Origin of the sequence: Aeromonas hydrophila subsp. hydrophila ATCC 7966 (assembly GCF_000014805.1) — a bacterium.
GTDB classification, from domain to species: Bacteria; Pseudomonadota; Gammaproteobacteria; order Enterobacterales; family Aeromonadaceae; genus Aeromonas; species Aeromonas hydrophila.
This window is the reverse complement of sequence record NC_008570.1, coordinates 864,655-921,708: the sequence shown is the minus strand read 5'-3', so window position 1 is coordinate 921,708 and position 57,054 is coordinate 864,655. Positions and strand designations below refer to the sequence as shown.

The window sequence follows — 57,054 nt, the reverse complement described above, 5'->3', positions numbered from 1 at the left end:
TGAAGTCATTGTTCTGTCAAAGTAAATCGGTTGATTGCAATATCTGTTTAATGACCACAAGTTATTTGAGGTTGTCTCAAATTTAGTGATCCAGGTCTAATATCAGATACCTCAATTGGGGTAATATCGACGCCAGTAATTAAGGGAGCAAAAAAGCTCCCAACCGCCCCACTCGATGTGTGGTGCTTCAGGATGAACCGTGCGTAAGGAACTCGCGACCACTCGGTGAGGATCGTTTCCATTTATCTGATTTCTGAGGCATTACAATGAGCGACATCAAGAACGTCCGCATTGAAGAAGACCTGCTGGGCACCAAAGAAGTTTCCAACGATCTCTACTACGGTGTGCATACCCTGCGCGCCGTTGAGAACTTCAAGATCAGCACTCAGAAGATTTCTGACGTTCCGGAATTTGTCCGCGGCATGGTACTGACCAAGAAGGCCGCCGCCCTGGCGAACGGCGAACTGGGTACCATCCGTCCTGAAATTGCTGACAAGATCGTAGAAGCCTGCGACCTGATGCTGAACACCGGCAAATGCTTCGACCAGTTCCCGGTCGACGTTTACCAGGGTGGTGCCGGCACCTCCGTCAACATGAACACCAACGAAGTACTGGCCAACATCGCCCTCGAAATCATGGGTCTGGCCAAGGGCCGTTACGACGTCATCAACCCCAATGACCACGTCAACAAGTGCCAGTCCACCAACGATGCCTACCCCACCGGTTTCCGCGTGGCCGTGGTCAACAGCACCGACACCACCCTGCACGCACTGGAAGCACTGATCGCCGCCTTCGATGCCAAGGCCGCCGAGTTCAAGGGCATCCTGAAGATGGGTCGTACCCAGCTGCAAGATGCGGTGCCGATGACCCTGGGTCAGGAGTTCCACGCCTTCGCCGTCACCCTGCGCGAAGAGATCAAGTCCATCAAGCGTTGCCAGGAGCTGCTGCTGGAAGTGAACCTGGGCGCCACCGCCATCGGTACCGGCCTGAACACTCCGCCCGAGTACTCCGCCCTGGCCATCAAGCGCCTGGCCGAGATCACCGGTCGTGCCTATGTTCCGGCTGAAGATCTGATCGAAGCGACCTCCGACTGCGGCGCTTACGTGATGCTGCACGGCGCCATCAAGCGCATGGCGATGAAGCTCTCCAAGATCTGTAACGACCTGCGTCTGCTCTCCTCCGGCCCGCGTACCGCACTCAAAGAGATCAACCTGCCGGAAATGCAGGCTGGCTCCTCCATCATGCCGGCCAAGGTCAACCCGGTCATTCCGGAAGTGGTCAACCAGTCCTGCTTCAAGGTATTCGGTAACGACGTCACCATCACCTTCGCCGCCGAAGCCGGTCAGCTGCAGCTGAACGTCATGGAGCCGGTGATCGGTCAGGCGATGTTCGAATCCCTGAGCCTGATGGAAAAAGCCTGTATCTCCCTGCGCGAGAAGTGCGTGGAAGGCATCACCGCCAACCCGGAAATCTGCATGAACCACGTGCTGAACTCCATCGGCATCGTGACCTACCTGAACCCCTTCATCGGCCACCACGAAGGCGACATCGTCGGCAAGATCTGTGCTCAGACCGGCAAGAACGTCCGTGAAGTCGTGCTGGAGCGCGGCCTGCTGACCGCCGAGCAGCTGGATGAAATTCTCTCCATCGAGAACCTGATGAACCCGCAATACAAAGCCAAGCGTTATACCCGCGAAGCCACCGTATAAGCGAGCAAATGGGCCGGGTTTATCCCGGCCCATAAAGTCAGTTCCCGATAGGTCTTGCCCAGCCCCATCGGGAATTGGCTTTTCTGCCAAATAAAACCTAAAAAAACTGGAAAATGGAGTGTTCGCTATGATTGGAATCGAGTTACTTGTCGTGCTCGCCGCTATCTATCTGGGGGCCCGGATAGGCAGCATCGGCATCGGCTTTGCCGGTGGTTTGGGGGTACTGGTACTGACCTGGGGTCTGGGGATGCCAATTCCCAGCGACCAGCTGGTCACCTACATCCCCTGGGACGTGATCATGATCATCGCGTCCGTCATCTGCGCCATTGCTTGTATGCAACTGGCCGGTGGCATGGACTATCTGGTCTCCCTGGCTGAGAAAGCCCTGCGCAAGAACCCCAAATACATCACCTTCGCCGCCCCGGTCGTCACCTATCTGATGACCATGCTGGCCGGTACCGGTCACACCGCGTTCTCCACCCTGCCGGTGATCGCCGAAGTCGCCAAGGAGCAGGGCATTCGTCCGTCCCGTCCGCTCTCCATCGCCGTCATCGCCTCCCAGATCGCCATCACAGCCTCGCCCATCTCCGCGGCCGTGGTTGCCTTCTCCGGCATGCTTGAGCCGTTTGGCGTGGATTACCTGACTCTGCTGGCCATCTGCATCCCCTCCACCTTCATCGCCTGCATCCTCGGCGCCTTCGTCGCCAACATGCTGGGCAAGCCGCTCGACCAGGACGAAGTCTACCTGGAGCGCAAGGCCAAGGGGCTGATCAAGCTGCGTGGCACCACCAAGCTGGAGCTCAAGCCTTACGCCAAGGTGTCGGTCTGGATCTTCATCGCCGCCATCGTGGCCGTGATGGCCTACGCCACCGCCATCTCCGGTAAAGTGGGCCTGATCGCCAACCCGCCGATCCCCCGTGATGGCGCCATCATGGGCATCATGCTGGCCGCGGCCACCATCATGACCCTGGTCTGCAAGCTGGACGCCACCCAGGTCACCAACATGCCGACTTTCAAGTCCGGCATGTCCGCCTGTATCTGCGTACTGGGCGTGGCCTGGCTGGGCAACGTCTTCGTGAAAGGCAACATGGACACCATCCAGCTGATCGCCGGCGACCTGCTGAACCAGTACTCCTGGCTGCTGGCCGTGGTACTGTTCTTTGCCGCCATGCTGCTCTACTCACAAGGCGCCACCACCAAGGCTCTGATGCCGGCCGCTCTGGCACTGGGTGTCAGCCCGCTGACCGCCATCGCCTCCTTCGCCGCCGTGAGCGCCCTGTTCGTGCTGCCGACCTACCCGACCCTGTTGGCCGCGGTCGAAATGGATGACACCGGCTCCACCCGTATCGGCAAGGCGGTATTCAATCACCCCTTCTTCGTACCGGGTGTCGCCACCATCGCCATCGCCGTGGCACTGGGCTTCTTCTTCGGTGGCATGATGCTCTAACCAGCATTTAATTCCACAAACACGCAAACGGCCCTGTTCGGGCCGTTTTTTATGCCTGCTTTTCAGGTCAAATCATTAATTAATCCTTGTGCGCTTCAGTTTCTATCAAGGTTCGCAGATCTACTCTGGGGCATCGGAACAGAAACCGATCAACAGGGCCGAGCACAGGTCCGACAGTGTTTACACCAGAGGAACGAACAATGAAAAAGACAGCATTGACCATGGCCATCTCCAGCGTGCTGCTGGCCGGTGGTGCGCAAGCCGCTACCGTCTACAACCAGAACGACACCAAACTCGACATCGGTGGTCGCGCTCAAGGCATGTACTACGGCACTGATGACAACGGTTCTGAAGGTGACCAGAGCTACCTGCGTCTGCACGTTGCCGGCGAAACCAAGATCGACAACGAGCTGACCGCGTTCGGCTTCGCTGAATACAACCTGCCGGTCTCCGGCTCCGACAACGACGAGCTGCGTTATGCCTACGCCGGCATCAAGCACGATCGTTTCGGTGCCTTCAGCTACGGCCGTCAGGATGGTCTGTTCACCAAAGCCGTGAACAACTACACCGACGTGCTGCCAGAGTGGGGTGGTGACGGTCTGGGCAAGGACACCGAAGTGTTCGGTACCGGTCGTACCAACGGCCTGGCCCAGTACATCTACACCTATCAGGGCCTGACCCTGGGTGCCCAGTTCACCGGCAACAACGATCCGCAGAACGCCGATCGCTCCCCCACTTCTTGGACAAAAGGTTCCACCGAGGGCTTCGCCGTGTCCGCCAACTATGACTTCGACATGGGCCTGAGCCTGGGTACCGCCTACAACCAGGCTGGCAAGACCGACGAGCAGGCCGCCAACGCCGCCTTCGGTGGTGACCGCGACGCCAAACTGTACGGTGTCGGTGCCAAGTACGCCGTCGGCGACCTCTACCTGGCTGCCACCTACTCCCACGGTGAAGACCACATGTACGTCAGCACCTTCAACGGCTACGCCGAGAAGATGGATGGCTACGAAGCCGTCGCCCAGTACGCCTTCGGCAAGTTCAAGCCGTCCCTGGCCTACCTGCGTACCGACGTGAAGGACAACGCTCGCGGCATCGATGACACCGCCACCGAGTACGTCTCCATCGGTGCCTGGTACAACTTCACCGACAACTTCAACGCCTACGTTGATTACAAGATCAACCTGCTGGACAACGTCAACGGTACCCACACCAACTCGCTGGGCAAGAACACCGACGACGTGGTCGCCGTGGCCCTGCAGTACAACTTCTAAGTCTTCCCTGAATTGCCTACTGTATTTTTTACCGGCCGCCCAGCGGCCGGTTTTTTATTGCCCGTCAGATGTTGACCCGCGCCAGACTCGGCTCGCGGTGAAAACAGTTCACCAGCAGCAACAGCGTCGTCACCCCGACCGTGCCCAGCACCAGCCAGGGTAACCAGGGCTGACCCTGCAGCATGGCGTAGTCATGCAGCGCGCCGCCCCCCACGTAACCCGTCATGCCCCCCAGCGCCAGCCCCAGCCGGCTGAAGCCCATGTAGCTGCCGCGTGCCCCCGGCTGCGCGAGCTTGGTCATCAACGTCTCCCGCGCCGGTTCCGCGATGACGATCCCCAGATAGAAGCAGGCCAGCAGCATGAATACCGCAGGCAGGGTGTTGGCAAAGGCCACCAGCCCGATGCCGGTGGTCATCAGCAGCACCCCGGCCATCAAGCGGCTCTCCAGCTTGAAGTGGCGCTCGCCATAGCGCGCCAGCGGATAGAGCAGCGCCAGCGAGATGGCGGTCTCCAGGGTATACATCCAGCCCACCGCCGTGGTGGTGCCCGCCATCTGCTTGACCAGAATGGGGAAGATCAGCATCACCTGGACCCAGAGCGCGTAGTAGCCGCTCAGGATCAGCACCAGTCGGCAGAACGCCTTGTCCGCCAGCACCTGGCCGAGACCGGCGCGGATCGGGGTCGGTCGCACCGAGAGCTTGTAGGCAGGCAGGATCAGTAGGTTGCACAGCGCGGCGCAGACAAACAGGCCAGCCCCCAGCAGGCAGACATATTCGAAGTCGAAGTTGAGCAGCCAGCTGCCGAGCAGGGCCCCCACCACGGCGCCGGCGCTCTCCAGCATCATCAACAAGGAGATGTAGCGCCCCCGCTGGCGGGGCCGGGTGAATTTGATCACCAGTGCGGCGCGGGGCGGATCGAACAGACAGCCCCCCAGTCCCGAGATGACGCAGGAGAGGATCAACTCCAGCCCGCTCTGGGCATAGGCCAGGCTGGCAAACCCCGCCGCCCGCAGCAGCATGCCGCCCACGATGAGCGGCCGCGCGCCGAACTTGTCCGCCAGCGAGCCGCCCAGAATGCCCAGCCCCTGCTGGGTCAGCTGGCGCAATCCCAGCGCCAGCCCGACCACCCCGGCCGCCCAACCGAGTTGATCCACGAAGCGCAGGCTGATCATGGGCATCACCACGAAGAATCCCAGGATCACCAACAGGGAATCCAACGCCAAAAACCACCGCCCCAACCGCCTCGCCCGCTCCACCATGACTACCCGTCCCCTGCTTTTCTGATGACATTCCGATTAATTCGTCTCATCGCCCGAATGACGCCGTCACCAAACGGGCTCAAGGTGCAACGAGCCCCTGAACCGATATGGCAATATGCCAAAGCACAACGATTGATACTGCTATTCTGGGAGGACGCCAGATATAGTGGTAGCCGACAACTGGCTATATTTTATATTGGATTATGTTATGGCTATGACCCTCGACGATCTGCAATTGCTGCTGGATGTGGTCAATCGCGGCAGCTTCAGCAAGGCGGCCGCCGTGCGCGGCTGGTCACAACCCATGGTGAGCCAGCGGATCGCCGTGCTGGAACAGGATCTGGGCCAGCCCCTGTTTCGCCGCCATCGGCGCGGCGCCACCCCCACCCCGGCCTGCGAGCAGTTCCTGCCCGCCGCGAGTGCAGCACTGAGTGCGCTGGAGGGGGGTCGCCTGGCGATGCAGGGAGCGCCGGCGCTGCCGCGCATCCGGCTCGCCTGCCTGCCCTCCCTGACGACCGTGGTGTTCGGCCCCCTGCTGCTGGCACTGGTCGACGAGACCTTCGAGATCCGCTGCAACACGGATCACTCCGGTATCATCATGCAGGAGTTGCTGACCGGCGAGACCGACGTCGGCTTCATCCTCAAGTGCCCGGCCATCGCCGGCATCCAGCTCGAGTTGCTCTACCGCTCCCCCATCATAGCGGTGGCCTGCGCCACCCATCCGCTGGCCGGGCGGCAGGGGCTGACCCTGCAGGACATCGCCAACGAGCGGCTGGCCCCCCAGCAGTGGGGCACCGGCTGCGACGAGCTGATCCTGCAGTTGCGCCTGCTGCGCCAGGTGGCGAGCCCGCTGCACGCCATCCAGCCCGCCAGCGCAGCGCGGGAGCTGGCGCTGGAACACGGCTTCATCACCCTGATGCCGGCGCTCGCCATCGCCCGGGATCTGGAGTTCGGCCGGCTGGTGCAGCTGGACGTGGTGGACCTGCCGCCGGATCACTGGGATGTGATGATGGCCTGGCGCAGCGGCAAACGGCCCAATCCCGCCAAGGAGCGGGTGCTGGAGGCCGCCCGTACCCTGGCCCGGCGCTGGGCGGGCAAATCCGCATAAAAAAAGCGCCGGACAAGTCCGGCGCTCTATCTCTATTACGGTGACTCAGACTCAGTAGCTGGCCTTGAGGGTCACCCCCGAGAAGGCGCTGTAGGCGCTCAGCTGCACGTTCCAGGTCCCCGCCTTGGGCGAGTTCAGGGTGCAGGTCTCGGCGTTGCCGCTCTTGTAGGGACGGCAGTCATAGCTGCTGCTGGTCGGCACGCTGCCGAACTTCACATAGAGATCCGCATCGCCGGTACCGCCGCTGCTGGCAATAACCAGCTGGCTCTTGCCGGCCGGCACGTCGATGGTGAAGTTCAGCTTGCCACCCTTGGCGGCGGAGAGACCGCTCACCGGTACCCCGTTTTGCAGCACGCTGCCCGGTTGCGGAGTGGTGCCGCCGCAGGAGGCATTGACCCCCACAGTGGTAAAGGCCGCCGCCACGTCGGTCACGCTGTAGCCCAGATCGGTCGCGGCCTTGGTCACCCCGCAGGCGCCCTGATCGAAGGTGGTGTTGGCACCCCAGTAGAGGCGGTTGGCCAGCACGAACACTTCAAAGGCCTTGCGGGTGTTCCAGCCGCTGGTGTTGGCCAGCAGGTAGAAGGCGCGGTTGTAGACACCGGAGCTGTGGTGCACATCGATACCATCGTAGTAGTCGCTGGCATGGCCGATGGAGCTGCCGTCCCGGGTCGGATCCTCGAAGTAGCGCAGCGAGCCGTTGCCCTTGAAGATCTGGGCGCCCACCAGCCAGTCGTTGCTGCCCTTCATGAAGTTCTCGGCCGCTTCCCCCGCCATGTCGGAGAAGGCCTCGTTGATGCCGCCCGACTGACCGGAGTAGACCAGCCCGGAGTTCTGCTCGGTAAAGCCGTGGCTCACCTCGTGGGCCGCCACGTCCAGGCTCACCAGCGGGTAGAAGGTGGTGGCGCCGTCACCGAAGGTCATCTGGCTGCCGTCCCAGAAGGCATTCTCGTAGTTGCGGCTGTAGTGCACCCGCATCTTCAGCTTGAAGGTCAGCGGCGCCGTGTTGTACCAGTTGCGGTACATGTCGAACACCACGTTGCCGAAGTAGTGGGCGTCGTTGAGCGGCGAGTAGGCGCCGTTGATCTCCTTGACCGTGTTCTCCGGGCAGGTGAACTGATGAATGGCGCCGCCCGTGGTGGCGTGATTCATGTTGAGGGTGTCCACGTTCGGGCTGGTCATCCGGCAGTTGTCGTCCACCAGCAGCGGGCCGAAGTCGGCACCGTAGAAATACTTGCCGGTCTTGACGTTGCCACCCGGGCCGGTGGCGTCCTTGTGGTTGATCCCTTCCCAGCGCTTGAGCTCGCTGCCGTTCTGGGCATCGATCACCACGAAGGGGCGGCTCGGCTCGTCGCTCGCCGCCAGCCAGGAGACCAGATAGACCAGGCGGGCCTGACCGGCCTCATCCTGCATCACGAACAGCTTGACCCGCTCGTTGCTGCCCTTGGCCCCAGCCCGTGCCTTGCTGGCGGCATCGGCCGGCGACAGGGCTGCGGTCGGACTGGCCACGTCGGCATCGATCTGGCGCAGGATCTGGCCAGAGACCTGGCTTATCTGCCCGCCGAGGGACTGCTCGGCCACCAGCACCTGGCCCCAGACCGGGATGCCGTGCCAGGTCTGCTCATAGCGTACCCGCTGCTGACCGTTGGGCAGCTTGACCGCCCGCACCTGACGAAACTCGCCATCCCCTGCCAGCGCGCTCACCCCGGCAGCGCCGCTCGGTGCCCCCTGAATGCCCGCTACCTGATGCACATCCACCTGTTCTGCAGCCAGCGCTGCGCTTCCCCAGCAGGCCAATACCACGGCCAAATAGACTTTGTTCATCCGTCTTTTCCTTAAGTCGATGAAGATTACACGTCGGGTCCGTTGCCCGGCGCTCCTACACTAGTTGGCACGTTCAAGATTGCTGCCTGTCATATGTGACAGAGCAGCACAAACCCATAGCAGGATCTGCTGTTACCCCTGTTTGGTAGCGTGAGAAGAGTTCAAAATGGCGAATAACACCAAAAAAAGCCGAACAATGGCCAGGCGCTTTCTGGCTGCCACCAACCGCCCCTCCATATGGGGATGGCGGGGCGCAAGAACAGATGGAAAACCCTTGGCGTACAAGGGGTTGATTGGCTACATTGGCGGTTTGGCGGCCCGCTTCGGGCCCTGACTGGAGGGGAGGTGCGGATGTTTTCATGGCAACTGGACGACGAGCTGGCGCTGCTGTTCCTGCAGCCCGACATGGCCAGCGAACTCTTTGCCCTGTGTCGGGAGAACCGTGACTACCTGACCCAGTGGCTGCCCTGGCCGCCCTACATTCAGCAGCCCGCCGACAGCGCCACCTTCATCCGCCACGCCATCGAGAAGTTTGCCCGTGGCGAGGGGCTGACCACCGCCATCGAGTATCAGGGGGAAGTGGTTGGCGTCATCGGTTACAACCAGATCGACCGGGCACTGGCCAAGGTCAGCATCGGCTACTGGCTGGCCGAGCGCTGGCAGGGCAACGGCATCATCACCCGCACCTGCCAGGCCCTGATCCATCACGCCTTCGAGGAGATGGGGATGGAGAAGGTGGAGATCAGCGCCGCCACCGACAACGAGCCCAGCCGGGCCGTCTGCGAGCGCCTCGGCATGCAGCAGGAGGGGATCACCCGCCGTGCCGAGCGGCTGGCCGACCGCATCGTGGATCACGTTCACTACAGCCTGCTGCGCGATGAGTGGCTCAGGCAGAGGGATCACTGATGGCACTGCCACACCTGTGTACGGCCCGCTGCCAGCTCACCATACTGCCCCCCGAGCGGGCCGATCTGATGCTGGATTTCTATCTGCGCAACCGCGCCCACCTCGCCCCCTGGGAGCCCAGCCGGGACGAGAGCTTCTACACCCTGAGCCACTGGCACGGCCGGCTGCGCGACAGCTATGGCCAGTTTTTCAATGGCAGCGGGGTGCATCTGGTGGCGCTCGATCCCCATGGTGAGCAGGTGATCGCCACCTGCAACTTCACCAACATCCTGATGGGCGCCTTCAAGGCCTGCCATCTGGGTTACGCCATCGACCAGGCCCACCAGGGGCAGGGACTGATGCAGGAGATCGTCGAGGCCGGCATCGACTACCTGTTCCAGGAACACGGCCTGCACCGCATCATGGCCGGCTACATGCCGTCGAATCAGCGCAGTGGCGCCCTGCTCGAGCGGCTCGGCTTCGAGCGGGAGGGGTACGCCAAAGACTACCTGATGATCAACGGCCGCTGGGAGGATCATATCCTCACCGCGCGCCTCAACCCGGTACTCTAGCCGGTTCTCGGGCCGGCAAGAATCCCGTCAAAGGCGGGGAACGGGCATAAAAAAACGGGCCCGAAGTTGCCTTCGGGCCCGTTCTTCAGATGAGGTGCAGGCTTAGTTGGCCTTGGCATCGCTCACTGCGGCTTCCGCCTTGGTGGCTACGTCAGCGGCAGCCTTCTCAACGGTTGCAGTCGCTTCGGAAGCGGCCTTCTCTACGGTAGAGGTGGCTTCGCTAGCGGCTTTCTCAACAGTTGCAGCAACGTCGGCGGCCGGAGTAGCGGCCGGAGCGGCGGCTTCTTCTTTCTGACCACAAGCGGTCAACATCAGACCCAGGATACCGGCTACCAGTACTTTGTTCATGTGCATACCCTCAGAAAAATATGGAGAGATGGTTGGTACAACCATCACAGTGCGTCCTTTCACCCGGTGAAAAACCCATATGCCGGGAGCCAAGAGGCGCGCGAAATATATCCCCATACGCGCCCAATGAAAACGAGTATCACAATGATATTTTCTCGTTGGCTGGATGAAAAGAACTACTACAACGACAAACATTAATACAAAACACTGTAAATGGCGCAGTTTTGTACAATAAAACGCCACAAGCCCCGTGGTTGCTGGCAATAAACGGCTATTGCATTGTGCCGGCAACCACGCGCGGACTGCGCCTCAATCAGACAGGATCTGACAAGCCAACCGCTTGCCCTCGCGGGCGCTGTCGCGGGCCAGGTCCAGCAGCGCCATCACCGCCAGCGCCTCGCCGGCCGGCACCGGGTTGTCGCCCTCCCCACGAATGGCGGCGCAGACGCCGCGATAGTAGGCGCCGTAGTCCCCTGCCTCGCCAGCCACGCTCTGCTGCTGCAGCTGACCGTCGCGGATCCGGCTGAGCTGGCCGGGTTCGTTGTCCACCCCCCAGTCTGCCGCCGGCGGCCGCTTGCCGAGCTTGAGCTGCTCCTCCTGCATATCCATGCCGAACTTGATGAAGGAGCCCTCGCTGCCGTGGATGACGAAACGCGGCATGGTGGCCGACACCAGGCAGCTGCCGTGCAGCACGACCCGCATCTCGCCATAGCCGAGCACCACGTGGAAGTAGTCATCCGCCAGGGCACCGGGGCGCTGCTGGGCCAGATCCGCCTGCAGCCAGTCCGGCTGACCGAACAGCTGGAGCGACTGATCGAGGATGTGGGGGCCGAGATCGAACCAGAGGCCGGAACCCGGACCGCCCGCCTCGCGCCAGCGCTGGCGCACCTCGGGACGATAGCGATCGAAGTGGGATTCGAACTGGGCAACCTGACCGAGCTCTCCTTCCGCCAGCAGGCGGCGTACGGTGAGAAAGTCACCGTCCCAGCGCCGGTTGTGGAAGATGCTGAGCAACCGCTGCTGCTTCTCCGCCAGCTCGACCAGCGCCTTCGCCTCGGCCAGATCCAGGGCGAACGGCTTGTCGATCACCACGTGCTTGCCGGCCAGCAGGGCCTCACGGGCGATGGGGGCATGGGTGTCGTTGGGGGTGGCGATCACCACCAGATCGACCGACGGGTCCGCCAGCACCTCGGCCAGCGAACCGACCCGGCAACCGGGCAGATCGCTCTGCACCTTGGCGGCGTCGCGGCTCACCACCCAGCCGAGGGAGAGCCCGGGCGTGCTGGTCAGAAACGGGGCGTGAAAGGTTTGGCCTGCAAAGCCGTAGCCCACCAGGGCGGCATTGATTGTGTGGCTCATCCGGTTTTCTCCACGGGTAGCTGTGTCACGGGGTGCAGGCAAACCCTTGCCTGCCAAATAGAGAAGGGGGCCCAAGGCCCCCTGAGTGTGCCCATCAGAGCACAGGATTTATTGCAAACACAAGCGCCGGCCCTGGCGGGTCATCAGCATCAGCAGGGGGGGCAGCAGCAGCCACATGTGCAGCGCCAGCTGGCTGAGCGGATCGTGCATCAGCACGCCGATGAAGCCCACCAGCGCGCCGGAACCGCTCATCTGGAACAGACCGAGCAGGGCGGCGGCGGTGCCGGCGCAGTGGCCGAACGGTGCCAGCGCCATGCCGGCGGCCGCGCCCAGGATCATGGCAAAGCCGATGCTGGAGAGGAACACCGGGCCCATCATGGCCAGCGGATGCTCGATGTGCATGGCCAGGGTCAAGGCGATGGCGGAGAGCAGCAGCACCAGCAGGCCGATGCGCAGGGTGCGTCTTGGCCCCACTCTGGCGATGAAACGGGGCGCCAGGAAGCAGGCCAGGATGTTGAGTGCCGCGTTGGCGGTGAACCAGTAGCTGAAGCCGCTCATGTCCAGCCCCAGCTTCACCATTAGCTGCACCGGCGCCGCGGTGACATAGGCCAGGATCACCGCCATCGCCAGCATGCACAGCGTCGCGTTGAACAGGAAGCTCGGGGAGCGCAGCACCGGGCTGTAGCGCGACCAGCTGATGAGCGGGCCGCTGCTGCTGGTCTCTTCCGGACGGGTCTCCGGCATCCGCCACAGCAGCCAGCTACCGACGATGACCGCATAACCGGCCATGAACCAGAAGTTGGCAGACCAGCCCGCCTTGGCGGTGAGCCAGCCACCGAGCAAGGGGGCCAGCGCCGGAATAAAGCAGATGGCACCGTTCAGGTAGGAGATCATCTGACCGCTCTTCTTGGGGCCGTAGCTGTCACGCACCACAGAGAAGGCAGCCACCGAGGTGGCACAGGCGCCAAAACCCTGCAGCACCCGCGCCAGCATCAGCTCACCCAGGCTCGCGGCAAAGCCGGCACCCAGGGCGCTCAGACCGTAGAGCAGCACACCGCCAAGGGCGATGGGCTTGCGGCCGTAGCGATCGGCCAGCGGCCCCACCAGCAGTTGTCCCAGTCCCATGCTGAACAGGAACCAGGTGATGGTGCCCTGCATCAGGGTCACCTCGGCCCCCAGCTGCTCGGCCATCTGCGGAATGGCGGGCAGGTAGATGTCGATGGCCAGCGGACTGAACAGCACCAGTAGGACAAGCAAAAGAATCAATGGCATCAGTCACCTCGTGGCATGGGGAAAATAGATTGGGGCGCGAGTCTACTGGCTCACAGTAATGAATTGAAATGGTATTTAATCACTTCTGTTATTCCATTCAGGAAACATTCATTTTATCCGCATCTTGCCATGACCCCGGTGAGGGTGATCCAGGGCAATTGGCGCTTTTCCTGGGCGCCAGCCCCGCATAGAATGCGCTGATTATTTTTGCGGAGGTGCTCGATGAACAAGCTTGTCCTGGCAACAGGGAACCAGAAAAAGGTGAAGGAATTGGCCGCCATGCTGGCCGATATGAAGATCCAGGTGATCCCACAGAGCGAGTTTGCGGTCTCCGATGCCGAAGAGACCGGCACCACCTTCGTCGAGAATGCCATCATCAAGGCCCGCCACGCCGCCCGCATCACCGGCCTGCCGGCGGTTGCCGACGACTCCGGCCTGGAAGTGGATCTGCTGCACGGCCGTCCCGGCGTCTACTCCGCCCGCTTTGCCGGTGAGGGTGCCAGCGACAAGGACAACATCGACAAGCTGCTGGGCGAGCTGAAAGGCGCCCCCGAGTATCTCAAGAGCGCCCGTTTCTGGTGCGTGCTGGTCTACATGCGCCACGCCGACGATCCCACCCCCATCATCTGCCAGGCCAGCTGGGAAGGGATGATCATCGACGAGCCGCGCGGCCAGCACGGCTTTGGCTATGACCCTGTGTTCTTCGTGCCCGATCACGACTGCACCTCGGCCCAGATGCCGGCCGAGCTCAAGAACCAGCTCAGCCATCGCGGCCAGGCGCTGGCCAAGCTCAAAGCGGCCCTGGCGGCGGTCAACTAAAGCGCTGTCTCCCGCCGCGTTGTCATCTACAATGGGGGCCGTCGGCCCCCGTTTCGTTCGCGGCGCCCCGGCCCGTTGTCATCGACGACAAGGGCAACCCGACCCCTGATGATTTTTTGAACACTGGAAACCCCATGCTGCAATTGCCGCCCCTCTCCCTTTATATCCACGTGCCCTGGTGTGTCCAGAAGTGTCCCTACTGCGACTTCAACTCCCACGCCCAGAAGGGGGAGCTGCCCCACCTCGAGTACGTGGCCGCCCTGCTGGAGGATCTGGAGCAAGACCTGCACTGGGCCCAGGGGCGCCCCCTCTCCTCCATCTTTATCGGTGGCGGCACGCCGAGCCTGCTGAGCGTCGAGGCCATGCAGGCGCTGCTGGACGGGGTGCGCGCGCGCATTGAACTCACCGCGGACTGCGAGATCACCATGGAGGCCAACCCGGGCACGGTGGAGGCGGACAAGTTCGCCGGCTTCCAGCGGGCCGGCATCAACCGCATCTCCATCGGGGTGCAGAGCTTCCAGCAGGAGAAGCTGACCCGGCTCGGCCGCATTCACGGGCCCGCAGAGGCGCGCAAGGCCGCCGAGCTGGCTCACGCCATCAAACTGCCCACCTTCAACCTGGATCTGATGCACGGCCTGCCGGATCAGAGCCTGGCGGACGCACTCTCGGATCTGCAGCAGGCCATCGACTGCGCGCCGCCGCACCTCTCCTGGTATCAGCTCACCATAGAGCCGAACACGGCGTTCGCCTCCAAGCCGCCCACCCTGCCGGAGGATGACACCCTGTGGGACATCTACGAGCAGGGCCACGCCATGCTCACCGCCCACGGCTATCAGCAGTACGAGATCTCGGCCTATGCCAAGGCGGGCTACCAGTGCCGCCACAACCTCAACTACTGGCGCTTCGGCGACTATCTGGGGATCGGCTGCGGCGCCCACGGCAAGGTGACGGATCTTGCCAACCCGCAGATCCTGCGCACCGCCAAGGTGAAACACCCGAAAGGCTATCTGGACCCGAGCCGCCCCTATCTGGACGAGCAGTGGCAAGTGACTGCGGACGATCTGCCGCTCGAGTACTTCATGAACCGGTTCAGATTGTTTGAACCGGCCCCCAAGGCGGAGTTCGAGGCCTACACTGGCCTTGGGCTGGAACGGGTAGAGACCATGTTGACCATCGCCCAGAGCAAGGAGCTGATCGAGGATCTCGGCGACAGCTGGCAGCTCACCCCCCTCGGCCATCGCTATCTCAACGTGCTGCTCCAGCTCTTTATGGACGAATGAGCACGGGTTCACTCTCTTGCGGCAAGAGAGTGAATCAGCACCAACGAATAGAGAAACAATCAGGGCGCCATTGGCGCCCTGATTGTTTTAGCTGATGCCTTGCGGCAGGAACCCGCTCAGCAGCAGACGCGTACCATCTGCTGTTGGCCGGGCTCCCACCGCTTGCCGTGCTTGGCCTTGCGCTGATAGCTGCCCTTGCCTTTCTTGCTCGGTTCGACCCGGGCCTGGAACAGGGGAGAGGTCACCAGTGCCTTGAGGTGGTTGTCCTGAATGATGCCGCGCTGATGTTCGCAGGCGGGCTCGGTGGTGACCTGGGTCACCTTCTTCTTGGCCATATCGGCTCCTTGATGCGGTTGTGTGTTTGCCCATCGCCCCAGCCACCACAGAACCGGGGCTGACGGCGAAAAAACGTGCCGATTGTGCGCCTCTCCCGGCCCGCCTGCAAGGGGGCTGGCGGGATCCTCAGGCCGGTTGGTAGACAACCCGTACCAGCCCGCTTGGCAGCACGGTGCTCGACACCGGCACCAGCGCGCCGGGCAGCGGCCCTGCAAAGAGCGGCACCCCGCCCCCCAGGGTGACCGGCACCCAGAACAGGATCAGCTCGTCCACCAGCGCGGCCTGCAGTCCCTGCCTGACCACCTCGCCGCCATCCAGATAAAGATGGCGGCTGCCCGCCTGCCACAGCTCGTCCAGCACCTGCGCCAGCGCCCCCTGCCGAAAGGAGACATGCTCACGGGGAGCGGCGGGTCTGTGGGTCAATACCACCACCGGCTTGTCACCATAAAACCACTCGGGAAAGCCGAGCACAGTATCGTAGCTGTTGCGCCCCATCAGCAGGGTATCAACGCTCGCCATCAGTGCGCTGTAGCCGGTTTCTTCCTGGGAGTCGCCGTTGTAGGGCTCAAGCCAGGCCAGATCGCCCCCCTCCCCGGCAATGAAGCCGTCGAGGGAGAGGGCAAGAAAGGCGGATACCCGGGGCCGGCGCAGCTCAGTGCTCATGGTCGTGGTGCTCATGACGGGAGGGGGCGCCGGACTCCAGCGTCTCGAGGATGGCGCAGTGCTCCGCCGAGCGCGGACCGCCGCAGCAGATGTTGGAGAGCTCGCGCAGGTTGTCGCGAAAACGGGTCAGCTCGACGATCTTCTGCTCCACCTGTTCGAGCTTGGTGTCGGCCACCGCCTTCACCTCCTGACAGGTGACCTTGGCCTTGTTGGTATCGAGATCCAGCAATTCGCCGATGTCGGCCAGCGAGAACCCCACCGACTTGGCGCGGATGATGAACTCCAGCCGCCGCTTGTCCTGCTCGCCATAGAGGCGATAGCCGGACTCGTTGCGAATGCCTGGCGAGATGAGACCATTCTTCTCGTAAAAACGCAGGGTATCCGCCTTCACCCCGCACGCCTTGGCCAGCTCCCCGATCCGATACATGCCTTTTCTCCCGTTGAATTTGCCACACAGCCACAACCGGCCCCCACTATCGCCCCTTTGCCCGGCGATTGCCAGCCGGCAGCAGGAAAGGGGACGCGGCCACCCTTTTGCCATCAAGAGACTGAAAAGACAAACGTTTCACAAAAACCAACCAGAAAACGTTTAACACCGCACCAGACAAGGCTTTGTCACTTTAAAAAATCCACCACGGGTCACATTTTTTGTGTAGAATACGCGCCCACAAGAGAGCGTCGCGTCAAGCGGGCATTTCCTAAAACGCTTTTGCCTGTCGGCAGGTTTTTCAGGCGAGAGCGGTTTGCGAAATCCCCCACTTCCATTTATTTGGGGACTCTCTGTGTTGAGCCTCGCCTCCCATGGAACGGTCCCCGTTATGCTGAGGACGATAGTGTGATGGAACAAGCTCGACCCATTCGCCGTGCACTGCTGAGTGTGTCTGACAAGACTGGCATCCTGGAATTTGCCAAGGCACTCAACGAACGTGGCGTGGCCCTGCTCTCCACCGGCGGTACCGCCAAGCTGCTGGCCGACGCCGGTCTGCCGGTGACCGAGGTCTCCGATTACACGGGATTCCCTGAAATGATGGATGGCCGGGTCAAGACCCTGCATCCCAAGGTCCACGGCGGCATTCTCGGCCGGCGCGAGCAAGACGACGCCATCATGGCCCAGCATGCTATCTCCCCCATCGACATGGTCGTGGTCAACCTCTATCCCTTCGCCGCGACCGTCGCCAAGCCCGGTTGTACCCTGGCAGATGCGGTCGAGAACATCGACATCGGCGGCCCGACCATGGTTCGCTCCGCCGCCAAGAACCACAAAGATGTGGCCATCGTGGTCAAGGCTGCCGACTATGACCGCGTCATCCGCGAGATGGATGGCAACGGCAACAGCCTGAAACTGGCGACCCGTTTCGATCTGGCCATTGCTGCCTTCGAACACACCGCCGCCTACGACGGCATGATCGCCAACTACTTCGGCACCATGGTTCCCTCTTACGGTGACAACAAGGAGGGTGACGAAGAGTCCCGCTTCCCGCGCACCTTCAACAGCCAGTTCATCAAGAAGCAGGACATGCGCTACGGCGAGAACAGCCACCAGGCCGCCGCCTTCTATGCCGAGGAGCAGGCCGCACCGGGCTCGGTGGCAAGCGCCATCCAGCTGCAGGGCAAGGCCCTCTCCTACAACAACATCGCCGATACCGACGCGGCGCTGGAGTGCGTCAAAGAGTTCGACCAGCCGGCCTGCGTCATCGTCAAGCACGCCAATCCGTGCGGCGTGGCCATTGGCAGCGACCTGCTGAGTGCCTACGAGCGCGCCTGGCAGACCGACCCCACCTCCGCGTTTGGCGGCATCATCGCCTTCAACCGTGAACTGGATGGCGCCACCGCCAAGGCCATCGTCGAGCGTCAGTTCGTCGAGGTGATCATCGCCCCCACCGTCAGCCAGGCGGCCCGCGACGCGGTCGCCGCCAAGCAGAACGTGCGGCTGCTCGAGTGCGGTCAGTGGACCGCGCCGGCGCAAGGCTTTGACTTCAAGCGCGTCAATGGCGGCCTGCTGGTGCAGGAGCGCGACCTTGGCATGGTGACGCTCGGGGATCTGACCGTGGTCAGCAAGCGTCAGCCCACCGAGGCCGAACTGAATGACCTGCTGTTCTGCTGGAAGGTGGCCAAGTTCGTCAAATCCAACGCCATCGTCTATGCCAAAGACGGCCAGACCATCGGCGTCGGCGCCGGCCAGATGAGCCGCGTCTACTCGGCCAAGATCGCCGGCATCAAGGCCGAGGATGAAGGGCTGACCGTGGCGGGCTCCGTCATGGCTTCCGATGCCTTCTTCCCGTTCCGCGACGGCATCGACGCCGCAGCGGCCGCCGGCATCTCCTGCGTCATCCAGCCCGGTGGCTCGATGCGCGACCAGGAGGTGATCGACGCCGCCGACGAACACGGCATGTGCATGCTGTTCACCAACATGCGCCACTTCCGTCACTGATGGATCAGGGCCGCCGTCGGCGGCCCTTTTGTTGTCTCTTTTCACCTGGCTATTTTCACCGGCGCAGGCTTTTGGCCCGCCAGTGACCCCGAATAGAAGCGAGCGATACGATGAAAGTACTGATCATTGGCAACGGCGGCCGTGAACACGCCCTGGCCTGGAAGGCCAAGCAATCCCCCCTGGTGACCCGGGTCTTCGTCGCCCCCGGCAATGCCGGCACCGCCCATGAAGGGAGCATCGAGAACGTGGCCATCTCGGCCACCGACATCCCGGCCCTGCTGGCGTTTGCCAAGGAGCAGCGCATCGGTCTGACCATCGTCGGGCCGGAAGCGCCGCTGGTGAAAGGGGTAGTCGATGCATTCCGCGCCGAGGGGCTGGCCATCTTCGGCCCGACCGCCGCCGCCGCCCAGCTGGAAGGATCTAAGGCGTTTGCCAAGGATTTTCTGGCCCGCCACGCCATCCCGACTGCCGAGTACCAGAACTTCACCGAGGTGGAGCCGGCGCTGGCCTACCTGCGCGAGAAGGGCGCCCCCATCGTCATCAAGGCTGACGGCCTGGCCGCCGGCAAGGGGGTCATCGTTGCCATGACCCTGAGCGAGGCGGAAGAGGCGGTCCGCGACATGCTCTCCGGCAACGCCTTTGGCGACGCCGGGGCCCGGGTGGTGATCGAGGAGTTTCTGGACGGGGAAGAGGCGAGCTTCATCGTCATGGTGGACGGCGAGCACGTGCTGCCGATGGCCACCAGCCAGGATCACAAACGAGTCGGTGATGGCGATACCGGCCTCAACACCGGCGGCATGGGCGCCTACTCCCCCGCCCCCGTGGTCACGGCCGACGTGCACCGCAAGGTGATGGAGCAGGTGATCATGCCGACGGTGCGCGGCATGGCGGCCGAAGGCAACGTCTACACCGGTTTCCTCTACGCCGGTCTGATGATCGACGGCCAGGGCAACCCCAAGGTGATCGAGTTCAACTGCCGCTTCGGCGATCCCGAGACCCAGCCCATCATGCTGCGCATGCGCTCCGATCTGGTGGAGCTCTGCCTGGCCGCCTGCGCCGGCAAGCTGGATCAGGTCGAAGCCATCTATGACCCCCGCGTCGCCATCGGCGTGGTGCTGGCGGCGGGCGGCTACCCCGGCGACTACCAGCAGGGCAAGCCCATCAGCGGCCTGCCGGTGGAAGAGGCGAGCGGCGAGAAGGTATTCCACGCCGGCTCGCAGCTGGAAGGCGATACCGTGGTGACCGCCGGCGGCCGCGTGCTGTGCGCCACGGCCCTCGGTCACAGCGTGGCCGAGGCGCAAAAGCGGGCCTATCAGCTGGCGGGTCGCATCAAGTGGGACGGCGTCTTCTACCGTCACGACATCGGCTGGCGCGCCATCGAGCGTGAACAGCAGCAGTAATGAACAGGGCCCGCAAGGGCCCTCTCTTTATCCGGCGTTATCTCGCGGTCGCGCAGCCCGGCAGATGGCTCGAATGGCCTGGTTCGCTTGATTCAGCAACTCCCTTACATCTCCCCCTTCCCCGTTACCCTTTGTGACAAAAAACAGCAATATTCACAAACAGTTCACGCACTGTCATGGCATCATGCCTGTGATGAATCCAAACAAGGGTTCATAAGAAGCCACATAGAATCGATAAGCATGTCGTTTAAATAAGGAAATCCCATGTTGAAAACTGTTCGCCCCCTGTTGCTGCCCCTGATGTTTGGCCTGATGACCCTGCCCGCCATGGCCGGTGAGCTGGAACAGCCGATGAAGAAGATCGGCTTCAACTACAAGCAGGCGGTCAAGGCCGACGATGCCGCCACCATGGAAAAATACATCAACGAGATGAAGGCGCAGTTCGACATCGCCAAGCAGAAGAACATGCCAGCCGCCAAGAAAGAGAAGTTCCTGGAAGGCATGAACGAAGTGCAGACCGAACTGGATGCCAGCCTGGCAGCCCTCAAGGCGGGTGACGAAGCCAAGGCGCGCGAGCACCTGGCCAAGGTCAACGACCTGAAGAAGGAGTACCACAAATATGCCAAGCAAAAAGGCTGATCCCTTCCACTGGGATAGTCTGGTCCGCCTCACCCACTGGGGTGTGGCGGCCATCTGTATCGGCAACCTCTGGCTCAACGAGACGGGCGAGGAGTGGCACGAGCGGCTGGGTTACCTGGCCATCGCCCTGATCAGCCTGCGCCTGGCGTGGGGGCTCTCGTTTGCCAAGGGCCATGCCCGGTTGCGAGCCCTCATCCCAAGCCGGGAAGATTTTCGCCAGCAAGTGGTGGAGCTGCGCGAGCGCACGCCACCGGCCCCCGGTCACCACGGCAGCGGCAAGCTGGCGGTCTGGACGCTCTGGCTGCTGATCCTGGCCACCGCCGGCACCGGCTGGTTCCAGAATACCGAGATGGGGTTCGAGCTGGGAGCGGACGACTGGCACGTCTGGTGTACCTGGGCCCTGCAGGGCATGATAGCGCTGCACCTGCTGGCCATCCTGTTCACCTCCTGGCGCCAGCGCAGCAATCTGGTGAAGCGTATGATGCCAAGGCGCCGTGGCAAGGCCCGGGCCTTGCCGCAGGAATCCGACGCCTGAATACTCATGGGGCCCTGCAGGGCCCCTGTTCATTGCTCTTCATACTCCCCAGATCCCACACAACCTGCCTGTACCCAGCTCTTGCTCTCTCTTTCGCCACTTGCATCGCTAGGGGCCATGAAAGCATTTTCATTCACATTTCTTAATTAATTCAGACTGTTCGATTTTCAACCACTTCAATTTCATGAATGCTACTGAGCTGAACGAGGTTGTTCGTTGTCCGTTCGACTACAAGACAGTGATATGTCAATAACAAGATCGAAGGGAAAATCGTCATGCACAGCACACTGCTTCGAACCGCCCTGCTGACGGCGGCACTCGGCTCTTTCAGCCACACTGCCACCGCCGAAGGGGTCATGGTTCACCTGTTCCAATGGAAGTTCAACGACATCGCCAACGAGTGCGAAACCGTGCTCGGACCCAAGGGGTTCGGAGGAGTCCAGATCACCCCACCCGCCGAGCACAAGCAGGGCAGCCAGGTTTGGTGGACCGTCTATCAACCCGTCAGCTTCAAGAATTTCAACAGCTTCGGCGGTAGCGAGGCGGAACTCAGAAGCATGATCGCCCGCTGCAACGCAGCCGGGGTCAAGGTCTATGCCGACGCCGTCTTCAACCAGCTGGCATCGGGCTCAGGCACCGCCACCGGTGGCGGCAGCTACAACGCGGGGCAGTACCAGTATCCCCAGTTCGGCTACAACGACTTCCACCACAGCGGCGACATCACCAACTACGGTGACAGCAACAACGTCTGGAATGGCGCCCTCTACGGCATGCCGGACCTCAATACCGGCTCTCCCTACGTGCAGGATCAGATCGCCACCTACATGAAGACCCTGCTCGGCTGGGGCGTGGCGGGCTTTCGTATCGATGCGGCCAAGCACATGGCCCCGACCGACGTGAAGGCCATTCTCGACAAGGCGGGCAGCCCCAAGGCCTACCTGGAGGTGATCGGCGCAGGCGGGGAGTCTCCCGACATCCAGCCCGGGCGCTACACATACATCGATACCGTCACCGACTTCAAATACGGCACCGATCTGGCCGCCAACTTCAACGGCCAGATCAAGAACCTCAAGACGCTGGGCGAAAGCTGGGGCCTGCTCCCCTCCGCTAAGGCCTTCGTCTTCGTGGTCAACCACGACCGCGAACGCGGCCACGGCGGGGGCGGCATGCTCACCTTCATGAGCGGTGCTCGCTACGATCTGGCCAACACCTTCATGATCGCCTGGCCCTATGGCTGGAAGCAGGTGATGTCGGGCTATCGCTTCGAAAACATGAGCACCTATGAAACCGACAAGGGGGCACCGGGCAGCACACCTTGCACGGACAGCCAGTGGAACTGCGAACAGCGCCGGCCGACCATCATGAACATGGCCCTGTTCCACAACCGGACCGAAGGCCAGCCGGTCAGCAACTGGTGGGACAACGGCAACAACCAGATCGCTTTCGGCCGCGGTGACAAGGGCTTCGTCGCCATCAACAACGAGAGCGGCAGCCTGGTGGCCTCGCTGCAGACCGCCCTGCCGGCTGGTGAGTACTGCAACCTCTTGGGCGGCAATGACTACTGCAGCGGCGGCTATGTCACCGTCGACGGCAGTGGCAAGGCCAGCCTGAATGTGCCCGGCATGAAGGCGGCAGCCATCATCGCCGGTTGCACCAAGGCCAGCCCCTGCGGTGGTTCCGCCCTGCCGGGCACCAAGTTCAGCAGCATGAACCTGCGCGGTACCCACAATGCCTGGGGCAACACCCCCATGACCGTCGATGCCAACCGTGTCTGGTCAGCCACCCTCACCCTGACCGGCAACGGTGATGCCACCGGCGCCCAGCGCTTCAAGTTCGACGTCTTCGGCAACTGGGCCGAAAACTACGGCGACAACGAAGGGGATGGCATCGCCGACAAGGGCAGCAGCAAGGATATCTTGGTCAGCGGAGCGGGCAGCTACCGCATCACCCTGAACGAAAGCGATCTGCGCTACACGGTCACCCCCCTCACCAGCAACCAGGCGCCGGTGGCCGCCCTCTCTCCCAAGACCCTCAGCGTCAAGGCGGGTGAGAGCGTGGTGTTCGATGCCTCCGCCTCCCACGACGACGGGGGCGTGGTGAGCTACAGCTGGTCCAGCGGTGGCACCGCCGCCACGGAGACGGTCCGGTTCGATACCCCGGGTACCTATACCGTGACGGTCACCGTGACCGATGCGGAAGGGTTGACCGCCAGTGCCAGCGCTACCGTGACCGTCACCGACGACAACGGCACCTACACCAGCGTGCTGCCTACCCTGAATTTCCGCGGCACTCCCAATGCCTGGGGCTCCCTTGCCATGACGCTGGTCGCCGACAACCAGTGGGAGGCTCTGGTCACTTTCAATGGTCAGGCAAACCAGCGCTTCAAGTTCGACGTCAAGGGGGACTGGAGCAAGAACTATGGTGACACCAACAAGGATGGAGTGGCCGAACTGGCCGGCAGTGACATCCTGACCTCGGTTACCGGCCAGTATCGGGTACGCTTCAACGATCAGACCCTGCAATACAGCCTGACCCCGGTCAGCGTCGGCTACGCGAAGAACTTCGCCAGCCTCAACATTCGCGGCACCACCAACAACTGGGGGTCCACCCCCATGTCGCTGGTAGGCGATCACCTCTGGCAGGCCAGCGTCACCTTCACCGGTAGCGGCGATGGCAACGGCGGTCAGCGCTTCAAGTTCGACGTCAAGGGCGACTGGACCCAGAACTACGGCGACACCAACAGGGACGGTGTGGCCGAGCAGGCTGGCGCCGACATCACCACAGCACTGGTCGGTGTCTATGTGGTGCGCTTCAACGACCAGACGCTGGCCTACAGCCTGAACGCCCAGTAAGGCTACGCTCGGTCACCATACCCTGAAGCACTGAACCAGGCCTCCCACCATCGGCGGGAGGCCTTTTTTATGGCGTCATGCCACCGCCTCCAACAGGCCGCTCAGCAGGCTGATACTCTGGCGCCATGTCCAGGCTCATCTCAAACCATGCCATCCCTCGACGCCGAGAAAAGGCGCGAGCAGCCCACTGCACACAAGCCGAACAGCATGATCACATGACCAACCTGCCCGGCAGGCTCGGGCGAGAGGATCAGGCCATCCCCTTACTCTTGCAGAAAGCTGCCACAGCGAGGCTTTGCAACGCCTCTCGGTGCGAAACCTTGTCCGGTTCTGGCTGTTTGAATTGCACTATAGACCCGCACGATGGGCCGCACTATGGAGCGCATGCCTAGAGGTCAGCGCCGGTGAACGCCAGAAACGACAAAGCCGCTCAAGAGAGCGGCTTTGTCTGAAAATGGTGGCCCCTGGGGGACTTGAACCCACGACCAATCGATTATGAGTCGACTGCTCTGACCAACTGAGCTAAGGGGCCATTGATACTGGTTTGCGGCGTGGATTATAGGGGATGGCGAATACCCCGTCCATAGGCATATCAACCACTTGGCGAGATTTCATCCATATTCAAGCGGTTCCGTGACTCATCTTCACGACGCCGTCGCCACGGATAAAACAAAGCCCCGCATGGCGGGGCTTTTTGGCAGCGGTTACGGGTTGGACCCGCCCGGAATTACTCGTCCAGGAAACTGCGCAGTACTTCGGAGCGGCTCGGGTGGCGCAGCTTGCGCAGCGCCTTGGCTTCGATCTGACGAATACGCTCACGGGTAACGTCGAACTGCTTGCCCACTTCCTCGAGGGTGTGGTCAGTGTTCATGTCGATACCGAAGCGCATGCGCAGTACCTTGGCCTCGCGGGCGGTCAGGCCGGCCAGCACTTCGCGGGTGGCGTTGCGCAGGCTCTCGCTAGTGGCAGCATCCGCTGGCAGAGCCAGGGTGGTATCTTCGATGAAGTCACCCAAGTGGGAATCTTCATCATCACCGATGGGCGTCTCCATGGATATGGGCTCTTTGGCGATCTTCAATACCTTACGGATCTTGTCTTCCGGCATGCCCATGCGCATGGCCAGCTCTTCCGGGTTCGGTTCACGACCCATCTCCTGCAGCATCTGACGGGAGATACGGTTGAGCTTGTTGATGGTCTCGATCATGTGTACCGGGATACGGATGGTTCGGGCCTGATCCGCGATGGAGCGGGTAATGGCCTGACGGATCCACCAGGTCGCATAGGTCGAGAACTTGTAGCCACGACGGTATTCAAACTTGTCTACCGCCTTCATCAGACCGATGTTGCCCTCCTGGATCAGATCCAGGAACTGCAGACCACGGTTGGTGTACTTCTTGGCGATGGAGATAACCAGACGCAGGTTGGCCTCGACCATCTCTTTCTTGGCGCGGCGGGCCTTGGCCTCACCGATGCTCATGCGACGGTTGATGTCCTTGATCTGGGCGATGGACAGACCGGTCTCTTCCTCGATCTGCTGAAGCTTGCCGATGGCGCGCAGCACATCTTCGTCCATCTCGACCAGACGCGGTGACCAGGCCTTGCCGGCCTGCTTCTGGTACTCGAACCAGGCAGTTTCGCACTCGTTGTTGGTGAAGGCCGCGACGAAGGTCTTCTTCGGCATCTTGGCCTGCTCAACGCAGAGTTTCATGATGATGCGTTCCTGCACGCGGACTCGCTCCATCATCTCGCGCATGTTGTTGACCAGGCGATCGAACTGCTTGGGCATCAGGCGGAATTGACGGAATACATCGGCCAGCTGGGCAATCGCAGCCTGAGTATCTTCGTGCGCACGACCATTCTGCTGAATGGAGAGACGAGTTACTTCGTACTGGGCGCGCAGATCACCGAACTTCTCGCGAGCGACTTCCGGGTCCGGACCACCGTCACCATCATCGTCGGAGTCATCACCATCACCGTCTTCGTCTTCATCTTCGTCTTCGTCTTCGTCAGCCAGATCTTCTTCGCTGAGCTCGGAGCCGATGTGAGTGGCGGTCGGTGCGACGTCGTCGGTCTCGTTGGGATCGATGAAGCCGGAAATGATGTCGGACAGACGCAGCTGTTCCGCTTCGTATTTGTCGTATTGCTCAAGCAGATAGGTAATCGCTTCCGGGTACTCGGCGACGGAACTCTGTACCTGGTTGATACCGTCTTCGATGCGCTTGGCGATGTCGATTTCGCCTTCGCGAGTCAACAGTTCGACGGTACCCATTTCCCGCATGTACATGCGGACGGGATCGGTCGTACGACCAATCTCGGATTCAACAGATGCCAGTGCCTGGGCCGCTGCTTCGGCAGCGTCCTCATCGGCGGTACCACCTTCAGCCATGATAAGGTCATCGGCATCCGGGGCGTTTTCCACCACTTGAATGCCCATGTCGTTGATCATCTGGATGATGTCTTCGATCTGGTCAGAGTCGACAATGTCTTGCGGGAGGTGATCGTTCACCTCGGCATAGGTCAGGTAGCCCTGTTCTTTACCTTTGGCAACGAGGAGTTTAAGCTGAGACTGCGGGGTTTGCTCCATAGAACTCATCCGGTTGGTGTTGCTAGGTTGCGCGTACAGTGCGCTGCTGCGCAAATAGCCAATTCTAATAGAAAACCGCCAGACATGCTATGTCTGGTTGCGGCGTCGGTCATGAGAAACCCCTGCCCGCAGTATTGTCGGGGCCAGGCGGTTATAAAATGTTTGCTTTTAATCCCGTCGATTCGGGCAACGGTATTCATATTGGGGTTAATCACTCAAATATCAAGCCCCACTCTCATTTCTTTTCTCAATTTGCACCTCTCTGATCAGCATCATCAGCTCCTGAGTTTCCTCAGAGCTTAGCCCTTCCTGCGCCACCTTGGCCTGCAATTCCTCGATGCGCTGCTTCAGGAACAGGTTGATGAAACCGACGAAAGTATCCTGCAATTCTCCCAGAATATCCGGCTCCTGGTCGAGTTTTACCTCTTCAAATAGATCGTGCATAGCCAGTTGCGCTAGGATCTCTCCCTCTTTGGTGCCACGCCAGTGTTCCAGCAGGATGCCCGTCGTGACCTCGGGCTGAGTCAGGATCTGTTGATGCAGCTGCAGCAGGAATCTGATGCCCTGCAGACGCAATCCGGCCAGTTCAGGCATGGCCGGCAGTTCGGCCGTGATCGCCGGATACTGCACCATCAATGCCAGCGCCCGGCGCAGCGGTGTCAACTTGGCTGCCTTGGGTTTGTTGACCTCGGCCTTCGGCTGACTGTTGCGGGCAAACAGTTCGTCGATCCGCTGCTTGTTCTCCCCCCAACGCATCATGCTGGAGAGGCGGGTGATCAACCCCTCGCGCGTGAACCCTTCCGGGACTCGCCGGATCAGCTCGGCGGCCTTGTTGGCCACTTCAAACTTGCCCGCTTCACCGGAAAGAGCCGCATCGCGCCCGAGACGCTCAAACATGAAGTCGGCGAAGGGCTGGGCCTTGTCGAGCAGAGCTTCGAATCCCTCCTTGCCGATCTGACGAACCAGCGAGTCGGGATCCTCGCCATCCGGCAAAAAGACGAACTTGAGTTCACGGCCGTCCTGTAGGTGGGAGAGCGCGTTGTCAAGCGCCCGCCAGGCCGCTTCCCGACCGGCGTTGTCGCCGTCGTAGCAACAGACGACCTCGGCCGTGGTGCGAAACAGGGTATGGATATGGTCGCTGGTGGTCGCGGTGCCCAGCGCCGCCACCGCATAATCGATCTCGTACTGGCCGAGTGCCACCACATCCATATAGCCTTCTACCACAAGGATCCGGCGCGGATCCTTGTGTGCCTGCTTGACCTCGTAAAGGCCGAACAACTCCCGTCCCTTGTGGAAGATGGGTGTTTCCGGCGAGTTCAGATATTTGGGCGTCCCCTCCCCCAGCACCCGGCCACCGAAACCGATGACCCGGCCACGCTTGTCACGGATCGGGAACATGATGCGATCGCGAAAGCGATCATAGCTGCCCGGGCCGCTGTCACGAGTGATCAGCATGCCGCCAGAGATGAGCAACTGCTCGTGCTCCCGGCTGGCGCCAAAGCGCCGACGCACCTGATCCCAATCGGCAGGGGCATAACCAATATTGAAGCGCTTGACCACTTCACCGGTCAGACCGCGTCCCTTCAGGTATTCCACCGCCTGCGGCGCGTTCTTGAGATTGCTCTCGTAGAAGCGGGCAATCTGGTTCATCAGCTCGAACAGATCCTTGCTGACCGCTGGTTGGCTGCTGCTAGCCCCACCTGCAGTCTGCTCACGGGGAACCTGCATACCATGCAGGCTGGCAAGCTCCTCAATGGCATCGGGAAATTCGAGCCCGTCATACTCCATGACAAAGCCGATGGCATTGCCGTGAGCACCGCAACCGAAGCAGTGATAGAACTGCTTCTCCTGACTGACAGTAAAAGAGGGGCTTTTTTCATTATGAAAAGGGCAGCAAGCCTGGTAGTTCTTACCGGCTTTCTTCAGCCGCACCCGCGAGTCGATCAACTCGACGATATCGGTGCGTACGAGCAGATCATCGATGAAGGATTGTGGGATCCTGCCTGCCATAACCGTCCTGTTTCATTGCATAGAAAATAAAAAAGCCGCGCATTCCCAGGGAAGCACGGCTTCTTTGACCAAACAAGAGAGTTGCCTGTTACGCCAAGCGGGTTTTCACCTGAGCACTGACGGCGCCGACATCGGCACGCCCCTGAATTTTCGGCTTCAAGACAGCCATGACTTTGCCCATGTCAGCCATGATGGCAGCACCACTTTCAGCGATGGCTTGCTCAATCAGTGCGGCAATTTCGTCTGCGGTCAGCTGTTGCGGCAGGAACTCCTGCAACACAACGATCTCTGCGGACTCTTTGTCGGCAAGATCCTGGCGACCGGCAGCTTCAAATTGACTGATGGAATCACGACGCTGTTTGACCATTTTGGTCACCACAGCGAGGATATCCTGATCATTGAGCTCGACACGGGTATCAACTTCACGTTGCTTGATTTCAGCCATCAACAAACGGATCGCTCCCAAGCGAGCCTTGTCTTTGGCAAGCATGGCGAGTTTTTGTTGATCCTTGAGTTGATCCTTCAGCGACACGGCATGACCCTTGATTAGTACAGGCGGATACGACGTGCGTTTTCGCGGGACAGCTTCTTGGCGTGACGCTTAACGGCAGACGCTTTGGCACGCTTGCGAATGGTAGTCGGCTTCTCGTAGAACTCACGGCTACGAACTTCGGACAGGATACCGGCTTTTTCGCAAGAACGCTTGAAGCGACGCAGAGCAACGTCAAACGGCTCATTTTCACGGACTTTGATTACTGGCATGTGCCTTTCACCTCAGTGATAAATTGTTAGCTGATCTTCAATCGATCAGCATGTCTTAAAATGGTGCGAAATTATACTCTGGACAGGGAATGAAAGTAAACCCGCAGAGATCGCTCTGGTTTAAAAAACCCGCGAAGGTTACCATAGCCGTCTCATTTTAGCAGTGAAATTTTTTAGCAATGCGTGTATTGGGCATAGAGACATCCTGTGACGAAACCGGGATCGCGATCTTCGACGATCAAAAAGGGATCCTTTCCCACCAGTTGTATAGCCAGGTCAAGCTGCATGCGGACTACGGCGGCGTCGTTCCCGAGCTGGCCAGCCGGGATCACGTCCGCAAGACGATCCCCTTGATCCAGGCCGCGTTGCGAGAGGCGGGACTGGGCAAGGACGACATCGACGGCATCGCCTACACCGCAGGTCCGGGCCTGGTTGGCGCCATTCTGGTGGGAGCCACCATAGGCCGCTCGCTGGCGATGGCCTGGAACAAACCGGCCATTGCCGTGCACCACATGGAAGGCCACCTGCTGGCCCCCATGCTGGAAGAGCGAGCCCCCGAGTTTCCCTTCGTGGCGCTGCTGGTCTCCGGCGGCCACTCCATGCTGGTACGGGTCGATGGCATCGGCAGCTATCAGCTGCTGGGCGAGTCGATCGATGATGCTGCCGGCGAGGCCTTCGACAAGACGGCCAAGCTGATGGGATTGGATTACCCAGGCGGCCCTCTACTCTCCCGGCTGGCGGAGAAGGGCACCACCGGGCGCTTCACCTTCCCACGTCCCATGACCGACCGTCCCGGGCTCGACATGAGCTTCTCCGGCCTCAAGACCTTTGCCGCCAACACCATCGCAGCCAACGGTGATGATGAACAGACCCGTGCCGATATCGCCAGAGCGTTTGAAGACGCGGTAGTCGACACCCTGGCCATCAAGTGTCGCCGTGCCTTGAAGGAGACCGGCCTCAATCGCCTGGTGGTAGCTGGCGGCGTCAGTGCCAACCGTCATCTGCGCGCCCAGCTGGCCGAGCTGATGGAGAGCCTCAAGGGGGAAGTGTTCTACCCGCGCACCGAATATTGCACTGATAACGGCGCCATGATCGCCTATGCCGGTATGCAGCGTCTGAAGGCGGGCGTGTTCGAGCCGCTGGCGGTCAAGGCTGTGCCGCGCTGGCCGCTGGATACCCTGGATCCGATTTGATCCAGCGGATCCTGCCAGCATGAAAAAGGGGCCTTTGGCCCCTTTTTGTTTTACTTGGTAAGCATCCTCTCTCACTAGCAACCCTTAGTTGGTACGGAACAGCGCCTCGATGGAAAGCCCCTGCCCCAGCAGGATCTCCCGCAAGCGGCGCAGCCCTTCTACCTGGATCTGGCGAACCCGCTCGCGGGTCAGTCCAATCTCTGCGCCCACGTCTTCCAGAGTCGCCGGCTCATAGCCGAGCAGACCGAAGCGACGGGCCAGCACTTCGCGCTGCTTGGGGTTCAGCTCCTCCAGCCAGTGCACTATGCTGGCGCGCATGTCGTCATCTTGGGACTCCAGCTCAGGGCCCATGCCGCGCTCGTCGGAGAGCACATCCAGCAGCGCCTTGTCGCGATCGCCACCGATGGGGGTGTCGACCGAGGTGATCTTCTCGTTGAGCTTGAGCATGCGATTCACATCGTCTACCGAGCGATCCAGCGCGAAGGCGATATCTTCCGCCGTCGGTTCATGATCGAGCCGATGGGAGAGTTCGCGGGCGGTACGCAGATAGACGTTTAGCTCCTTGACCACATGAATGGGCAGACGAATGGTACGGGTCTGATTCATGATGGCCCGCTCTATGGTCTGACGGATCCACCAGGTCGCATAGGTAGAGAAACGGAAGCCGCGCTCGGGATCGAATTTCTCGACTGCGCGGATGAGGCCGAGGTTGCCCTCTTCGATGAGATCGAGCAGCACCAGGCCGCGATTGTTGTAGCGACGGGCGATCTTGACCACCAGTCGCAAATTGGACTCGATCATGCGCTTGCGGGCTGCTTTGTCACCTCGCAAGGCACGACGGGCATAATAGACTTCTTCTTCGGCGGTGAGCAGCGGGGAGAAGCCAATCTCCCCGAGATAGAGCTGGGTGGCGTCCATCACCTTGTTCAGTTCAGGTGCCATCAGTTCATCGGAAATCGTCTCCTCGGCCTCGGCCGCGACTTCCTGAACCTCTTCCTCTTCGTGGGTCTCCAGCTCTTCGTCGAACTCTAACTCTGCATCCTGCATCACCAGTTGTTCTTGGCTCATGGCGTGTCTCCCTGACCGGCACCAGAGTAAGACTTAACTCTCTGGGTCTAACGCTTTGGCAAATGGCTCATCGGATTAATCGACTTGCCTCTGTACCGGATTTCAAAGTGCAATCGCACATCCGGCGCGTCCGTGCTACCCATGTTGGCAATGACTGATCCGCCTTTGACGCTGTCCCCTTCCTTCACTCGCAACTCGTCGTTGTGGGCGTAAGCAGAGAGGTAGTCATCATCATGCTTGAGAATGATCAGCTTGCCATAACCCCTCAGTGCGCTACCGGCATAGACGACTTTGCCGCCGCTCGCCGCGTAGATGGGTTGCCCCTTCTGACCGGCGATATCTATGCCCTTGTTACCCTGTTCTGCAACAGAGAAACCTTCGACGATCCGACCCTTGGTAGGCCAGTGCCAAGATAGCTTGCTGTAGGAATTGTCTGTTTTTTGTTCTTTTACCTGAGCGTATTCTTTTGAAGATGGCTGAGCAATCGTTTTCTGTTTGATAAATGGAGTGGTCGTACCTGAGGTCGCTGGCGCCAGGGGTTTGGGGCCGGAGCTCTGGGTCACCACCGGGCGAGTCGCCGCAACCATCTGGCCACTGCCGCTGCCGGCGGACTGCACATTCAGCACCTGCCCGACCTGGAGGGCAAAGGGTGCCTGCAGATTGTTGCTTTGTGCCAATGTCTGATTCGACATGCCAAACTGACGGCCAATGCTGCTCAGCGTGTCCCCTGGACGGACCTGATAGGTGCCTGCACTGCGCGTCACGGCCATGGTGCTGCCGGAGGCATCGAGCCGGATCTGTTGACCCGGATAGATGTTGTAGGGGGGGCTGATGCCGTTGAGACTGGCCAGCGAGGGCACGTCATTGCCCGAATTGAAGGCGATGGAGTAGAGGGTGTCCCCTTTTTTCACCGTGTAGCTGTTGCCCTGAATGGCGGGCTGGGCCGCCATCTGGCGAGCCGGAATGGTAGAGACGAGACCATCATTGCCCAATCCTTGTACCGGAGCAGCAGTCTTACTGGAAGAGCAAGCGAGCAGCAGCCATGACAACACGACGACACTGCTTCCTTGCCAAACACGCGAACGCATAGTGGATCCTTTAAAGACTAAACCAGAAATAGGCCACAACGGCCAAACCAATACAGAGCCAACCCAGCACATCCACATAGTGCATCAGCTTGCGCTCCATCTTCTCGCCACCCCAGCGCATCAGGCCTGCTACCAGGAAAAAGCGCATGCCACGCCCGATCAGCGAGGTCACGATGAAGGGCAGCAGTGCCATTTGCAACAGGCCGGCCGTCACGGTAAACACCTTGTAGGGGATCGGCGTGAAACTGGCAATAAAAATCACCCAGATGCCCCACAGCTCGAACCATTGCCGGGCCAGGGCAATCTTGTCTTCATAACCCACCGAAACCACCAGCGGCTGGACCACCGGCTCCCACAGGGCATAACCGAGCAGATAGCCGAACAGCGCGCCCAGCACCGAGAACAGGGTCGCCAGTGCGGCGTAGTGCCAGGCCTTGTGCGGTTTGGCCAGCGCCATGGGGGCCAGCATCACGTCCACCGGAATGGGCCAGAACACCGACTCGATGAAAGCGGTGATCGCCAGATACCAAGGGGCATACTTGTGACGTGCCCACTGCATCACCAGCACATAGAGGCGGGAAAACAACTTCACTCGACATCTCCGTCAATCAGGGGGACGAAACGGACCGGCTCCAGGATCCGGCTGGTCAGCTGGGAGCCCGACCGCTCGATCAGCTGCAGGGTCTGCTGGCTGTCCCCCACCGGCAACACCAGCCGGCCACCATCGGCCAGCTGGTCAGTGAGGGCCGTCGGCACCTCGCTGGCGGCAGCCGTCACCAGAATGGCGTCGAAGGGGCCCTTGTTGGGCCAACCCAACCAGCCATTGCCGTGCTTGGCGGAGACATTGTGCAGATCGAGCTGCCGCAGCCGGCGCCGGGCCTGGAACTGCAGCGACTTGATCCGCTCCACCGTATAGACGTGCTCTACCAGATGAGCCAGCACCGCCGTCTGGTAACCCGAGCCAGTGCCGATCTCCAGCACATGGGCCGGATCGTTCTGGATCAACAGCTCGGTCATCCGAGCCACCATGTAGGGTTGCGAGATGGTTTGACCGTGGCCGATGGGCAACGCCGTATTGTCCCAGGCCTTGTGGGCCATGGCTTCATCCACGAACAGCTGGCGCGGCACCTTGGCAATCGCCGCGAGTACGCGGAAATCACGAATGTCCTGCGCGATCAGCTGGTTTAACAGGCGCTGTACTATCACACCTTCATCCCTGCAGGTCCAACCAAGCCCCCAGCCCCGCCAGACTGCTGTAGGCAGTCATATCGATGGTCAGGGGGGTGATCGAGACGTAGCCCTGCTCGATGGCGGCGAAATCCGTGCCTTCGCCCGCATCTTGCTGGCTGCCGGGCGGGCCGATCCAGTAGATGGGCTGGCCACGGGGATCCTCGCTGCATATGACCGACTCCGCCCGGTGGCGATTGCCAAGGCGCGTCACCCTGATCCCCTTGATCTGGTCGAGGGGCAGGTCCGGCACATTGACGTTGAGGATCTGATCGGCGGGCAGTGGGTGTACCATCATGCCCTTTACCAGCTGGGCGGCGTAGTGGGCCGCCGTGGCGAAATGGGTCTTGCCTACCAGCGAGATGGCCAGCGAGGGGAAGCCGAGGTGGCGTCCCTCGGTTGCGGCCGCCACCGTGCCCGAGTAGATGACATCATCCCCCAGGTTGGCACCGTGGTTGATGCCGGCCACCACCATGTCGGGCTCTGGGCGTACCAGCTCGTTGACCGCCAGGTGCACGCAGTCGGTCGGGGTGCCCTTCACCGCATAACTCTCGCTGCCATTAAAGCCGGTTTCGCCAAGGCGCGTAACCCGCAGCGGCACTTCCAGCGTCAGGGAATGACTTGCGCCGCTGCGGTTGCGATCCGGCGCCACCACGATGACCTCGCCGCAGGCAGTCAGCGCCTCGCTGAGGGCTCTTATGCCCTCGGCATGCACACCGTCATCATTACTGACCAGAATTCTCATCGGACTGATTCCTGAAACCATGATCGGCCTCTTCGGCCTGCATTAACTCGCGCACCACGCTGGTGGCAAACGCCCCGGCCGGCAGGAAGAACGACAGGATCAACACGGTCCCCTCCAGCTGCCAGCTCATGGCTTGCGGCTTGAGCAGCAGCGGGCGGCGGTCCTGGTCCAGCCCGGCTTTTTCCAGGCCGTCACACCAATCGTGATAAGGGGCCAGCACGCTCTGCTCGAACTCGGCGGCGGCACCCTGGCTGGCCAACCGGCCACGGCCCCACTGGGGCGCGGTGAGCTGCACGTCGCCGGAGGCGAGACGTGCCGCCAGCTCAGGAGTTACGCCCTCTTCGCTGAAGATGGAGTGGCTGCCCTTGAGCATCACACAGTCGCCGGCCAGCAGCTGATGGGCCAGTCCCTGCTCGATGCGGGCACTGACGATGGCATTGAACAGCATGCTGCGGGCAGCGGAGAGATAGAGGGAGCGCTTGTTGCGATCCTTGATCCGCTTGCCGGCGAACATCGCCTTGGCCGCCTCCAGGTTGTTGCCGCCACGGCCAAAACGCTGCTCGCCGTAATAGTTGGGCACCCCCTGCTCAGCGATGGCCTGCAGGCGGGATTCCAGACCGTCGGCCTGCTCCAGCCCGGTGAGGCGCAGGATGAAGTGGTTGCCCTTGAGATAGCCGACCCGCAGCTTCTTGTTGTGGCGCTTCACCTGCAGGATCTGGATGCTGTCGCTCTCGATGACGGAGAGGTCCGGTTCCGCCTTGCCCGGCAGATGAATGCCGAACCACTGTTCGGTCACCGCGTGGCGATCTTTCAGCCCGGCCCAGGTCACCGCACTGCGGTTGACCCCGGCCGCATCGGCCAGCAGGCCAGCCACCCAGGCGGTATTCTCCCCGGTTTTACGCACCCGGACGAAGATGTGTTCCCCCTCGCCGCAGGGTTCAAACCCGAGATCTTCATTGACCACGAAATCGGCAGCTTGTGCCTTGAGGATGCCGCGGGCAGTCGGCGCCCCGTGCAGATAGGCAAGTTGTTCCAGCATTATTGTTTCACCAGTAAGACGACGGCTTCGGTGGCGATCCCTTCCTTGCGCCCCGTGAATCCCAGCTGTTCGGTGGTGGTCGCCTTGACGTTCACCCGGTTCAAATCACATTGCAGATCGGCGGCCAGCACGGCGCACATGGCTTCGATATGCGGTGCCATCTTGGGTGCCTGGGCAATGATGGTCACATCCAGGTTGCCGATGGCATAGCCTGACTGCTGCACCCGGACAAACACGTCCTGCAGCAGGATGCGGCTGTCGATCCCCTTGAACTCGGCGGCGGTATCGGGAAAGTGGCGGCCGATATCGCCGGCGCCGATGGCACCAAGCAGGGCATCGCTCACCGCGTGCAGCACCACGTCACCATCGGAGTGAGCCAGCAGGCCCTGCTCATACGGCACCGCCACCCCGCCCAGCATGCAGGGGCCAACCCCACCAAACTTGTGTACATCAAAACCATGTCCAATCCGGATCATGCCAGCTCCTCTGTGGGTGAATCGGGTTGCGCCGGCTGGCGCGCGTTCTGTTGCTGCAAATAGAGCCCCGCCAGAGAGAGATCCTCCGGCCGGGTCACCTTGATATTGTCGGCTCGTCCTTCCACCATCCGCACCGTGAAACCGGCACGCTCCATGGCGGAGGCCTCGTCGGTGATGGTGGCCCCCAGCGCCAGCCCCTCTTCCAGTGCCCGCCGCAGAGGACGGGTGGGAAACATCTGGGGGGTCAGGGCATGCCACAGTTGCTCGCGATCGACGGTGGCGAGGATGTTGCCCGCCCCGTCGGAGCGCTTCATGGTGTCACGCACCCGGCTGCCGAGGATGGCGCCATCACAGGCCATGGCGGTGGCAATCAGGGCATCGAGATCGCCGTGGGTCAGACAAGGGCGGGCGGCGTCGTGCACCAGCACCCACTCCCCTGCGGCCACATGCAACGCATTGAGCACGGAAAAGGCCCGCTCGGCGCCTCCTTCCACTCGCAGGATCCTCGGATCGGCGGCCACGGCCAGGGTGTCGAACCAGCGGTCATGGGGAGCCAGCGCCACGATCACCTGAGCGATGGCCGGATGGGAGAGCAGCCGGGTCAGGGTATGTTCCAGAATGGTTCGACCCGCCAGCTGCAGATACTGTTTGGGGCACTCGGCCCCCATTCGGCTGCCGATGCCCGCGGCCGGGACGATGGCGGTCAGCCCGGGGCGGAGATCAGTCATCGTAGGCTGCGTCTCCGGAGCTGGAACCCTTGTCTTTGTCCTTGGGGATGATCCGGTAGAAGGTCTCGCCCTGCTTGATGTAGCCAAGATCGTTGCGCGACAGCTCCTCGATGGCTTCCAGGCCCGAGGTCAGATCGTCGATCTCGCGATAAATCAGGTTGTTGCGATCCTTGAGTACCAGATTGTCCTGCTGCTGCCGGGTGATGGCATCGGACAGCTCATGATAGTCAGACAGGCCGTTCTTCCCCAGCCAGAGGTCATATTGAAGCCCCCCCAACAGGAGAAGCAGGATAAGAGTGAGTAGCCGCATGCACTGAGTCTCCTTCAAGCGGCCTAGTTTCCCATATTCGCAGGCAAGACAAAAGAAAGCCTGTGCCCCGGATGGGTTGGGCCGGAATAAAAAATGCAGAAACCCGCCGCGGCGGCAGCAGAAACGAAAAAGCCCCGCCGATTGGCGGGGCTTTGCAAAGCGTGGAAGCAGGCGAAAATTAAGCCTGGTTCTTCACTTCTTTCAGACCACGGAACGGAGCCTTGGCACCCAGCGCTTCTTCGATACGGATCAGCTGGTTGTACTTGGCAACACGGTCAGAACGGCTCATGGAACCGGTCTTGATCTGGCCAGCAGCGGTACCAACGGCCAGGTCGGCGATGGTAGCGTCTTCGGTCTCACCGGAGCGGTGGGAGATGACGGCAGTGTAGCCAGCGTCTTTGGCCATCTTGATGGCAGCCAGAGTTTCGGTCAGGGAACCGATCTGGTTGAACTTGATCAGGATGGAGTTGGCGATGCCGTTGTCGATACCGCGCTTCAGGATCTTGGTGTTGGTTACGAACAGGTCGTCACCCACGATCTGGATTTTCTTGCCCAGCTCGGCAGTCTGGTAAGCGAAACCGTCCCAGTCAGACTCGTCCAGGCCATCTTCGATGGAGACGATCGGGAACTTGGTGGTCAGGTCAGCCAGGAAGTCGGAGAAACCGTTGGAGGTGAAGACACGACCTTCGCCTTTCAGGTTGTACTCTTTCTTCTCTGCGTCGTAGAACTCGGAAGCAGCGCAGTCCATAGCCAGGGTGATGTCGGTGCCCAGTTTGTAACCGGCAGCGGCAACGGCTTCGGCGATCACTTCCAGCGCTTCGGCGTTGGATTTCAGGTTCGGAGCGAAACCACCTTCGTCACCAACGGCAGTGTTGTAGCCCTTGGACTTCAGCACTTTGGCCAGGTTGTGGAACACTTCAGCGCCCATGCGGACAGCTTCTTTCAGGGTCTTGGCGCCAACCGGCTGGATCATGAACTCCTGGATGTCGACGTTGTTGTCGGCGTGCTCACCACCGTTGATGATGTTCATCATCGGCAGCGGCATGGAGTAGACACCCGGGGTGCCGTTCAGCTCGGCGATGTGGGCGTACAGCGGCATGCCTTTGGCAGCAGCGGCAGCTTTGGCGTTGGCCAGGGAAACAGCCAGGATGGCGTTGGCGCCGAACTTGGATTTGTTCTCGGTACCGTCGAGGTCGATCATGATCTGGTCGACAGTGGCCTGGTCCTTGGCATCTTTACCCAGCAGAGCTTGAGCGATCGGGCCGTTTACGGCTTCGAGGGCTTTCAGCACGCCTTTACCCAGGAAACGGCTCTTGTCGCCGTCACGCAGTTCCAGCGCTTCGCGGGAACCGGTGGACGCGCCAGACGGAGCGGCTGCCATACCAACAAAACCACCTTCCAGGTGAACTTCGGCCTCAACGGTCGGGTTACCACGGGAGTCGATGATTTCACGACCGATCACTTTAACGATCTTGGACATGTGTATTTCCTCAGGTTTCGTAAAAAAACAACAAAAATATGCCAAAAAAAGCGGCTGCGGCACAGGGCCCCAACCGCATTTATTTTCAATTACTTCAGATTACGCTTCTGATACTCGCCTGCCGCCTTCACAAAACCGGCGAACAGGGCGTGGCCATCACGGGGAGTCGAGGTGAACTCCGGGTGGAACTGCGCGGCCACGAACCAAGGGTGATCCGGGATCTCGATAATTTCCACCAACTTCTTGTCGGCGGAGAGACCGGTCACTTTCAGGCCTGCTGCTTCAATCTGCGGCAGCAACTTGTTGTTCACTTCATAACGGTGACGGTGGCGCTCGTAAATGGTCGGGCTGCCGTACATCTGGCGTACCTTGGAACCTTCCACCAGGTGGCAGAGCTGGGAACCCAGACGCATGGTACCGCCCAGATCGGACTTCTCGGTACGAGTCTCGATGTTGCCTTCGTCATCCACCCACTCGGTGATGAGACCCACCACCGGATAGGCACAATCCTTCTTGAACTCGGAAGAGTGAGCCCCTTCCATGCCTGCCACGTTGCGGGCGAATTCGATCATGGCCACCTGCATGCCGAGGCAGATACCCAGGTAGGGGATCTTGTTCTCGCGAGCATACTGGGCCGCCTGAATTTTGCCTTCCACACCGCGCTCACCGAAGCCACCCGGCACCAGGATCGCGTCCAGACCTTCCAGCAGCTCGGCGCCACGGGTCTCGATGTCCTGGGAATCGATGTACTTGATGTTGACGGACAGACGGGTCTTCAGGCCACCGTGCTTGAGCGCCTCGTTGACGGACTTGTAGGCATCCGGCAGGGATACGTACTTGCCGACCATGCCGATGGTCACTTCTGCGGTCGGGTTGGCCTCTTCATAGATGACCTGTTCCCACTCGGCCAGATCGGCCTCCTTGCACTCCAGACCGAAACGCTCGGTGAAGTAGGAGTCCAGATTCTGTGACTTGAGCAGTGCCGGGATCTTGTAGATGGAGTCGACGTCTTTCATGGAGATGACGGCGCGCTCCGGCACGTTGCAGAACAGGGCTATCTTGGCGCGCTCAACGGCCGGAATGGCACGGTCGGAGCGGCAGATCAGCACGTCTGGCTGGATACCGATGGAGAGCAGCTCTTTGACGGAGTGCTGGGTCGGCTTGGTCTTCACTTCACCGGCGGCAGCCAGGTAAGGAACCAGCGTCAGGTGCATGAACATGGCATTGTTGCGGCCCACTTCGGCAGCCAGCTGACGAATGGCCTCGAGGAACGGCAGGGACTCGATGTCGCCCACGGTACCGCCCACTTCGACGATGGCAACCTGATGGCCTTCGGCACCGGCAATCACCCGCTCTTTGATGGCGTTGGTGATGTGCGGGATCACCTGAATGGTGGCGCCCAGATAGTCACCACGGCGCTCTTTGCGCAGCACGTCTGCATAGATGCGACCGGTGGTGAAGTTGTTGCGGCGGGTCATCTTGGTACGGATGAAACGCTCGTAGTGGCCCAAGTCCAGATCGGTCTCGGCCCCGTCCTCGGTTACGAACACTTCACCGTGCTGGGTCGGGCTCATGGTGCCCGGATCCACGTTGATATAGGGGTCCAGTTTCATGATGGTCACATCCAGACCACGGGCTTCCAGAATGGCTGCCAGAGAAGCTGCGGCAATGCCTTTGCCGAGGGATGAAACAACGCCACCAGTTACAAAAATATATTTTGTCGTCATGCTGAACCTGAAAGAAGTTTAGGGAATTTTAAGGGGTGCTTCGGGGATGAAGCAGGACGGGGAAACAGTATACCAAAACCCCCTCTCCCAAACAATGAACAAAAATCTATCAGGCTCCCGGCGCCCCCATCTTGCGCCAAATCAACTTTGTTCGGTTTCCTTGGCCCTGTCCCAGGCGGCATCGAGCTTTTCCAACGAACAGTCGCTCACTTTCAGCCCTTCTGCGGCGATAAACTGCTCAACCTGACGAAACCGGCGTTCGAACTTGGCGTTGGCGCCCCGCAATACCTGCTCCGGATCCTTGCCCAGATGGCGCACCAGATTGACGGTGGCGAACAAGAGATCGCCGAGCTCATCGCTCACTCGCGCTTCGTCCACGTCGGCCATCAGCGCCTCTTCCATCACCTCGTCGATCTCCTCGTGGATCTTGTCCACTACCGGGCCCAGGGTCTTCCAGTCGAAGCCGACGGTGGCGCAGCGCTTCTGGATCTTGGCGGCGCGGGTCAGGGCCGGCAGCGAGAGCGGGATGTCGTCCAGCACGCTCTCCTTGTCGAGCGCGGCCCGCTCTTTGGCTTTTTCTGCCTCCCAGTTCACCTTCACCGCCTGCTCGTCGCCAAGGTCGGCATCCGAGAATACATGGGGGTGACGGCGAATGAGCTTCTCGCTCACCGTATCGACGATATCAGCGAAATCGAACAGCCCCTGTTCCTTGCCGAGCTGCGCGTAGAATACTACCTGAAACAGCAGATCGCCCAGTTCACCCTTTAATCCGTCCCAATCCTGGGTTTCGATGGCATCGGCTACCTCATAGGCCTCCTCCAGGGTGTGCGGCACTATGGTCTGGAAACTCTGCTTCAGATCCCAAGGGCAACCCCCGTTCGGGTCGCGCAATCTGGCCATGATGTCGAGCAGTTGAGGCAGGTCGTAACGTTGGGACATGGGATATTCGCTTCTTGATTCGTAACGCAGGGGAAAAACAGTGACCGACCTGGCGGTCGGTCACGAGTTGGTTGTTGATGACAATCAGAGGCGCTTGGCGCTGATCACGTCGTTGAGCTGACTGAGCTTGGCCAACGCCCGGTTGAAGGCGTTGATGTTGTAAATCTCCAGCTCCATGTCGATCTCGGCGGTCTGCTCGCGCACGTTGGAGCGCGAACGCACCCCCATCACGTTGATCTTCTCGTTGGCCAGTACGGTCGTGATGTCGCGCAGCAGGCCGGAGCGGTCGTTGGAGAGGATGCGGATGGTGAGGCCGTAGCCGCCGGAGTAGTTCTCCCCCCATACCGCGTCGATCAGTCGCTCCGGGTTGCGACGGGAGAGCTCTTTGAGTTGCTCGCAATCCTCGCGGTGGATGGAGACGCCGCGCCCCATGGTGATGAAGCCCTGGATGCCGTCCCCCGGAATGGGCTGGCAGCAACGGGCGATATGGGTCATCAGGTTGCCGACCCCTTCCACCACTATGTGATCCTTGGGCTTGGGCCGGAACGGCACGTTGGCCTTCTGCTCCAGCTTCTCCAGCAGGCGGCGATCTTCCTCTTCCGCTGTCGGCTTGTTGTAGCGGGTATCCAGGTAGTTCAGCAGCTGGTTGATGCGGATGTCGCCACTGCCGATGCCAGCCAGCAGATCTTCCAGCTCGTCGGCATGGAAGCGCTCCAGCACCACCTTGTCCACCTTGGAGAGGGTCAGGTTGTGCCTGTCGAGCTCCTTCTCCAGCAGCTCCTTGCCGGCGGCGATGTTCTTGTCCCGATCCAGCTTTCTGAACCAGGTGGCCACCTTGGCCCGCGCCCGGCTGGAGCGTAGGAAGCCGGAGTTGGGGTTCATCCAGTCGCGGCTCGGGTTCGGCTCCTTCTGGGTGATCACCTCCACCTGATCGCCGGTCTGCAACGCATAGGTGAACGGCACGATGCGGCCGTCGATCTTGGCGCCGATGCAGCGGTGGCCGATCATGCTGTGCACGTGATAGGCAAAATCGAGCGGGGTGGCGCCCGCCGGCAGATCGATCACATCCCCTTTCGGGGTGAAGACGTAGACCCTGTCCTCGAACACCTGACTGCGCAGATCCTCGAGCAGGGAACCGCTCTCGGAGAGATCTTCCTGCCAGGCGAGCAACTTGCGCAGCCACTCGATCTTGTCTTCGAAGGTGTTGGCCTTGCCGCCGGCCTGAGCCCCTTCCTTGTAGCGCCAGTGCGCCGCCACGCCGAGCTCGGCATCCTGATGCATCTGGTCGGTACGGATCTGGATCTCCACCGTCTTGCCCTCGGGCCCCACCACCACGGTGTGGATGGACTGATAGCCGTTGGGTTTGGGGTTGGCGACGTAGTCGTCAAACTCGCGGGGAATGTGGTGGAAGTGGGTGTGAACGATGCCGAGCGCCGCATAGCAATCCTGCAACCGCTTGGTCACCACCCGCACCGCGCGCACGTCGAACAGTTCGTTGAATTCGAGGTGCTTCTTCTGCATCTTGCGCCAGATGCTGTAGATGTGTTTCGGCCGGCCGTAGACCTCGGCCTCGACTCCCGCCTCTTTCAGGGCATCGCGCAGGGACTGCACGAACTCGCGGATGTAGCGCTCCCGATCGAGCCGTTTCTCGTCGAGCTGCCTGGCGATCTGCTTGTAGGTATCCGGGTGCAGGTAGCGGAAGGCGAGATCCTCGAGCTCCCACTTGAGCTGACCGATGCCGAGCCGGTTGGCCAGCGGCGCGTAGATGTTGGTGATCTCCTGGGCCATCAGCACCCGGGTCTCTTCATCCGCCTTCTTCGCTTCCCGCAGGCAGGCGATCCGCTCCGCCAGCTTGATCACCACGGCGCGCACATCCTCGACCATGGCGAGCAGCATGCGCCGCACGTTGTCGACCTGTTCCGGCGAGGTTTCACTGCGGTGCAGGGTCTGCAGGGAACGGATGGCCTCCATCTCCAGCACCCCTTCCACCAGCTTGGCAATCTTGGGGCCGAAGTCCTCGTCCATCCGCTCCTGGCTGATGAGACCGGCTTCCACGAAGGGGTAGATGATGGCGGCCTTGAGGGTGCCGAGATCCATGCTGAGCATCAGCAGAATGCCCACCATCTCGACCCCGCGGACCAGCAGGCGGTTGGTGAGCGCTTCGTCACCGAGCGTCAGACAGTACTGGTAGACGGTTCGCAGCTGATCCTTGTCACTGTCACTCAGAGTGAGCGAGCTGACCCACTCCTCCAGGGTGAAGTTGTCTTTCAAATGAATATCGCGAACCGCAACCATGGTATCAATCCTTTAAATTATTGGGCCGAAGGCCGTCGCCCCCTCCCCCTCATGAGAATGCCTCAAATGGGGATATGCGGAGATTTTTTCAAGGCATATTGTCAAGAAAGACAATAGAGTTCTCCGCCAGCCCCTGCCGATTTACGAGGGTCTAGATTACCCCAATCATGGCCGCCCAGACAGCGTTATGGACCGGGCAGACACCACCCGACCTGGCGAGCCGACGCTCCTTTGGCCATAGCGTTTCATCTGCCCCGCAGCGCCCGTTACTTGCGCTCGAACAGCGCCATGGACTCCAGATGGCCGGTATGGGGGAACATGTCGAGCATGCCGAGGCGCACCAGCCGGTAGCCCCCTTTCACCAGCACCTGGCTGTCGCGCGCCAGGGTGACCGGATTACAGGAAACGTAGACCACCCGTCTGGGTGAAAGTTTCACGACGTGCTCCATCACCTCGAACGCACCGGGGCGGGCCGGATCCAGCAGCACCAGATCGAAGCCTTCCCGGGCCCAGGACATGCCGGCGATGTCGCCGCCCAAGTCCGCCTTGTAGAAACGGGCATTGTTGATGCCGTTGCGACGGGCGTTCTCTTCGGCACGCGCCACCATGGCCAGCTCCCCTTCTACCCCCACCACTTCGCGAGCCTGACGGGCCAGCGGCAGGGTAAAGTTGCCGATGCCGCAGAACAGATCGAGCACCTTGTCATCCTTGCCCGCCTCCAGCCAGGAGAGCGCCTGCTCCACCATGCGCTGGTTGACCGGCGCATTGACCTGAATGAAGTCACCAGGAGCGAATGCAAGAGACAGGCCATCCAGCGAGTAGGAGGGGGCAAACTGCTGGTGCAGCGGCTCAATCTGCTCGTCGGCCGCCTGCAGATAGAGGTCGATCCCCTGCGTCTTGGCAAACTCGATCAGCTGCGCCCGATCCGCCTCGGTCGGCCGACCGGTATGGCGCAGCAGCATCAGGATCCCCTGCTCGGCCTGGATAAGCTCAACATGGCCCAGCTCGCGCTGGCTCTTGAGACGGTTGAGACACTCGCGCAGCGGGGTGATAAGCACGGAGAGCGGCTCGGCCAGCACAGGGCAACCGCCGATCTCCACCAGATCGTTCGACTGACGGCGACGAAAGCCCACCCGGGTGCAGCGGCCGTTCTTGTCGAACTTGATGGCCAGCCGGCAGACCCGGCGATAGGCGCGGGACTCACCGCCCAGCACGGGCTCCAGCGCCGGGGGCTGGATGTTACCGAGCCGCTCGAACAGGCTGACCAGGCCGGCCTCCTTGGCGGCGCGCTGATCCGCTTCGGCCAGGTGCTGGGCACTGCAGCCGCCGCACTCGCGGTAGTGGCTGCAGAAGGGGGCGATGCGATTGGCCGCCGGCGTCACCACCTGTTGCAGGGCGGCGTGGGCATACTGCTTCTTGTCTTCAAGGATGCGGGCCTTGACCAGCTCACCGGGCAGCGCTCCTTCGATGAAGATCGCCTTGCCCTGGTGGCGGCCGATCCCGACGCAGTGGTGATCCAGACTGTCTACCGTAAATTCAATGCGTTGGGGCTGGGTGGATTTCTTTTGGGGCTTGAAAAACTGGGCCATAAAACTTGGTGCCTATAGGTGGCTATGCCATGATTGTGGAATCTGCAGCAGGCTATTGTCCCACAAGAATAATAGTATGACCAAATACGGCCTGTGGGCCCGCTCCCGCTCGTTTACGCCATTGCCAACCCTGCTCATCGGGGGACCATCCGCATGACCAAATACGGCCTTCGGGCGCGTGTGCTGGCCTTTACCATCTTGCCGACCCTGATCATCGGCGGCCTGATGGCCGGCTATTTCACTTTCCACCGCTATCAGCAGCTGGAAAACAACCTCATCGATCAGGGCATCAACATCATAGAGCCGCTGGCCATCGCCAGCGAATACGGGATGACCCAGCACAGCCGCGAGTCGCTCAAGCGGCTGATCGGCCTCACCCACCGCAAGAACTCGCCGCTCATCAAGTCCATTGCCGTCTTCACCCAGGACAACCAGCTGTTCGTGACGTCCAACTACCACAGGGACTTCACCCGGCTGCGGCTGCCGGACGGCAGCCAGATCCCCGAGCTCACCAGCGTCACCCTCTATGGCGACGACATCATACTGCGCACCCCGATCCAGGCCGAGACCAGCATGGATGGCTTCCCGCTGCCAAGCGACGTGGAGCCGCCGATGATCGGCTACATCTCCATGCAGATGACCACCGACCGGGCCATGATCCTGCAGTACCGCGACACCTTCTTCGCGGTGATCATGGTGCTCATCGGCATCGCCTTCAGTACCCTGTTCGGCTTTAGACTGGTCAAGAGCGTGACCCAGCCCATCACCGACATGGTGCAGGCGGTGCACAAGATCAGGGAGGGGCGGCTCGATACCCGGGTCAGCGGTCAGCTCACCGGCGAGCTGGACATGCTGAAAAACGGCATCAACGCCATGGCCAAGGCGCTCTCGGAATACCACGAGGAGATGCAGCAGAACATCGATCAGGCCACCTCCGACTTGCGCGAGACCCTGGAGCAGATCGAGATCCAGAACGTCGAGCTCGACATGGCCAAGAAACGGGCGCAGGAGGCGGCGCGGGTCAAGTCGGAGTTCCTCGCCAACATGTCCCACGAGCTGCGCACCCCACTCAACGGGGTCATCGGCTTTACCCGCCAGCTGCTCAAGACCAGCCTGACTCCGAGCCAGACCGACTACATGCAGACCATCGAGAAGTCGGCCCGCAACCTGCTCGGCATCATCAACGACATCCTCGACTTCTCCAAGCTGGAGGCGGGCAAGCTGCAGCTGGAGCACATCCCCTTCAGCCTGCGCGACACCCTCAACGAGACCATGCACCTGCTCGGCCCCAGCGCCCACGACAAGCAGCTGGAGCTCTCCCTGCAGGTGGATGCCGAGGTGCCGGACTACCTCACCGGCGACCCCATGCGCCTGCAGCAGGTGCTGACCAACCTCACCGGCAACGCCATCAAGTTCACCGAGCACGGCAACGTGGATGTGCGCATCGAACAGATCGGCAGTGCCAGCGGCAGCAAGGTGCGGCTCAACGTGCTGATCCGCGACACCGGCATCGGCATCTCGGAAGAGCAGCAGCGTCAGCTGTTCCAGGCCTTCAACCAGGCCGACTCCTCCATCTCCCGCCGCTATGGCGGCACCGGCCTGGGCCTGGTCATCACCCAGAAGCTGGTGCAGCAGATGGGTGGCCAGATCCGGTTCGAATCCGAGCTCGGCAAGGGCTCTGTCTTCTCCTTCAGCCTAGATCTGGAGGTTTCTCCCCTGCCCCAGACCGACAAACTGCCGCTGGATCGCATTCAGGGCAAGCGGGTCTGGCTGCTGGAGCCGGATCCCTTCAGCCACTCGGCCCTCTGCTCCCTGCTGGCGGAGTGGCAGCTGGAGGTGCAATCCCTGGCCAGCGACGCCCCCTGGCCCGAAATGAGCAGCCAGGACATGGTGATCATCGGCAGCGGTACCCAGCACAGCCCGCAGCAGGTGGTGGCGCGCCTCGACGGGCTGGATCGCCAGCAGAACACCATAGTGCTGCTCAACAGCCACGAGCCTTCGCTCTATGAGGCCATGCTGGCCCACGGTGCCCAGCACTGCCTCTCCAAACCCATCAACCACCGCAAGCTGCTGCACGCCCTGCTCTCCCCCGAGGCGGTCCGCAGCGCCCCGCTGCCGACCCCCTCCCCGCGCAGCGTGCAGGAGATCAAGGTGCTGGCGGTGGACGACAACGCCGCCAACCTCAAGCTCATCGCCGCCATGCTCAAGGAGATGGTGAGCCAGGTGGTGGTGTGCAAGAACGGCAAGGAGGCGGTCAGACTGGCCCAGAGCCAGCCGTTCGACATCATCTTCATGGATATCCAGATGCCGATCATGGACGGCATCAGCGCCACCCAGGCGATTCGCAGCCAGTCCCTCAACACCGAGACACCCATCGTCGCGGTCACCGCCCACGCCATTCTCGGCGAGCGGGAGCGGCTGATCCGCCAGGGCATGGACGACTACCTGGCCAAGCCCATCGACGAGGCCATGCTGGCCAAGCTCATCACCGACTTCGCCCATCGTCGCCACCAGAATCACGCCAGCCAGCAGATCGACTGGGCGCTGGCGGTGCGCCAGGCGGCGGGCAAGCTGGATCTGGCCAAGGAGATGCTGACCATGCTGATGGCCAGTTTCGACGAGGTGGATCCGGTGCTGGAGGCGGCGCTTGCCGGCCAGGTGGAGGATAGCGAGGTGCTAGCCCAGCTCCATCGCCTCAACGGCGGCTGCGCCTATTCCGGCGTCCCCGGCCTGCAGCGGCTGCTCTCCCAGCTGGAACAGCAGTTGCGCGACGGGGTGCCGGTGGCCGAACTCGAGCCCGAGCTGCTGGAGCTGCAGGATGCGATGGAGCAGGTACGCCAGGAGGCACCACGCTATCTATCCTGAACCGGGCAACCCGCTTTTTCTGACGCGGGCCCCGCCAGATGGTAAAGTTGCGCCGTTTCCACAGGAGTCGACATGACCAACAACGATATTTTGCGCCGCCTGCGCTACGCCCTCAGCATCAGCAACGACCAGATGGTCGACATGTTTGCCAAGGGCAACCTGACCGTCACCCATGCCCAGCTGCACGGCTGGCTGATCAAAGAGGCGGAGGAAGGGGAAGAGCAGGAAGCGGGCTTTGCCGCCTGTCCGGATTCGGCCCTGAGCCAGTTCCTCGACGGCTTCATCCTGGTGCGCCGCGGCGCGCGGGAAGATGCGCCGGCCCAGGTGATCCCGAACCGGATCAACAACAACATGATCCTGCGCAAGCTGCGCATCGGCCTCAACTTCAAGGAAGAGGACATGCTGGGCACCCTCAAGCTGGCCCACTTCAACCTCTCCAAGTCCGAGCTGAGCGCCCTGTTCCGTTCGCGGGACCACAAGCACTATCAGGATTGCGGGGATCAGATCCTGCGCAACTTCCTCATCGGTCTCACCGCCAAGTATCGCGGCTGAACCATGGGCCGGCGTCTGCACTCACCGTCATCCCGCCAGCAGGCGGCCGGTGGGTGGCGCCGGCCATGGCAACTGGGTGTTCACCTCCCGGGCACTCGTTGCCACGGGTTTGCGCTCTGCCTCGCCCTGCTGCTCTGCGCCTGCCAGCCCGCCCCCTATCGGCTCAACCACGACTATCAGAGCGCCAGCCAGAACGAGCGCATCGCCTTTCTGATCCTGCACTACACGGACGAAGACGATGGCCACTCCCTGCGCCTGCTGACCGAGCCGGCCCATCAGGTGAGCGCCCACTACCTGATCCCGCGCGATACCGATGAGCGGCCGCTGCCGGTCTACCAGCTGGTGCCCGACAGCCAGCGCGCCTGGCATGCCGGCCGCAGTCGCTGGCATCAATATGCAGGGCTCAACGCCAGCTCGCTCGGCATCGAGATCGTCAATCTCGGCTACCCGCCACAAGACGAGCTGCTGCCCGCCCACCAGCGGCACTGGCAGCCCTACACCCAGGCACAGATAGCCGCCCTCGGCGCCCTCACCCGCGAGCTGGTCGAGCGCTACCAGATCCCCCCCACCCAGGTGCTGGCTCACAGCGATGTCGCCCCCGAGCGCAAGCAGGATCCCGGCCCCCACTTCCCCTGGCGCGAACTGGCCCTACACTACGGGGTGGGAGCCTGGCCCGACGAAACCCGGCTGGCCGAATTGCGCCAGCAGCCGGCACCGGCCTGGGATGCCCTCGGCTGGCAGCAACGACTGGCCCGCTACGGCTACGGCGTCGCCCCGAGCGGCAGCTGGGACGAGCAGAGCCGCGCCGCTCTGCGCGCCTTCCAGCTCCACTTTCGGCCCGCCCTGGTCAGCAGTGAACCGGATGCCGAGAGCCAGGCCATCCTCACTGCCCTGCTCGAGCGTTATTTTCCCGAGCAACGCTGAGCTTTGCCCCCAACCACGAAAGAGGGACGCCGCGGCGTCCCTCTTTCGCATTCTCCATCGAGTGCCGGCTCAGGCCTCCACCAACAGCACCTCTATCCCGGCCTGACGCAGACCGGCCAGGGTCTCGGCCGCAATGGCGTCGTCGGTGATCAGGGTGTGGATGCGCCGGGTATCGATGATCTTGTGCAGGCTCAGCCGGCCAAACTTGCTGGAGTCGGTCACGACGATGATCCGCTCGGCCACGTGGCACATGCAGCGGTTGAGCCTGGCCTCGTCTTCGTGATGGGTGCTGACGCCGCGCTCCAGATCGATGCCATCCACCCCGAGAAACAGCAGATCGAAGTGATAGTTCTGCAAGGAGAGATCCGCCTGGGCACCGTAGAAGGAGAGCGACTTGCGGCGCAAATGGCCGCCCGTCATCAGCAGCTCCACCCCTTCCGCCTCCAGCAGGGCATTCGCCACGTTCATGCCGTTGGTCATCACCACTATCTCCTGGTGATCGCGCAGGTGGCGTGCCACCTCCAGGGTGGTGGTACCCGAATCGAGAATGAGGCGGCAACCGGGCTGCACCAGGCTCGCCGCCATGGCGCCGATGCGCTGTTTGACCGGGGTGTTGAGCACGCTCTTGTCGGCGATGGTGTGCTCGGCCACCGGCTGGCCGGATTCACACAACAGGGCGCCGCCGTAAGCGCGCACCGCCACCCCCTGTTTCTCCAGAAATGCCAGATCGTTGCGGATGGTGACGGTGGAGACCTGATAGTGGCCGGCCAGCTCGTTGACCTGAACGCTGCCATTGCTGCGCAGCTGTTGAATGATGCGCTCCCGTCGCTCGCTGGTGCCGAGCACGCTCTTTTCGGTGATTTGCATAGTCTCTCTGCCGGAGTCCTGTGGTGAAAGTAGAGCTTTCACTTCGTTACGTTTCCCTATTAACACTCAGCCTCGATGGCAAATCAAGCTTTCATTGAATTGAAAAGTGCCGTCAGACTCCCTAAAAAGGCCACAACACTTTCGATTCATTTCTTTTTGTGATCTTGCTCAAGATGTGAACACGCTTTTATTTCGTTTCGAACGCCGTACGCCTAGGGTAAAGAAAGAAATCGAAAGCAAAGCATCTTGTTCAGGCCAAGAGGAAGAGGGAAATGAAATCAATGCTGGATCTGGTCGCACAACACAAGCAGGGGGAGCAGGTCGGGATCTACGCCGTCTGCTCCGCCCATCCGCTGGTGCTGGAGGCGGCCCTGCGACTGGCGGCGCAAGGGGATCAGCTGCTGCTGGTCGAGGCCACCTCCAATCAGGTGGATCAATTTGGCGGCTACACCGGCATGACGCCGGCCGACTTTCGCGACCTGCTGCACCGACTCGCCGCCGAATGCGACTTTCCCGTGCAGCGGCTGGTTCTGGGTGGGGATCACCTCGGCCCCAACCGCTGGCAGAGCGAGCCCGCCGAACAGGCCATGGCCCACGCCGAGGGTCTTATCGCCAGCTATGTCGCGGCTGGCTTCAAGAAGATCCACCTCGACTGCAGCATGTCCTGCCAGGGGGATCCGGTGCCGCTGACCGACGAGCTGGTGGCGGCGCGTGCCGCCCGGCTGGCAAACGTGGCCGAGCAGACCGCCACCCAGCAGTTTGGCCACAGCGACCTGGTCTATGTGATTGGCACCGAAGTGCCCGTACCGGGTGGCGCCCACGAAGAGCTGGCCGAGCTGGCAGTCACCACGCCGGAGGCGGCGCGCCACACCCTGGTCGCCCACCAGCAGGCCTTCGAGCAGGCCGGACTGGTCCAGATCTGGCCGCGGGTGATCGGTCTGGTGGTGCAGCCTGGCGTGGAGTTCGACCACACCCACGTCATCGACTACCGTCCCGAGCGGGCCGCCCCCTTGAGCCGGATGATCGAGGCCTATCCCCATCTGGTGTTCGAGGCCCACTCCACCGATTACCAGACCCCGGACGCCTACCGCCAGCTGGTGCGCGATCACTTCGCCATCCTCAAGGTCGGCCCCGCCCTCACCTTTGCCCTGCGCGAGGCACTGTTTGCCCTCGCCGCCATCGAGGAGGAGCTGGTGGTGGCCAAGGCCTGCTCGGGCCTGCGCCAGGTGCTGGAAGAGACCATGCTGGATCGCCCCGACTTCTGGCGCAGCCACTATCAGGGCAGCCCCAACGAGTGCCGGCTGGCCCGCGGCTACAGCTACTCCGATCGCATTCGCTACTACTGGCCCGACAGCCGGGTCGACGACTGTTACGCCCGGCTGCTGGCCAACCTGGCCGCCGAACCCATTCCCCTGCCGCTGCTCAGCCAGCACCTGCCGCTGCAATACCGCAAGGTGCGCCAGGGCACGCTGTCGCCCCGGGTTCACGACCTCATTCTCGATCAGGTGCAGGAGGTGCTGCGCCAATACGCGGCGGCCTGCAGCGCCGTCCCCGCCAGCCACTCCCGGCTGACCCCGGTTGTATAAGGAGTTGTAGAGATGATCCTTGGTTATCCAGAAGAGACGCTGCGGTCGGCCAACGGCCTGGCCACCGCCCGTGAAATTCGCCAGCAACCCGCCACCTGGCGGGAGACCCTCACCATGGTGGAGGAGTGCCGCGCCACCATAGAGCGCTTCCTGCTGCCCCTGCTGTCGCGGGGCAACCTGCGGGTGATCCTGACCGGCGCCGGCACCTCCGCCTTTGCCGGCCGCGCCCTCGCCCCCTATCTCAGTGCCCGCCTCAACAGCCGCTTCGAGGCGATCGCCACCACCGACATCGTCACCGATCCGGGCGAATACCTGGCACAGGACTGCCCGACCCTGCTCATCTCCTTCGCCCGCTCCGGCAACAGCCCGGAGAGCGTGGCGGCGGTCGAGCTGGCCAGCCAGTTGCTGAGCGAGTGCCACCACCTGGTGCTGACCTGCAACGGCGAGGGGGAGCTCTATCGCCGCTGTCAGAAGGATGCCCGCTCCCTGGCGCTGCTGATGCCTCCCCAGACCCACGACCGCAGCTTTGCCATGACCAGCAGCCTCACCAGCATGATGCTGAGCTGTCTGGCGGTGTTCCTGCCGCGCCAGTTCAACCCGATCGCCAGCCAGCCGCTCATCGCGCTGGGGGACGCCATCCTGCCCCAGGCCGAGCTGAAGGTGCCCGAGTGGGATCGACCGCTGCCGGAGCGGGTCATCTACCTTGGCAGCGGTAGCCTGCAGGGGGTAGCCCAGGAGGCGGCCCTCAAGCTGCTGGAGCTCACCGCCGGCCAGGTGATGGCCATGCACGACTCCCCCACCGGCTTTCGCCACGGGCCCAAGTCGGCCATCAATCGGCAGACCCTGATCGTGCTGCTGGTGTCCAACGATCCCTATACCCGCCAGTACGACCTGGACCTGCTCGGCGAGCTGCGCCAGGACGGCCATGCCGCCCGGGTGGTCGCCCTGGCCGACCGGTCGGATCCGCTCATCAGCGCCGGCGAACATATCTACCTGCCCACCCCCCTTAATGGTGACGACGCCGAGCTGGCGCTCTGCTACCTGCTCTACGCCCAGTACTACGCCTTCCACACCGCGCTGGTGCTGGGCATCACCCCGGACAACCCCTGCCCAAGCGGGCGGGTCAACCGGGTCGTGCAGGGGGTCAACATCTATCCGTTCAACCAGCAAGGAGGCGTCTGATGCCGAACATAGTGCTGAGCCGTATCGACGAGCGCCTGATCCACGGTCAGGTCGGCGTGCAATGGGTCGGCTTCGCCGGCGCCAATCTGGTGCTGGTCGCCAATGACGAAGTCGCAGAGGACCCCATCCAGCAGAACCTGATGGAGATGGTGCTGGCAGAAGGCATCGCAGTGCGCTTCTGGCCGCTGCAGAAGGTGATCGACAACATCGGCAAGGCCGCCGATCGCCAGAAGATCCTGCTGGTGTGCAAGAGTCCGGCAGACTTTCGCACCCTGGTGGAGGGCGGGGTGCCCATCCCCCGCATCAACGTCGGCAACATGCACTACGCCGACGGCAAGCGTCAGATCCACAAGACGGTATCGGTGGACGAGTCGGACATAGCGGCGTTTCGCGCCCTGCAGGACGCCCACGTCGCCTGCTTTGTCCAGGGGGTGCCGACCGAACCGGCACAGGACATTTTCAACCTCATCTGATTAAGGACAATTGTGATGGAAATCAGTTTGTTGCAAGGGCTCTTGCTGGGCATGCTGGCGTTCTTCGCCGGGCTTGACCTGTTCAACGGCCTGACCCACTTCCACCGGCCCGTGGTACTGGGCCCGCTGGTGGGCCTGATCCTCGGCGACCTGCCCACCGGCATTCTGGTGGGCGGCACCCTGGAGCTGGTCTGGATGGGGCTGGCCCCGCTGGCAGGCGCCCAGCCGCCCAACGTCATCATCGGCACCATAGTCGGCGCCACCTTCGCCATCACCACCGGGGTCAAGCCGGATGTGGCGGTCGGGGTCGCGGTGCCGTTCGCGGTGGCGGTGCAGATGGGGATCACCTTCCTCTTCTCGGTGATGTCGGGGGTCATGTCCCGCTGTGACCGGATGGCGGAGCAGGGGGATGTGCGCGGCATCGAGCGGGTCAACTACCTGGCGCTGCTGGCGCTCGGCTCCTTCTACTTCCTGTGTGCCTTCCTGCCCACCTACTTCGGCGCCGAACACGCCAAGACCGCCATCGACGTGCTGCCCGCCCGTCTCATCGACGGCCTCGGCGTCGCCGGCGGCATCATGCCCGCCATCGGCTTCGCCGTGCTGCTCAAGATCATGATGAAGAACGTCTACATCCCCTACTTCATCCTCGGTTTCGTTGCCGCCGCCTGGCTCAAGCTGCCGGTGCTGGCCATCGCCGCGGCCGCCCTGGCCATGGCTCTGATCGATTTCATGCGCAAGGACCCGGCGCCACAAGCCCGCCCCATCCAGGAGGAAACTGAAGATGGCATCTAACAACACCGCCACCCGGCTGACCCAGGCGGCCGAGCCGCAACCGACCCGCACCGTCTCCGACGACATCTACGAAGATCAGCAACTGGGGGCCGAGCTGACCCGCCAGGACATCAACCGCTTCGCCTGGCGCTCCCTGCTGCTGCAGGCCTCCTTCAACTACGAGCGGATGCAGGCCTCCGGCTGGCTCTACGGCCTGCTGCCGGCACTGCAGAAGATTCACACCAACCCCAAGGATCTCTCCCGGGCGATGAAGGGGCACATGGGCTTCTTCAACACCCACCCCTTCCTGGTCACCTTCGTGATGGGGATAGTACTGGCGATGGAGCGCTCCAAGCAGAACGTCAACAGCATCCAGAGCACCAAGATCGCGGTCGGCGCCCCGCTCGGCGGGATCGGCGATGCCATGTTCTGGCTCACCCTGCTGCCCATCTGCGGCGGCATCGGCGCCGACCTGGCCCTGCAGGGTTCCATCATGGGGGCTGTGGTCTTCTTTCTACTGTTCAACCTGGTGCACTTCGGTCTGCGCTTCGGGCTGGCGCACTACGCCTACCGCATGGGGGTGGCCGCCATTCCGCTCATCAAGGCCAACACCCGCAAGGTGGGCCATGCCGCCTCCATCGTCGGCATGACGGTGATCGGCGCCCTGGTCGCCACCTATGTGCGGCTCGGCACCACCCTGGAGATCACCGCCGGCGATGCGGTGGTGAAGCTGCAGGCGGACGTGCTCGACAAGCTGATGCCCGCCTTCCTGCCGCTGCTCTACACCCTGGCCATGTATGGGCTGATCCGCCGCGGCTGGAGCCCGCTGCGCCTCATCGTCATCACAGTCGTGCTCGGCATCGTCGGCAAGTTTGCAGGCTTCCTCTAATCCGGTGCCGGCACCAGGCCGGCCCTTTGCTGTAAAGGAACAGATTATGTTGGGCATCATCATTTGCGGACACGGCGGCTTCGCCAGCGGCATGGAACAAGCCATGTTGCAGATCCTCGGCGATCAGGAGGCGGTGGTCGCCATCGACTTTCCCGAGGCCTCCACCACGGCCCTGCTGCAGGATCAGTGCGAAACCGCTCTGACCCAGGTGGAACGAGGGGATGGCGTGGTCTTTCTGACCGACCTGCTGGGGGGAACCCCGTTTCGGGTCGCCTCCACCCTGGCGCTGCGCCAACCCGGGCGAGAGGTGGTCACCGGCACCAATCTGCAGCTGCTGCTGGAGATGGTGATGGAGCGCGGCGAGCTGACCCCGTCCCAGTTTCGCGAACAGGCGCTGTGCTGCGGTCATCGCGGCCTCACCAGCCTGGTGGACGAGCTGGCGCGCGAGCGGGCCGAGACGCTGGCCGAGGAGGGGATCTAGATGGCAGAGCGGATCCGCGCCCGCCGCCTGCTGACCGAGCAGGGCTGGCTGGAACATCAGGTACTGACCCATGAAGCGGGCGTCATCACCGCCATCGACCCCATCCCGGCCGACGACCCGGAGCGGGAGGTCGAGCTGCTGGTGCCCGCCCTCATCGATGGCCACGTTCACGGCGGGGCCGGCGTCGACGTGATGGACGAGGCGGCCGACGCCCTGGCCCGCCTCTCCCTTGCCAAGGCGGCAGAAGGGGTGGGTGCCTTTCTCGCCACCACGGTCACCGCCCCGCTGCCCGCCATCCTCAGCACCCTCACTCGCATCGCCGATGCCATGGCGAGCCCCCTGCCGGGCGCGCAACTGCTCGGCAGCTATCTGGAGGGGCCCTATTTTACCCCGGACAACAAGGGCGCCCATGATCCGGCCCTGTTCCGGGAGCTGGATCTGGCGGAGCTCGACCGGTTGCAACAGGTGGCGCGAGGCACCCTGAAGGTGGTCGCCCTCGCCCCCGAAAAGGCCGGGGCGCTGGCCGCCATCCGTCATCTCAAGCAGGCCGGCATCCGGGTGATGCTGGGTCACTCCGCCGCCGACCACGACACCACCATGGCGGCGCTGGCGGCGGGAGCCTCCGGGCTGGTGCACTGTTTCAACGGCATGCGCGGCCTGCACCACAGAGAACCCGGCATGGTCGGCGCCGGCCTGGTGCATCCCGATGCCTGGCTGGAGCTCATCGCCGACGGCCACCACGTCCATCCGAGCGTGCTCAGACTCTGTCACTGCTGCGCCAGGGATCGCCTGCTGCTCATCACGGACGCCATGCGCGCCGCCGGCATGCCGGACGGCCACTACCTGCTCGGCGACTACCGGGTGGAGATGAAGGACGGGGTGGTGCGCACCGACACCGGCGGCCTGGCGGGCAGCACCCTCACCCTGCTCGGCGCCGTGCGCAACATGGTGCAGCTGGCCGGCGTGCCGCTGGAGGAGGCCATCCGCATGGCTTCGCTGGCACCGGCCCGGCTGCTGGGGATGGAACATCGCCTCGGCTCGCTGGCCGTCGGCAAGCAGGCCAACCTGCTCGCCCTGACCGCGGAACTCAATCAACAACATATCTGGGTAGCGGGCCGGGAGATCCTCCCCGCCCCAACCCCGCTCTCTTTCCCTGAAGCTGGTGCCCGCCAGGGTGCCAAGGAGTCCTCATGTAT

At 62.0% G+C, this 57,054-nt stretch carries 52 protein-coding genes and 1 tRNA gene (2 of these 53 cut by a window edge); 25 read left to right on the top strand and 28 right to left on the bottom strand.

Going from position 1 to position 57,054, the window contains the following annotated elements:
* Nucleotides 1-266: 266 nt before the first annotated feature.
* The 3 genes from aspA (at nt 267) to AHA_RS04310 (ending at nt 4,430) form a co-directional block, all read left to right on the top strand.
* Complete coding sequence (aspA, locus tag AHA_RS04320; protein WP_011704801.1) at nt 267-1,709, top strand: aspartate ammonia-lyase; 1,443 nt, start codon at nt 267-269, stop codon at nt 1,707-1,709.
* Nucleotides 1,710-1,836: 127 nt separating this feature from the next.
* Nucleotides 1,837-3,156 carry an anaerobic C4-dicarboxylate transporter gene (locus tag AHA_RS04315; RefSeq protein ID WP_011704800.1) on the top strand — a complete coding sequence of 440 codons (1,320 nt, stop codon included), beginning with the start codon at nt 1,837-1,839 and terminating at the stop codon, nt 3,154-3,156.
* Nucleotides 3,157-3,356: 200 nt separating this feature from the next.
* Nucleotides 3,357-4,430 carry a porin gene (locus tag AHA_RS04310; RefSeq protein ID WP_011704799.1) on the top strand — a complete coding sequence of 358 codons (1,074 nt, stop codon included), beginning with the start codon at nt 3,357-3,359 and terminating at the stop codon, nt 4,428-4,430.
* Nucleotides 4,431-4,494: 64 nt separating this feature from the next.
* Here the strand turns inward: AHA_RS04310 and mdtH are convergent, their stop codons facing one another.
* Nucleotides 4,495-5,688: a multidrug efflux MFS transporter MdtH gene (gene mdtH / locus AHA_RS04305; protein WP_011704798.1), complete on the bottom strand. Its 1,194-nt coding sequence runs from the start codon at nt 5,686-5,688 to the stop codon at nt 4,495-4,497.
* A gap of 208 nt (nt 5,689-5,896) precedes the next feature.
* On the opposite strand from mdtH, the gene AHA_RS04300 reads away from it, so the two are divergent.
* A complete protein-coding gene (locus AHA_RS04300; protein WP_024946193.1) occupies nt 5,897-6,796 on the top strand; it encodes a LysR family transcriptional regulator in 900 nt (299 codons plus the stop codon).
* A 51-nt stretch (nt 6,797-6,847) separates the two neighbouring features.
* On the opposite strand, the gene AHA_RS04295 is transcribed toward AHA_RS04300, so the two are convergent.
* Nucleotides 6,848-8,617 (bottom strand): M4 family metallopeptidase, encoded by a 1,770-nt coding sequence (locus AHA_RS04295; RefSeq protein WP_011704796.1) that lies wholly within the window; start codon nt 8,615-8,617, stop codon nt 6,848-6,850.
* Between the two features lie 351 nt (nt 8,618-8,968).
* Here AHA_RS04295 and AHA_RS04290 point away from each other — a divergent pair, with 351 nt between their 5' ends.
* Nucleotides 8,969-9,523: a GNAT family N-acetyltransferase gene (locus tag AHA_RS04290; protein WP_011704795.1), complete on the top strand. Its 555-nt coding sequence runs from the start codon at nt 8,969-8,971 to the stop codon at nt 9,521-9,523.
* The gene (gene rimJ / locus AHA_RS04285) at nt 9,523-10,074 is read left to right on the top strand and encodes a ribosomal protein S5-alanine N-acetyltransferase (RefSeq protein WP_011704794.1); all 552 of its coding nucleotides are present in this window, start codon (nt 9,523-9,525) and stop codon (nt 10,072-10,074) included. The genes AHA_RS04290 and rimJ overlap by 1 nt, the downstream gene beginning before the upstream one ends.
* Before the next feature lie 102 nt (nt 10,075-10,176).
* On the opposite strand, the gene AHA_RS04280 is transcribed toward rimJ, so the two are convergent.
* The 3 genes from AHA_RS04280 to AHA_RS04270 form a co-directional block, all read right to left on the bottom strand.
* Nucleotides 10,177-10,422, bottom strand: coding sequence for a hypothetical protein (locus AHA_RS04280; RefSeq protein WP_005309486.1), 246 nt, complete (start codon nt 10,420-10,422; stop codon nt 10,177-10,179).
* 309 nt (nt 10,423-10,731) lie between these two features.
* Entirely contained in the window at nt 10,732-11,781 is a 1,050-nt protein-coding gene (locus tag AHA_RS04275) for an oxidoreductase (RefSeq protein ID WP_011704793.1), read from the bottom strand.
* A gap of 108 nt (nt 11,782-11,889) precedes the next feature.
* Nucleotides 11,890-13,053, bottom strand: a complete 1,164-nt coding sequence (locus AHA_RS04270) for a multidrug effflux MFS transporter (protein WP_024946189.1) — start codon at nt 13,051-13,053, stop codon at nt 11,890-11,892.
* Between the two features lie 222 nt (nt 13,054-13,275).
* On the opposite strand from AHA_RS04270, the gene AHA_RS04265 reads away from it, so the two are divergent.
* Together AHA_RS04265 and hemW are read left to right on the top strand one after the other, a co-directional pair.
* Nucleotides 13,276-13,872 (top strand): XTP/dITP diphosphatase, encoded by a 597-nt coding sequence (locus tag AHA_RS04265; protein WP_011704791.1) that lies wholly within the window; start codon nt 13,276-13,278, stop codon nt 13,870-13,872.
* A gap of 134 nt (nt 13,873-14,006) precedes the next feature.
* The gene (hemW, locus tag AHA_RS04260; protein WP_011704790.1) at nt 14,007-15,152 is read left to right on the top strand and encodes a radical SAM family heme chaperone HemW; all 1,146 of its coding nucleotides are present in this window, start codon (nt 14,007-14,009) and stop codon (nt 15,150-15,152) included.
* 116 nt (nt 15,153-15,268) lie between these two features.
* On the opposite strand, the gene AHA_RS04255 is transcribed toward hemW, so the two are convergent.
* The 3 genes from AHA_RS04255 to zntR all read right to left on the bottom strand — a co-directional run bounded on the left by AHA_RS04255 (nt 15,269) and on the right by zntR (nt 16,578).
* A complete protein-coding gene (locus AHA_RS04255) occupies nt 15,269-15,487 on the bottom strand; it encodes an alternative ribosome-rescue factor A (RefSeq protein WP_146061344.1) in 219 nt (72 codons plus the stop codon).
* A 127-nt stretch (nt 15,488-15,614) separates the two neighbouring features.
* Complete coding sequence (locus AHA_RS04250) at nt 15,615-16,151, bottom strand: dihydrofolate reductase family protein (RefSeq protein WP_011704788.1); 537 nt, start codon at nt 16,149-16,151, stop codon at nt 15,615-15,617.
* Nucleotides 16,141-16,578, bottom strand: a complete 438-nt coding sequence (gene zntR / locus AHA_RS04245) for a Zn(2+)-responsive transcriptional regulator (protein WP_005309469.1) — start codon at nt 16,576-16,578, stop codon at nt 16,141-16,143. The genes AHA_RS04250 and zntR overlap by 11 nt, the downstream gene beginning before the upstream one ends.
* Nucleotides 16,579-16,989: 411 nt before the next feature.
* Here zntR and purH point away from each other — a divergent pair, with 411 nt between their 5' ends.
* From purH to AHA_RS04220, 5 genes are all read left to right on the top strand, one after another.
* Nucleotides 16,990-18,582 carry a bifunctional phosphoribosylaminoimidazolecarboxamide formyltransferase/IMP cyclohydrolase gene (purH, locus tag AHA_RS04240; RefSeq protein WP_011704787.1) on the top strand — a complete coding sequence of 531 codons (1,593 nt, stop codon included), beginning with the start codon at nt 16,990-16,992 and terminating at the stop codon, nt 18,580-18,582.
* A 110-nt stretch (nt 18,583-18,692) separates the two neighbouring features.
* Nucleotides 18,693-19,982 carry a phosphoribosylamine--glycine ligase gene (gene purD, locus AHA_RS04235; protein WP_011704786.1) on the top strand — a complete coding sequence of 430 codons (1,290 nt, stop codon included), beginning with the start codon at nt 18,693-18,695 and terminating at the stop codon, nt 19,980-19,982.
* Nucleotides 19,983-20,246: 264 nt separating this feature from the next.
* Nucleotides 20,247-20,621, top strand: coding sequence for a cytochrome b562 (locus AHA_RS04230; protein WP_011704785.1), 375 nt, complete (start codon nt 20,247-20,249; stop codon nt 20,619-20,621).
* Nucleotides 20,602-21,156: a cytochrome b/b6 domain-containing protein gene (locus AHA_RS04225; protein WP_011704784.1), complete on the top strand. Its 555-nt coding sequence runs from the start codon at nt 20,602-20,604 to the stop codon at nt 21,154-21,156. Before AHA_RS04230 ends, AHA_RS04225 begins: the two co-directional genes overlap by 20 nt.
* Nucleotides 21,157-21,431: 275 nt before the next feature.
* Entirely contained in the window at nt 21,432-24,008 is a 2,577-nt protein-coding gene (locus tag AHA_RS04220; protein WP_011704783.1) for an alpha amylase C-terminal domain-containing protein, read from the top strand.
* Nucleotides 24,009-24,463: 455 nt separating this feature from the next.
* Here the strand turns inward: AHA_RS04220 and AHA_RS04215 are convergent.
* The 5 genes from AHA_RS04215 to rpsU form a co-directional block, all read right to left on the bottom strand.
* Nucleotides 24,464-24,540 (bottom strand) — tRNA-Ile (locus tag AHA_RS04215).
* Between the two features lie 195 nt (nt 24,541-24,735).
* Nucleotides 24,736-26,631 carry an RNA polymerase sigma factor RpoD gene (gene rpoD, locus AHA_RS04210; RefSeq protein ID WP_263642045.1) on the bottom strand — a complete coding sequence of 632 codons (1,896 nt, stop codon included), beginning with the start codon at nt 26,629-26,631 and terminating at the stop codon, nt 24,736-24,738.
* Nucleotides 26,632-26,814: 183 nt separating this feature from the next.
* The gene (dnaG, locus tag AHA_RS04205; protein WP_011704781.1) at nt 26,815-28,602 is read right to left on the bottom strand and encodes a DNA primase; all 1,788 of its coding nucleotides are present in this window, start codon (nt 28,600-28,602) and stop codon (nt 26,815-26,817) included.
* An 88-nt stretch (nt 28,603-28,690) separates the two neighbouring features.
* Nucleotides 28,691-29,134: a GatB/YqeY domain-containing protein gene (locus tag AHA_RS04200; RefSeq protein WP_011704780.1), complete on the bottom strand. Its 444-nt coding sequence runs from the start codon at nt 29,132-29,134 to the stop codon at nt 28,691-28,693.
* Between the two features lie 14 nt (nt 29,135-29,148).
* Nucleotides 29,149-29,364: a 30S ribosomal protein S21 gene (gene rpsU, locus AHA_RS04195; protein ID WP_005309452.1), complete on the bottom strand. Its 216-nt coding sequence runs from the start codon at nt 29,362-29,364 to the stop codon at nt 29,149-29,151.
* A gap of 179 nt (nt 29,365-29,543) precedes the next feature.
* On the opposite strand from rpsU, the gene tsaD reads away from it, so the two are divergent.
* Nucleotides 29,544-30,557 carry a tRNA (adenosine(37)-N6)-threonylcarbamoyltransferase complex transferase subunit TsaD gene (tsaD, locus tag AHA_RS04190; protein WP_011704779.1) on the top strand — a complete coding sequence of 338 codons (1,014 nt, stop codon included), beginning with the start codon at nt 29,544-29,546 and terminating at the stop codon, nt 30,555-30,557.
* An 84-nt stretch (nt 30,558-30,641) separates the two neighbouring features.
* On the opposite strand, the gene rpoS is transcribed toward tsaD, so the two are convergent.
* The 14 genes from rpoS to rlmD form a co-directional block, all read right to left on the bottom strand.
* Nucleotides 30,642-31,625 (bottom strand): RNA polymerase sigma factor RpoS, encoded by a 984-nt coding sequence (gene rpoS, locus AHA_RS04185; RefSeq protein WP_011704778.1) that lies wholly within the window; start codon nt 31,623-31,625, stop codon nt 30,642-30,644.
* Nucleotides 31,626-31,672: 47 nt separating this feature from the next.
* Nucleotides 31,673-32,713 carry a peptidoglycan DD-metalloendopeptidase family protein gene (locus tag AHA_RS04180; RefSeq protein WP_081398938.1) on the bottom strand — a complete coding sequence of 347 codons (1,041 nt, stop codon included), beginning with the start codon at nt 32,711-32,713 and terminating at the stop codon, nt 31,673-31,675.
* Between the two features lie 10 nt (nt 32,714-32,723).
* Nucleotides 32,724-33,305 (bottom strand): YqaA family protein, encoded by a 582-nt coding sequence (locus AHA_RS04175; protein WP_164927549.1) that lies wholly within the window; start codon nt 33,303-33,305, stop codon nt 32,724-32,726.
* Nucleotides 33,302-33,919 (bottom strand): protein-L-isoaspartate(D-aspartate) O-methyltransferase, encoded by a 618-nt coding sequence (locus AHA_RS04170; RefSeq protein ID WP_011704775.1) that lies wholly within the window; start codon nt 33,917-33,919, stop codon nt 33,302-33,304. Before AHA_RS04170 ends, AHA_RS04175 begins: the two co-directional genes overlap by 4 nt.
* A gap of 4 nt (nt 33,920-33,923) precedes the next feature.
* A complete protein-coding gene (gene surE / locus AHA_RS04165) occupies nt 33,924-34,685 on the bottom strand; it encodes a 5'/3'-nucleotidase SurE (RefSeq protein ID WP_011704774.1) in 762 nt (253 codons plus the stop codon).
* Nucleotides 34,666-35,724: a tRNA pseudouridine(13) synthase TruD gene (gene truD, locus AHA_RS04160; protein WP_011704773.1), complete on the bottom strand. Its 1,059-nt coding sequence runs from the start codon at nt 35,722-35,724 to the stop codon at nt 34,666-34,668. Before truD ends, surE begins: the two co-directional genes overlap by 20 nt.
* The gene (ispF, locus tag AHA_RS04155) at nt 35,724-36,200 is read right to left on the bottom strand and encodes a 2-C-methyl-D-erythritol 2,4-cyclodiphosphate synthase (RefSeq protein ID WP_011704772.1); all 477 of its coding nucleotides are present in this window, start codon (nt 36,198-36,200) and stop codon (nt 35,724-35,726) included. Before ispF ends, truD begins: the two co-directional genes overlap by 1 nt.
* Nucleotides 36,197-36,928, bottom strand: a complete 732-nt coding sequence (gene ispD, locus AHA_RS04150; RefSeq protein WP_011704771.1) for a 2-C-methyl-D-erythritol 4-phosphate cytidylyltransferase — start codon at nt 36,926-36,928, stop codon at nt 36,197-36,199. Before ispD ends, ispF begins: the two co-directional genes overlap by 4 nt.
* Nucleotides 36,921-37,238, bottom strand: a complete 318-nt coding sequence (ftsB, locus tag AHA_RS04145) for a cell division protein FtsB (protein WP_011704770.1) — start codon at nt 37,236-37,238, stop codon at nt 36,921-36,923. Before ftsB ends, ispD begins: the two co-directional genes overlap by 8 nt.
* A gap of 178 nt (nt 37,239-37,416) precedes the next feature.
* A complete protein-coding gene (gene eno / locus AHA_RS04140; RefSeq protein WP_011704769.1) occupies nt 37,417-38,718 on the bottom strand; it encodes a phosphopyruvate hydratase in 1,302 nt (433 codons plus the stop codon).
* Nucleotides 38,719-38,807: 89 nt separating this feature from the next.
* Nucleotides 38,808-40,445: a glutamine hydrolyzing CTP synthase gene (gene pyrG, locus AHA_RS04135; protein WP_011704768.1), complete on the bottom strand. Its 1,638-nt coding sequence runs from the start codon at nt 40,443-40,445 to the stop codon at nt 38,808-38,810.
* 141 nt (nt 40,446-40,586) lie between these two features.
* A complete protein-coding gene (mazG, locus tag AHA_RS04130; RefSeq protein WP_011704767.1) occupies nt 40,587-41,384 on the bottom strand; it encodes a nucleoside triphosphate pyrophosphohydrolase in 798 nt (265 codons plus the stop codon).
* A gap of 84 nt (nt 41,385-41,468) precedes the next feature.
* Nucleotides 41,469-43,679: a GTP diphosphokinase gene (relA, locus tag AHA_RS04125; protein WP_011704766.1), complete on the bottom strand. Its 2,211-nt coding sequence runs from the start codon at nt 43,677-43,679 to the stop codon at nt 41,469-41,471.
* 266 nt (nt 43,680-43,945) lie between these two features.
* Nucleotides 43,946-45,268, bottom strand: coding sequence for a 23S rRNA (uracil(1939)-C(5))-methyltransferase RlmD (gene rlmD / locus AHA_RS04120; protein ID WP_011704765.1), 1,323 nt, complete (start codon nt 45,266-45,268; stop codon nt 43,946-43,948).
* A 153-nt stretch (nt 45,269-45,421) separates the two neighbouring features.
* Between rlmD and barA the strand changes: the two genes are divergently transcribed.
* The 3 genes from barA to AHA_RS04105 all read left to right on the top strand — a co-directional run bounded on the left by barA (nt 45,422) and on the right by AHA_RS04105 (nt 49,609).
* The gene (gene barA / locus AHA_RS04115; protein WP_011704764.1) at nt 45,422-48,133 is read left to right on the top strand and encodes a two-component sensor histidine kinase BarA; all 2,712 of its coding nucleotides are present in this window, start codon (nt 45,422-45,424) and stop codon (nt 48,131-48,133) included.
* Between the two features lie 72 nt (nt 48,134-48,205).
* Nucleotides 48,206-48,685 (top strand): YehS family protein, encoded by a 480-nt coding sequence (locus AHA_RS04110; protein ID WP_011704763.1) that lies wholly within the window; start codon nt 48,206-48,208, stop codon nt 48,683-48,685.
* Nucleotides 48,686-48,688: 3 nt separating this feature from the next.
* Nucleotides 48,689-49,609, top strand: a complete 921-nt coding sequence (locus tag AHA_RS04105) for an N-acetylmuramoyl-L-alanine amidase (protein WP_011704762.1) — start codon at nt 48,689-48,691, stop codon at nt 49,607-49,609.
* Between the two features lie 69 nt (nt 49,610-49,678).
* Here AHA_RS04105 and AHA_RS04100 read toward each other — a convergent pair whose 3' ends face one another.
* The gene (locus AHA_RS04100; RefSeq protein WP_011704761.1) at nt 49,679-50,476 is read right to left on the bottom strand and encodes a DeoR family transcriptional regulator; all 798 of its coding nucleotides are present in this window, start codon (nt 50,474-50,476) and stop codon (nt 49,679-49,681) included.
* 272 nt (nt 50,477-50,748) lie between these two features.
* On the opposite strand from AHA_RS04100, the gene kbaZ reads away from it, so the two are divergent.
* Entirely contained in the window at nt 50,749-52,062 is a 1,314-nt protein-coding gene (kbaZ, locus tag AHA_RS04095; RefSeq protein WP_011704760.1) for a tagatose-bisphosphate aldolase subunit KbaZ, read from the top strand.
* A gap of 12 nt (nt 52,063-52,074) precedes the next feature.
* Nucleotides 52,075-53,244, top strand: coding sequence for an SIS domain-containing protein (locus tag AHA_RS04090; protein ID WP_011704759.1), 1,170 nt, complete (start codon nt 52,075-52,077; stop codon nt 53,242-53,244).
* Entirely contained in the window at nt 53,244-53,717 is a 474-nt protein-coding gene (gene agaV / locus AHA_RS04085) for a PTS N-acetylgalactosamine transporter subunit IIB (protein WP_005309404.1), read from the top strand. Before AHA_RS04090 ends, agaV begins: the two co-directional genes overlap by 1 nt.
* Before the next feature lie 15 nt (nt 53,718-53,732).
* The gene (gene agaW, locus AHA_RS04080) at nt 53,733-54,509 is read left to right on the top strand and encodes a PTS N-acetylgalactosamine transporter subunit IIC (RefSeq protein ID WP_011704758.1); all 777 of its coding nucleotides are present in this window, start codon (nt 53,733-53,735) and stop codon (nt 54,507-54,509) included.
* On the top strand, nt 54,499-55,377 hold the full coding sequence (gene agaE / locus AHA_RS04075) for a PTS N-acetylgalactosamine transporter subunit IID (RefSeq protein WP_011704757.1): 879 nt from the start codon (nt 54,499-54,501) through the stop codon (nt 55,375-55,377). Before agaW ends, agaE begins: the two co-directional genes overlap by 11 nt.
* A 46-nt stretch (nt 55,378-55,423) precedes the next feature.
* Nucleotides 55,424-55,858, top strand: a complete 435-nt coding sequence (gene agaF / locus AHA_RS04070) for a PTS galactosamine/N-acetylgalactosamine transporter subunit IIA (protein ID WP_165444125.1) — start codon at nt 55,424-55,426, stop codon at nt 55,856-55,858.
* Nucleotides 55,859-57,054, top strand: partial view of an N-acetylglucosamine-6-phosphate deacetylase gene (gene nagA, locus AHA_RS04065; protein WP_011704755.1) — the 5' portion only. It continues 4 nt past the right edge of the window; 1,196 of the gene's 1,200 nt are visible here — the first part of the coding sequence; the start codon lies at nt 55,859-55,861; its stop codon lies off the right edge, out of view.
* Nucleotides 57,049-57,054, top strand: the 5' portion of a protein-coding gene (locus AHA_RS04060) for a tagatose bisphosphate family class II aldolase (protein ID WP_011704754.1). 849 nt of this gene lie beyond the right edge of the window; the window shows 6 of its 855 coding nt (coding positions 1-6); the start codon lies at nt 57,049-57,051; its stop codon lies beyond the right edge, outside the window. Before nagA ends, AHA_RS04060 begins: the two co-directional genes overlap by 10 nt.

Excerpts from the sequence above, each read along its gene's own strand:
- aspA (WP_011704801.1), top strand. The coding sequence starts at position 267 with ATGAGCGACATCAAGAACGTCCGCATTGAAGAAGACCTGCTGGGCACC.
- AHA_RS04315 (WP_011704800.1), top strand. The coding sequence starts at position 1,837 with ATGATTGGAATCGAGTTACTTGTCGTGCTCGCCGCTATCTATCTGGGG.
- AHA_RS04310 (WP_011704799.1), top strand. The coding sequence starts at position 3,357 with ATGAAAAAGACAGCATTGACCATGGCCATCTCCAGCGTGCTGCTGGCC.
- mdtH (WP_011704798.1), bottom strand. The coding sequence starts at position 5,688 with ATGGTGGAGCGGGCGAGGCGGTTGGGGCGGTGGTTTTTGGCGTTGGAT.
- AHA_RS04300 (WP_024946193.1), top strand. The coding sequence starts at position 5,897 with ATGGCTATGACCCTCGACGATCTGCAATTGCTGCTGGATGTGGTCAAT.
- AHA_RS04295 (WP_011704796.1), bottom strand. The coding sequence starts at position 8,617 with ATGAACAAAGTCTATTTGGCCGTGGTATTGGCCTGCTGGGGAAGCGCA.
- AHA_RS04290 (WP_011704795.1), top strand. The coding sequence starts at position 8,969 with ATGTTTTCATGGCAACTGGACGACGAGCTGGCGCTGCTGTTCCTGCAG.
- rimJ (WP_011704794.1), top strand. The coding sequence starts at position 9,523 with ATGGCACTGCCACACCTGTGTACGGCCCGCTGCCAGCTCACCATACTG.
- AHA_RS04280 (WP_005309486.1), bottom strand. The coding sequence starts at position 10,422 with ATGAACAAAGTACTGGTAGCCGGTATCCTGGGTCTGATGTTGACCGCT.
- AHA_RS04275 (WP_011704793.1), bottom strand. The coding sequence starts at position 11,781 with ATGAGCCACACAATCAATGCCGCCCTGGTGGGCTACGGCTTTGCAGGC.
- AHA_RS04270 (WP_024946189.1), bottom strand. The coding sequence starts at position 13,053 with ATGCCATTGATTCTTTTGCTTGTCCTACTGGTGCTGTTCAGTCCGCTG.
- AHA_RS04265 (WP_011704791.1), top strand. The coding sequence starts at position 13,276 with ATGAACAAGCTTGTCCTGGCAACAGGGAACCAGAAAAAGGTGAAGGAA.
- hemW (WP_011704790.1), top strand. The coding sequence starts at position 14,007 with ATGCTGCAATTGCCGCCCCTCTCCCTTTATATCCACGTGCCCTGGTGT.
- AHA_RS04255 (WP_146061344.1), bottom strand. The coding sequence starts at position 15,487 with ATGGCCAAGAAGAAGGTGACCCAGGTCACCACCGAGCCCGCCTGCGAA.
- AHA_RS04250 (WP_011704788.1), bottom strand. The coding sequence starts at position 16,151 with ATGAGCACTGAGCTGCGCCGGCCCCGGGTATCCGCCTTTCTTGCCCTC.
- zntR (WP_005309469.1), bottom strand. The coding sequence starts at position 16,578 with ATGTATCGGATCGGGGAGCTGGCCAAGGCGTGCGGGGTGAAGGCGGAT.
- purH (WP_011704787.1), top strand. The coding sequence starts at position 16,990 with ATGGAACAAGCTCGACCCATTCGCCGTGCACTGCTGAGTGTGTCTGAC.
- purD (WP_011704786.1), top strand. The coding sequence starts at position 18,693 with ATGAAAGTACTGATCATTGGCAACGGCGGCCGTGAACACGCCCTGGCC.
- AHA_RS04230 (WP_011704785.1), top strand. The coding sequence starts at position 20,247 with ATGTTGAAAACTGTTCGCCCCCTGTTGCTGCCCCTGATGTTTGGCCTG.
- AHA_RS04225 (WP_011704784.1), top strand. The coding sequence starts at position 20,602 with ATGCCAAGCAAAAAGGCTGATCCCTTCCACTGGGATAGTCTGGTCCGC.
- AHA_RS04220 (WP_011704783.1), top strand. The coding sequence starts at position 21,432 with ATGCACAGCACACTGCTTCGAACCGCCCTGCTGACGGCGGCACTCGGC.
- dnaG (WP_011704781.1), bottom strand. The coding sequence starts at position 28,602 with ATGGCAGGCAGGATCCCACAATCCTTCATCGATGATCTGCTCGTACGC.
- rpsU (WP_005309452.1), bottom strand. The coding sequence starts at position 29,364 with ATGCCAGTAATCAAAGTCCGTGAAAATGAGCCGTTTGACGTTGCTCTG.
- tsaD (WP_011704779.1), top strand. The coding sequence starts at position 29,544 with ATGCGTGTATTGGGCATAGAGACATCCTGTGACGAAACCGGGATCGCG.
- rpoS (WP_011704778.1), bottom strand. The coding sequence starts at position 31,625 with ATGAGCCAAGAACAACTGGTGATGCAGGATGCAGAGTTAGAGTTCGAC.
- AHA_RS04180 (WP_081398938.1), bottom strand. The coding sequence starts at position 32,713 with ATGCGTTCGCGTGTTTGGCAAGGAAGCAGTGTCGTCGTGTTGTCATGG.
- surE (WP_011704774.1), bottom strand. The coding sequence starts at position 34,685 with ATGAGAATTCTGGTCAGTAATGATGACGGTGTGCATGCCGAGGGCATA.
- truD (WP_011704773.1), bottom strand. The coding sequence starts at position 35,724 with ATGCTGGAACAACTTGCCTATCTGCACGGGGCGCCGACTGCCCGCGGC.
- ispF (WP_011704772.1), bottom strand. The coding sequence starts at position 36,200 with ATGATCCGGATTGGACATGGTTTTGATGTACACAAGTTTGGTGGGGTT.
- ispD (WP_011704771.1), bottom strand. The coding sequence starts at position 36,928 with ATGACTGATCTCCGCCCCGGGCTGACCGCCATCGTCCCGGCCGCGGGC.
- ftsB (WP_011704770.1), bottom strand. The coding sequence starts at position 37,238 with ATGCGGCTACTCACTCTTATCCTGCTTCTCCTGTTGGGGGGGCTTCAA.
- eno (WP_011704769.1), bottom strand. The coding sequence starts at position 38,718 with ATGTCCAAGATCGTTAAAGTGATCGGTCGTGAAATCATCGACTCCCGT.
- pyrG (WP_011704768.1), bottom strand. The coding sequence starts at position 40,445 with ATGACGACAAAATATATTTTTGTAACTGGTGGCGTTGTTTCATCCCTC.
- mazG (WP_011704767.1), bottom strand. The coding sequence starts at position 41,384 with ATGTCCCAACGTTACGACCTGCCTCAACTGCTCGACATCATGGCCAGA.
- relA (WP_011704766.1), bottom strand. The coding sequence starts at position 43,679 with ATGGTTGCGGTTCGCGATATTCATTTGAAAGACAACTTCACCCTGGAG.
- rlmD (WP_011704765.1), bottom strand. The coding sequence starts at position 45,268 with ATGGCCCAGTTTTTCAAGCCCCAAAAGAAATCCACCCAGCCCCAACGC.
- barA (WP_011704764.1), top strand. The coding sequence starts at position 45,422 with ATGACCAAATACGGCCTTCGGGCGCGTGTGCTGGCCTTTACCATCTTG.
- AHA_RS04110 (WP_011704763.1), top strand. The coding sequence starts at position 48,206 with ATGACCAACAACGATATTTTGCGCCGCCTGCGCTACGCCCTCAGCATC.
- AHA_RS04105 (WP_011704762.1), top strand. The coding sequence starts at position 48,689 with ATGGGCCGGCGTCTGCACTCACCGTCATCCCGCCAGCAGGCGGCCGGT.
- AHA_RS04100 (WP_011704761.1), bottom strand. The coding sequence starts at position 50,476 with ATGCAAATCACCGAAAAGAGCGTGCTCGGCACCAGCGAGCGACGGGAG.
- kbaZ (WP_011704760.1), top strand. The coding sequence starts at position 50,749 with ATGAAATCAATGCTGGATCTGGTCGCACAACACAAGCAGGGGGAGCAG.
- AHA_RS04090 (WP_011704759.1), top strand. The coding sequence starts at position 52,075 with ATGATCCTTGGTTATCCAGAAGAGACGCTGCGGTCGGCCAACGGCCTG.
- agaV (WP_005309404.1), top strand. The coding sequence starts at position 53,244 with ATGCCGAACATAGTGCTGAGCCGTATCGACGAGCGCCTGATCCACGGT.
- agaW (WP_011704758.1), top strand. The coding sequence starts at position 53,733 with ATGGAAATCAGTTTGTTGCAAGGGCTCTTGCTGGGCATGCTGGCGTTC.
- agaE (WP_011704757.1), top strand. The coding sequence starts at position 54,499 with ATGGCATCTAACAACACCGCCACCCGGCTGACCCAGGCGGCCGAGCCG.
- agaF (WP_165444125.1), top strand. The coding sequence starts at position 55,424 with ATGTTGGGCATCATCATTTGCGGACACGGCGGCTTCGCCAGCGGCATG.